The organism is Kitasatospora sp. NPDC023120, from assembly GCF_055560835.1.
Map to the genome: position 1 here is coordinate 1 of NZ_JBVHHY010000041.1, position 54,770 is coordinate 54,770.

A 54,770-nucleotide genomic window follows, 5' to 3' on the forward strand; every position below is an offset into this window, starting at 1 on the left:
GGGTGTTTGGACCGTTGGCAGTCTGAAAATCACCCGCAACGCCCCTCTCCGGACCACCCCCTGCGCCGCCCCCTCCCGCAGCACGTCCCTCTCGCTAGAGGGGAGGGGAGGGGAGGGCGGGGGGAGGGGGAGGGGGAGGGGGAGGGGGGCAGGTGGGTGGGTGGGTGGGGGGGTGATGCGGGTGCGGTGGGTGGGGGGTGGTGCGGGTGGGGCGGGGTTGGGGGTGTGGGAATGCGGAACCGCCGCCCGGCTGGGGGCCGGGCGGCGGTTCGGGGGTGTGGGGGAGGTCAGGCCTTGCGGAGTTGGAAGGCGAGGCCGAGGGAGTCGTCGGTGAAGGTCTCGGAGTCCCAGTCGGCTGCGCCGGCGGCGAAGTCGGTGGCGAGGACTTCCTCGGCGACGAGGGGGCCGTGTTCGGCGATGGCCTCGGCGGTCTCCTCGGTGGTGGCGCGCCAGCGGAGGACGATGCGGTCGGCGACGTCCAGGCCGGAGTTCTTGCGGGCCTCCTGGATCTGGCGGATGGCGTCGCGGGCGACGCCGAGGCGCTTGAGCTCCGGGGTGATGGCCAGGTCGAGGGCGACGGTGGCACCGGACTCGTTGGCGACGGCCCAGCCCTCGCGCGGGGTCTCGGTGATGATCACCTCGTCGGGGGAGAGGGAGATCGTTTCGCCGTTGAGTTCGACGCTGGTCTCGCCGGTGGCGCGCAGTTCGGCGGCCAGGCGGGCGGCGTCGGTGGCGGCGACCGCCTTGGCGACGTCCTGCACGCCCTTGCCGAAGCGCTTGCCCAGGGCGCGGAAGTTGGCCTTGGCGCTGGTGTCGACCAGCGAGCCGCCGACCTCGGCGAGGGACTCCAGGGTGGAGACGTTGAGCTCCTCGGCGATCTGCGCGCGCAGGTCGGCGGGCAGCTCCTCCCAGCCCTGGGCGGCGACCAGCGCGCGGGAGAGCGGCTGGCGGGTCTTCACGCCGGACTCGGCTCGGGTGGCCCGGCCCAGCTCGACCAGACGGCGGACCAGCGCCATGTGCCGGGAGAGGCCGGCGTCGATCAGCGACTCGTCGGCCTGCGGCCAGGTGGCGAGGTGGACCGAGGCCGGGGCGTCCGGGGTGACCGGGACGACCAGGTCCTGCCAGACCCGCTCGGTGATGAACGGGGTCAGCGGGGCCATCAGACGGGTGACCGTCTCCAGCGCCTCGTGCAGGGTGGCGAGCGCGGCGGCGTCGCCCTGCCAGAAGCGGCGGCGGCCGCGGCGGACGTACCAGTTGGACAGGTCGTCGACGAAGCCGGAGAGCAGCTTGCCGGCGCGCTGGGTGTCGTACGCCTCGAAGGCCGCGTCGACCTCCCGGACCAGGGTGTTCAGCTCGGAGAGCACCCAGCGGTCCAGCTGCGGGCGGTCGGCCGGGGCCGGGTCGCTCGCGGAGGGCGCCCAGTTCGAGGTGCGGGCGTACAGGGCCTGGAAGGCGACGGTGTTCCAGTAGGTGAGGAGGGTCTTGCGGACCACCTCCTGGATGGTGCCGTGACCGACCCGGCGGGCCGACCAGGGCGAGCCGCCAGCCGCCATGAACCAGCGGACGGCGTCGGCGCCGTGCTGGTCCATCAGCGGGATCGGCTGCAGGATGTTGCCCAGGTGCTTGGACATCTTGCGGCCGTCCTCGGCCAGGATGTGGCCCAGGCAGACGACGTTCTCGTAGCTGTTCCTGTCGAACACCAGGGTGCCGACGGCCATCAGCGTGTAGAACCAGCCGCGGGTCTGGTCGATCGCCTCGGAGATGAACTGCGCCGGGTAGCGCTTCTCGAACAGCTCCTTGTTCTGGTACGGGTAGCCGTACTGGGCGAAGGGCATCGAGCCCGAGTCGTACCAGGCGTCGATGACCTCGGGCACGCGGGTGGCGGTGCCGCCGCAGTCGCGGCAGGCGAAGGTCACCGCGTCGATGTACGGGCGGTGCGGGTCGAGGCCGCTCTGGTCGGTGCCGGTGAGCTGGGTCAGCTCGGCCAGCGAGCCGACGCAGGTGAGGTGGCCCTCCTCGCAGCGCCAGATCGGCAGTGGGGTGCCCCAGTAGCGGTTGCGGCTGAGCGCCCAGTCGATGTTGTTGTTCAGCCAGTCACCGAAGCGGCCGTGCTTGACCGTCTCCGGGAACCAGTTGGTGGCCTCGTTCTCGCGGATCAGCGCGTCCTTGACGGCGGTGGTCCGGATGTACCAGGACGGCTGCGCGTAGTAGAGCAGCGCGGTGTGGCAGCGCCAGCAGTGCGGGTAGCTGTGCTCGTAGGGCACGTGGCGGAAGAGCAGGTCGCGGGCCTGGAGGTCCTTGACCAGGGCCTCGTCGGCCTTCTTGAAGAACTGGCCGCCGACCAGCGGGACCTCGGGGGCGAAGGTGCCGTCGGCGAGCACCGGGTTGACCACCGGCAGGCCGTACTTGCGGCAGGTCGCGAGGTCGTCGGCGCCGAAGGCCGGGGCCTGGTGGACGATGCCGGTGCCGTCGTCGGTGGTGACGTAGTCGGCGTTGAGGACGTAGTGCGCGTCCTCGATCTCGACCAGGTCGAAGGGGCGGCGGTAGGCCCAGCGCTCCATCTCGGCGCCGGTGAAGGACTCGCCGGTGGTCTCCCAGCCCTCGCCGAGCGCCTTGGCGACCAGCGGCTCGGCGACGACCAGCTTCTCGCTGCCGTCGGTGGCCACCACGTAGGTGACCTCCGGGTGGACGGCGGCGGCGGTGTTGGAGACCAGGGTCCACGGGGTGGTGGTCCAGACCAGCAGGGCGGCCTGGCCGGCCAGCGGGCCGCTGGTCAGCGGGAAGCGGACGAAGACCGAGGGATCGACCACGGTCTCGTAGCCCTGGGCCAGCTCGTGGTCGGACAGGCCGGTGCCGCAGCGCGGGCACCAGGGGGCGACCCGGTGGTCCTGGACCAGCAGGCCCTTGTCGAAGATCTGCTTGAGCGACCACCAGACGGACTGGACGTACGACGGGTCCATCGTCCGGTAGGCCTCGTCCAGGTCGACCCAGTACCCCATGCGGGTGGTCAGCTCGGCGAAGGCGTCGGTGTGGCGGGTCACCGAGTCGCGGCACTTGGCGTTGAACTCGGCGATGCCGTACGCCTCGATGTCCTGCTTGCCGGAGAAGCCCAGCTCCTTCTCGACGGCGAGCTCCACCGGGAGGCCGTGGCAGTCCCAGCCGGCCTTGCGGGCGACGTGGTAGCCCTTCATCGTCCGGTAGCGGGGGAAGACGTCCTTGAAGACGCGGGCCTCGATGTGGTGGGCGCCGGGCATGCCGTTGGCGGTCGGCGGGCCCTCGTAGAAGACCCACTCGGGGCGGCCCTCGGACTGCTCCAGGCTGCGCTGGAAGACCTTGTTGTCCTGCCAGAAGGAGAGGATCTGGTGTTCGAGGGCGGGGAGATCCACCTGTGCGGGGACGGGGCGGTAAAGAGGGGTCGCGCGCAGCGCGTCGTCGGAAGGGTGGTGGTGGGTGACGGGTTCTGAGCTCATCGCGGGCGTCTACCTCCGGCGGATGCTGGGACTGGATCCTCCGGAGGGACGAGACGGCCAGGCCGCCCCGCGGTACCACCCTCCTTGGCCGCGGTGCTGCGTTTCGCGGCCCTCTTGTTTGGGCTTGCTGCCGGGTCTAGTGGGCCGCTGCGGGCTTCGCGGCGGCCGTTCTTCCGGCGGCTCCGGGGTGATCTTCCCGCCGTGCACACCCCCGGGCTCGCACCGTCCCCGGGTCGCTGGTGGCTGCGTACGTCGGTACTCGTCCCATCTGCGCCTTGCAGGGCCAGTGTATCGGCCGGGCAAGTCGGTTTGTCCAAACCGTTTCCGGCGGGCGGGCTCCGGGGCGGAAGGCCGGGCTGGTCAGGGCGGTCGCCGGGGCGGTGGTTAGGCGGTTGTGAGGTGGGCACAACCCTCTCAGCCCTGTCAGCGCGAGGGGCGTGGCGGTTGGGGCGGCTGCCTGGGTGGGATCACTGTGAGGCGTCGGTATGTCATGTTGTGACCGGTTTTGATCGGGATTATCGTTCCGGCACTGGAAGCCGCCGGGAACCGGCGGCTCGATTCGTTCGTAGATGGGGTCGAAGCCATGGCTGAGAAGGGAACCGGCGCGGGTACCGCCACGAAGCGGGCACGCAAGGCCGTGGCGGTCGATCCAGGGGAGGGGACCGTGACCACTACCGCACCGAAGACCAGTACCGACACCGTCACCGTGCCGCGCGGGGCCGAATCGGTGGACCCGGCCACGCTGCCGGTCCGGCCGGGCGAGGACCCGTGGACCACCGAGGAGGTCCACGAGCTGCACACCGAGCTGATCAGCGAGCTGGAGCGGCTGCAGAACGAGATCGACGCCGCCGAGGCGGCCATCTCCGGTCTGATGCGCGACTCCAACGACGGAGCCGGCGACGACCAGGTGGACGCCGGCACGAAGAACATCTCGCGGGAGAGCGAGCTGGCGCTGGCCAACAACGCGCGCGACAGCCTCGCCCAGACCGAGCGCGCCCTGGGCCGGCTGGAGGGCGTCGGCTTCGGCACCTGCGAGTCCTGCGGGCAGGCCATCGGCAAGGCCCGGATGCAGGCCTTCCCGCGGGCGACGCTCTGCGTGCAGTGCAAGGCCAAGCAGGAACGCCGCTGAACCGGTCGTCGAACGGCGCGGAACCGGGTGGCCGGAGCGACGCGGGGGGTCGGGCTTGCCGTACGCTCGACCCCGTAACGTCGCCTGACGCGTCCGCAGCGCCTGTGGACGCGTCCAGGTCGTCACCGGCCCACCACCCTCCCCCTCCTACGGCCGGGGGAGCTCCATCGGCAGCGGAGCGGATCATCAGTACGCAAGGTTCCCCCCAGACTCGGGACGACGCCGTCCCGTCCCCCGCCGATGCCGTGGAGGTGCCCGTGGCCGAGCCGTCCGAGGAGGCGCCCGTCGACGAACCGACGGTGGCGGAGAAGCCGAAGCCCAAGGGGCCGCGGCGGATCGGGGTGCTGCTGGTCGTCGCGCTGCTCGCCTTCCTGATCGACCTCGGCAGCAAGCTGCTGGTCGTCGCCAAGCTGGAGAACCACGCGGCGATCAAGGTGATCGGGGACGTCGTCACCTTCCAGGTGATCCGCAACTCGGGCGCGGCCTTCGGCATGGGGCAGGCGCTGACCGTCGTCTTCACGATGATCGCCTCCGCCGTCATCGTGGTGATCTGGCGGATCGCCCGCCGACTGTACAGCCTGCCGTGGGCGATCGCGCTCGGGCTGCTGCTCGGCGGGGCGCTCGGCAACCTCACCGACCGGCTGTTCCGCTGGCCCGGTGTCTTCCGCGGGCACGTCGTGGACTTCATCTCCGTCCAGCACTTCGCCGTCTTCAACCTCGCGGACTCGGCGATCGTCTGCGGCGGGATCCTGGTCGTGCTGCTCTCCTTCCGCGGCAGCAACCCGGACGGGACCGTCCACCAGCAGGGCGGCAAGGGGGAGTAGCCCCGGCAAGGGGCAGCGCCGGCAGGGGGGGAGCAGCGCCGCAGCCGCCCCGGGCGGGGGCCGCCCGTGTTTCCGGCATACTCGTACGGGTGAGTACCGCAGCGCAGATCCGAAGCCTCCCCGTTCCCGACGGCCTGGAGGGCGAGCGCCTCGACGCCGCCCTGGCCCGGATGTTCGGCTTCTCCCGGACCAAGGCCGCCGAACTGGCCGCCGACGGCAAGGTCACGCTCGACGGCGCCGTGGCCGGAAAGTCGGACCGGGTGACGGCCGGCTCCTGGCTGGAGGTCGAGATCCCCGCCCCCGCCGCCCCGGTGCAGATCGTCGCCGAGCACGTCGAGGGCATGCGGATCGTCCACGACGACGAGGACATCGTGCTGGTCGACAAGCCGGTCGGCGTCGCCGCGCACCCCAGCCCGGGCTGGACCGGCCCCACCGTGATCGGCGGGCTCGCCGCGGCCGGCTACCGGATCTCCACCTCGGGCGCGGCCGAGCGGCAGGGCATCGTGCACCGGCTCGACGTCGGCACCTCGGGCCTGATGGTCGTCGCCAAGTCCGAGCGCGCGTACACCGACCTCAAGCGGCAGTTCCACGACCGCGTCACCGACAAGCGGTACCACACGCTGGTGCAGGGCCACCCGGACCCGCTGAGCGGCACGGTGGACGCGCCGATCGGGCGGCACCCCAGCTCGGACTGGAAGTGGGCGGTGACCCGGGACGGCAAGCCGTCCGTCACGCACTACGACCTGATCGAGGCGTACCGGGCCGCGTCGCTGCTCGCGATCAAGCTGGAGACCGGGCGCACCCACCAGATCCGCGTCCACATGTCCGCGCTGCGGCACCCCTGCGTGGGAGACCTGACGTACGGCGCCGACCCGACGCTGGCCAAGCGGCTCGGGCTGTCCCGGCAGTGGCTGCACGCGGTGTCGCTCGGCTTCGAGCACCCGTCGGACGGGCAGTGGGTCGAGTTCTCCAGTGAGTACCCGGCCGACCTGCAGAAGGCGCTGGACATCATCGAGGCGGAGAGCTGACGGTGAGCGTCGAGGCGGGCGTCGCCATTCGGGTTGCCGAGGGGGAGGGCGACCTGGCGCTGGTGCGGGAGGTCCGGCGGGAGGTGTTCATCGTCGAGCAGGACGTGCCGGAGGAGCTGGAGTACGACGAGTACGACGGGACCTCGGTGCACCTGCTGGCGGTGGCGGCCGACGGGGCCGCGCTCGGGACCGGGCGGCTGATCTTCGGCGACCAGGCCCTGGAGCTGACCGGGGGCGTCGAGGGGCGGGTGCTGCTCGGGCGGCTCGCGGTGCTGCCGGCGGCCCGGGGGACCGGGCTGGGGGCGGAGCTCGTGCGGGCGATCGAGGCCGCGGGGGCGGAGCGCGGGGCCGCGGAGGTGGAGTTGCACGCGCAGGTCCAGGCGCTCGGGTTCTACGAGCGGCTGGGGTACGTGGCGGAGGGGCCGGTGTACGAGGATGCCGGGATTCCGCATCGGACGATGACGCGGGTGCTCTGACCCGCCGGGGGCCGTGGGGACCGTTGGGAACGGGGCCGCGGCCGGGTGGGTGGTTGGTCGCGCAGTTCTCCCCCCGGCCTTCGGCCGGGGGGACCCCCAGCGCCCCCGTCGGGGCGCTGGGGGTCTTGTGTTTGGAGGGGGGAGAAGGGGGAGGGGCGCGGCTCAGGTGTCGGTGGTGCGGAGGTGGGGGAGGGCTTGGGGGTGTTCGTCGCGTAGGTGGGCGATGAGTTGTTCGCGGATGTCGCAGCGGAGTCGGGCGGCGTCGTCGGGGGTGCGGGCGGTCATGGTGGCGCGGACGACGATGGTGCTGGGGGTGGTGTCGGTGACCTGGAGGGCCCACTCCTCGCCGTCCCAGAGGGGGTGCCGGTCGAGGTGGGTGCGCAGGGCGGCGCGCAGGTCGTCGACCGGGGTGCTGTGGTCGAGGTGGAGCAGGACGGCGGCGAGCAGGCCGGGGTCGCGGCGGGTCCAGTTCTCGAAGGGCTTGTTGACGAAGTAGGAGACCGGGACGATCAGCCGGCGGTAGTCCCAGAGGCGGACCACCAGGTAGGAGAGGGTGATCTCCTCGACCGTGCCCTGCTGGCCGTCCACCACCACGGTGTCGCCGATCCGGACGGTGTCGCTGAAGGCGATCTGCAGGCCGGCGAAGAAGTTGCCGAGGGTGCCCTGGGCGGCGATGCCGGCCACGATGCCGATGATGCCCGCCGAGGCGAGCAGGCTGGCGCCGATGGAGCGCATCGCGGAGAAGGTCAGCAGCATCACGGCGACGGTGACCACGACGATGAGCGCGCTGACCACCCGGCGCAGCATGCTGATCTGGGTGTGCACGCGTTGGACGCGGGCCGGGTCGTCGGTGCGGACCTCGTAGCGGCCGAGCAGGGCCTCCAGGACGGCGGCCACCGCGCGGACGGTGAGCCAGCCCAGCGAGGCGAGCAGGAGCAGCAGGACCAGGTGGTAGGCGCCCTCGTACTGGTGCGGGCGGAGGACCCGCCGGAGTGACTTGGTGGTGAGCAACAGGGCTGATACGACGGTGAGTTGGAGCGGGATCCGACAACGGCGGAGCAGCGCCCAGACCGGGGCCCCGGGTTTGCGGACGGCGAGCCGCTGGAGGGACTGGTCGACGACCCAGCCGATCACCAGGGTGGCGGCGACGATGGCGAGCAGAGTGATCAGCGGCCGGAGCATGGCCGTACGATACCCGCGCGCAGTGGGGCGAACCGGGCGAAAGGGTACGGTGCCTGCGGCGGTGGCTTTATCGGGCGCCTACCCGGACGGCGGATACGATCAGCGCCCATGGAGTTCGGTGGGGCATGGCGTCGCTGGCGCGCCCGGGGTACGACGGTCCGGCGCAGGGTGCTGGCCGGTGCGGTGGCACTGGTGGCGGTGGCCGGGGTCGGTACGGCGACGATGGCGTCCGGCGGTGAGCAGACGGTCCGTGAGGAGGACCGTTTCCTCAGCATGCCGGAGACGCCCGGCAGCGCGCAGCAGGTCCAGTTGGACACCTCGTTCTTCACCACCGGCAGCGGTCCGCGGCCGGCGGTGCTGCTCGCGCACGGGTTCGGCGGCTCCAAGGAGGGCGAGCGCGAGCGCGCCCGGGAGCTCGCCCGGCAGGGCTACGCGGTGCTGACCTGGTCGGCGCGCGGCTTCGGGCGTTCGGGCGGCAAGATCGGCCTCAACGCGCCCGACCGCGAGGTCGAGGACGTCCGGCACCTGGTGGACTGGCTGGCCCAGCGCGCCGAGGTGCAGCTCGACGGGCCCGGGGACCCGAAGGTCGGCATCACCGGTGCCTCGTACGGCGGGGCGGTCTCGCTGCTGGCCTCCGCGTACGACCACCGGATCGACGCGGTGGCGACCCAGATCACCTGGTGGAACCTGGCGGACGCGCTGTTCCCGCAGGGTGTGCAGGGCTCGGGCGCAGCGGACGGCGTGTTCAAGAAGCTGTGGGCCGGCATCTTCTTCACCACCGGCTCGGCAGGGGACCTCGGGCCGTCCGGCGGTGCGCCGCGCGAGGGCGGCGAGCCGAAGCCGGTGGCGGACGGGCAGGCCGGGTGCGGGCGGTTCCTGGAGTCGCTGTGCCAGATGTACGACCGGATCGCGACCGCCGGGCACGCCGACCCGGAGGCCGTCGCGCTGCTGGACCGCTCCAGCCCGTCCTCGGTGGCGGCGCAGCTCAAGGCGCCGACGCTGGTGGTGCAGGGGCAGCAGGACTCGCTGTTCCCGCTCGACCAGGGCGACCGGATCGCGCAGGCGGTCGCCGCGAACGGCGCGCCGGTGGCGGTGGACTGGTTCGCGGGCGGGCACGACGGCGGGACGGACACCAGCGCGCGGGTCGACGAACGGGTGACGGCCTGGTTCGACCACTACCTGAGGGGGCGCGGCAACGACACCGGGTCGGCGTTCCGGGTGACCAGGACCGGCGGGGTGGACTCCACCGGCTTCCAGGCCGTGCTGCGCGGGGCCACCGCCGACCGGTACCCCGGGCTCGGCGGGACGGGCTCACGTGCCGTCCCGCTGCCGGGCGGGGAGAAGACGATCGCCAACCCGCCGGGCGGGGCGCCGCCGGGGATCTCGACGCTGCCGGGCATCGGCGCGCTGAGCCAGGCGGCCTCGCTGGGCGCCGGGCTGTCGCTGGACTTCCCCGGGCAGAACGCCGCCTTCGACTCGGCCCCGCTGGACTCGCCGCTGCACCTGACCGGGCAGCCGACCGTGCCGGTGCGGGTGAAGGCGGACCGGCCGGACGCGGTGCTGTTCGCGAAGCTGTACGACGTCGGACCGGACGGCAAGGCGGTGCTGCCGCAGCAGCTCGCCGCGCCGCTGCGGGTGACGGGCGCGGACGCCGGGCGGACGGTCACGGTGGCGCTGCCGACGGTCGACCACACCTTCCCGGCCGGGCACCGGATGCGGCTGGTGCTGGCGAGCACCGACCTCGCCTACGCCTCGCCCGTCGAACCGGCCACGTACCAGGTCGCGCCGGCCGGGGCGGTCACCGCGCCGACCGTCGAGGAGCTGGTCACCGAGTCGGCGCCGCTGCCCGCGCGGACCTGGCTGCTGCCGCTGGTCGCCGTGGTGGTGGCCGCGGGCCTGGTGCTGGTGCCGCGGCTGCGGCGCCGGCGGGCGGCCGGCGGGCCGGAGTTCGATCCGGAGCTGGCCGCGGTGCCGCTGCTGATCAGCGGGCTGAGCAAGCGCTACAAGGGCTCCCAGGACCGCTACGCGGTACGGGAGTTGGGCTTCCGGGTGGCTTCGGGGCAGGTGCTCGGGCTGCTCGGGCCGAACGGTGCGGGCAAGACCACCACGCTGCGGATGCTGATGGGGCTGATCCGGCCGGACGCCGGGGAGATCCGGATCTTCGGGCACCTGGTGCGCCCGGGCGCGCCGGTGCTGTCGCGGGTCGGGGCGTTCGTGGAGGGCGCGGGCTTCCTGCCGCACCTCACCGGGCGGGCCAACCTGCGGCTGTACTGGCAGGCGACGGGGCGGCCGGAGGCCGACGCGTGCTTCGACGAGGCGCTGGCCATCGCGGGGCTCGGGGAGGCGCTGGACCGCGCGGTGCGGACGTACTCGCAGGGCATGCGGCAGCGGCTGGCGATCGCGCAGGCGATGCTCGGGATGCCGGACCTGCTGATCCTGGACGAGCCGACCAACGGGCTGGACCCGCCGCAGATCCGCGAGATGCGCGAGGTGATGATCCGGTACGCGGCGGGCGGGCGGACGGTGATCGTCTCGAGCCACCTGCTGTCCGAGGTCGAGCAGAGCTGCACGGACCTGGTGGTGATGGACCGCGGGCGGCTGGTGACGGCCGGTGCGGTCGGTGAGATCGTCGGGTCGTCGGAGCTGCTGATGATCGGCGTCGCCGGTACGTACGACGCGGAGTCGGTGGCCGAGAAGGTCGCCGCGCTGGCCGGGGTCGGCTCGGCGGAGGCCGTCGAGGGCGGTCTGCTCGTCCGGCTGGACGGGCTGGCGGCGAGCGAGCTGCTGGCGGAGCTGGTGCGGCTGGGCGTACCGGTGGAGAGCGCCGGGCCGCAGCGGCGGCTGGAGGACGCGTTCCTGTCGTTGATCGGAGGTGGTGCGCAGTGAGCGCCGTGGTGTCGGCTGACCATGCGGAGGGGTACCGGGCGAGCCGGACGCTGCCGCTGCGGGTGGAGGCGATGCGGCAGCTGCGCCGGCGCCGCACCCTGGTGATCGGCGCGGTGCTGGCCGCGATGCCGTTCGTCCTGCTCGCAGCGTTCCAGATCGGCGGCACCCCCGGGCGTCCGGACCGGACCACCTTCATCGAGCTGGCCACCGCCTCGGGCGCCAACTTCGCGGTCACCATGCTGTTCGTGGGCACCGGCTTCATGCTGGTGATCCCGGTCGCGCTGTTCTGCGGGGACACCGTCGCCTCGGAGGCCAGCTGGTCCTCGCTGCGGTACCTGCTGGCCGCGCCGGTTCCCAGGGCGCGGCTGCTGGCGCGCAAGTTCGCGGTCGGGCTGGCGTTCTCGGCCGTCGCGGTGGTCATGCTGCCCGCGATCGGACTGGTCGTCGGGACGGCCGCCTACGGGTGGGGCGACCTCAAGCTGCCCGCCGGGGTCGGCCTGCCCGCCGGGGAGGCACTGCCCCGGATCGCGATCGCGGTGGCCTTCGTCTTCCTGAGCGAGATCGTGATCGCGGCGCTCGCGTTCTGGCTGTCCACGGCGACCGACGCGCCGCTGGGCGCGGTGGGCGGTGCGGTGTTCGCGTCGATCATCACCGGGGTGCTGGACGCCGTCACCGCGCTCGGCGACCTGCGGGAATGGCTGCCGGCGCACTGGCAGTACGCCTGGGCGGACGCGCTGCAGCCGCAGCTGGAGTGGGGCGGGATGGTGCAGGGCGTCTCGCTGTCGCTCTCGTACGCGGCGGTGCTGCTGGCGCTGGCGTTCCGCGGGTTCGCGCGCAAGGACGTGGTGTCGTAGGGGCGCCGCGGTGGTGTCGCGGTGGTGTCGTGGGGGCGGGCGGGGCATGGGGGATCATGGGTGGGTAGCTGACCCCCGCAGGTGAAGGACCCGAACCGTGGCCCAGATCGTCCTCTTCCACTCCGCCTACGGGCTGCGCCCCGCCGTGCGCGCCGCCGCCGACCGGCTGCGCGCCGCCGGGCACACCGTGCACACGCCGGACCTGTTCGAGGGGCGGACCTTCGACTCGATCGAGGAGGCGCAGGAGTTCCAGGAGGAGGCCGGGGGCAGCGAGGAGATGCTGCGTCGGGCGGTGACCGCGGTCGCGCCGCTGTCCGAGGGCGGGCTGGTGTACGCGGGCTTCTCGCTCGGTGGCGCGGTCGCGCAGAACCTGGCACTGGCCGACGAGAAGGCGCGCGGGCTGCTGCTCCTGCACGGCACCTCGGACCTGCGGGAGGACGCCGCCACCGAGATCCCCGTCCAGCTGCACATCGCGGAGCCGGACCCGTTCGAGCCGGAGGACTGGCTGAACGCCTGGTACCTGCGGATGCGGCGGGCCGGCGCGGAGGTGGAGGTGCACCGCTACCGGGGCGCCGGGCACCTGTTCACCGACCCGGAGCTGCCGGACTACGACGAGGAGGCGGCGGAGCGCGCCTGGGCGGCGGCGCTGGACTTCCTCTCGGAGCTGGAGGACTGACGGGCCGCGTTCCGCGGGCCGGTGGAGCGGGAGGCCGGGTCGAAGCAGCTTGCTTCGACCCGGCCTTCGGCGTTGTCGGCGCGAGTCGGCGCAGGTCGCGGCTGGTTTCCGAGTGGTGGGTGGGGCTCACGGTGCGGGTGTGACGGGGCGTCGCGGGGACGGCCGGGAGGTGGCGGAAGTGCCGGTTGAGTGCCGGAAGGACTGTTTCCGGACAGCTACCCACGGTGATCAACAGGGCGATGGTCCAGACCTCTTGTCGGGCATATGCCACTCTGCCAGCACGAATGGTCGAGCTGCGAACTGTTGTTAACCGAACGGTCGCCCCGGCGTCACGCCCTGACGGCCGGTCAGGTTGACCGGAATCCCCAGGGCGTCGTTGATCTCCCGGGAAACCACTCCATAGAGTCGCGGTGCACTCCGACCTCCCCGGTTCGCCATATCCGCGGAATGCCGTCGGGCAATTCCCGCGACCTGACACTGGAGCGGCACATGCTTGTTCTCGGAATCACCAACAACGACCTGGCCGGCGCCTGCCTGGTACAGGACGGAACGGTCGTCGCGGCCGTCAGTGAGGAGCGGTTCTCCCGGGTCAAGGACCACAAGACCTGGCCGGAGCAGTCGATCGACTACGTCCTGAAGGAGGCCGGGGTCACCCTTTCCGATGTCGACCGGGTGGCCTACGGATGGCAGGCGGGATTCAGCGCCGAAAAGCACCTGCTGCTCTACGTGGACCGCATTTCGGAGGAGGCCCGGCTGCGCCCGGAGGCCCTTCCGCACCTCCGCAAGCGGATATCCGACGAAATTCGGAACGACCGCGAGAAGCGCGGTGAGTTCGATGCCTTCATCGAGGAGAACGGGCTGCGCGGCAAGGTGGTTCACATCGACCACCACGAGTCGCACGGCCTGGGTGCCTTCCTCTGCTCCCCGTTCGACGACGCCCTCGTGGTCACCTGCGACGGCCGCGGGGACTTCCAGTCGCTGACCGTCACGCACTACTTCCCCGGTGGCGAGGAGGTGCTCCAGCGCGAGACCTCGATCGACAGCCTCGGCTACTTCTACGGCCGCATCACCAAGCTGCTCGGCTTCCGCCCCAACCGCCACGAGGGCAAGATCACCGGCCTGGCCGCCAACGGCGACCCGGAGAAGCTCCTCCCGCTGATGCGCCGGATGATTGACGTCGAGGAGAACGGCGCGATCCGCGCCCGCTGCGGCGACTGGTACCAGCCGTCCTACGAGGGCTACTCCGAGGAGCTGCTCGCCGAGATCGCCACCCACGAGCCGGCCGACGTCGCGGCGGCGGCCCAGCGGCACGTGGAGGACCTGCTGACCGCCGTGGTGGCGCGGCACATCGGCCGGGTGGCGAGCGGCAACGTCTGCCTCTCCGGCGGCGTGTTCGCCAACGTCAAGCTCAACCAGCGGATCTTCGAGACCGGGGGCGTGCGGAACATCTACGTGCTGCCGCCGATGGGCGACGGCGGGCTGCCGCTGCAGGCCGCGGTGATCGTGGCCCACCGCGAGACCGGCGAGCGCCCGCGGGTGCCCTCGATGGCGCTCGGCCCGGACGCGGCCGTCTCCGAGGGCCGGCTGGAGGAGATCCTGCGCGACTACCCCGGGCTGCGCTACCGGCGGATCGGCGCGGAGATGCGGGAGGTCCTGCTCGCCGCGCTGGAGGCGGACCAGGTCATCGGCACCTACCGCGGCCGGATGGAGTTCGGCCCGCGCGCGCTCGGCCGGCGCAGCGTCATCTACGGCACCGCCGACGTGACCATGAACGACTGGCTCAACAAGCGCCTGAACCGCACCGAGTTCATGCCCTTCGCGCCGATCACCGCCGAGGACCTCGCCGCCGACTGCTACGTGGGCTGGGAGCCGGAGCAGCCGTCGGCACTGTTCATGACGATCACCTACGACTGCTACGAGACCTTCGCCAAGGCCTGCCCGGCGGTGGTGCACGTCGACAACACCGCCCGCCCGCAGATCGTCCGGGCCCAGGACGACCCGTTCCTGCACGGCCTGCTGATGGCCTGGTATGAGCGCAGCGGGCAGGCGGCGCTGGTGAACACCTCGTTCAACAAGCACGAGGAGCCGATCGTCGGGTCGCACCGCGACGCGCTCGACCCGCTGGCGGACGGGGTGATCGACCTGCTCCTGATCGACGACGTGTACCTGGTCTGGAAGGACTCCGCCGACGGGTACATGGCGCGGCAGGGTCGCTAGGCCGCTGTGTGCGGGGGCCGTCGGGTGGCTGGTCCGAGTGGCGAGGTCTAGTCCAGTTGACCGCCCTGGCCGGTGAGAGTTGAACTATCGTCAGACCGTATGGCGTAAGCGCCGAGTGAGGAGACCGATGCAGCCGCAAGCCGGAACGCGGTACGAGGTCGAGGCCGTCGTCTTCGACATGGACGGGGTCCTGATCGACTCGAGGCCCGTGATCGAGGAGGCGTGGCGGTCGGTGGCCCGACGTCACGGCCGGGTGCTCGCCGACCCGGAGATCGAGGAGTACGTCCACGGGCGGACCGGCGACCAGACGGTGCGGCTGATCTTCCCGGACCACTCGGACGCCGACCGGAAGGCGATCTGGGTCGAGGTGGACACCGTCGAGGAGGAGGCGCCGTACCGGGCCATCCCCGGTGCGGACGGGCTCGCCACCCGGCTCTGGCACGCGGGCGTGCCGGTCGGCCTGGCCACCAGCAGCTGGACCAGGAAGATCGACAACGCGCTGGGCGGGCTCGGCCTGCTCGACGTCTTCCGGGTGCGGGTCACCCGGGACGACGTCGAGCGGGGCAAGCCGCACCCGGACCCGTACCTGTCGGCCTGCCGGGGGCTCGGGATCCGGCCGCAGCGCGCGCTGGTCTTCGAGGACTCGGTCAGCGGGGTCCGCTCGGCGGTCTCGGCCGGGGCGGTGTGCGTCGGGATCGGCGGGCCGGCCCTGGTCGAGGCCGGCGCGGTGGTCGCCGTGCCGGACTTCACCGCGCTGGTGGTGGGGGAGGCCGCCGGGTCGATCACGGTCACCGACCCGGACGGGCTGGTCAGCGTGGTGCTCGTGGGTGGGCCCGACGGTGGCTGAGGCGGTCTCGGCGGCCTCCGGACCGGAGGCGGCCGAACCGGCTGTCCCCGTTGGGCAGGCTGCGTCGGCTGGACGGGGCGCCCCGGGTGAACCGGGGGCGCCGGTGATGGCCAGGTCGGCGGCGGTCTCGGCGTTCTGCGCCTTCCTCGTCCTGGGCGTGCTCACCGCCTCGCTCGGCGCCTCGCTCCCCTTCCTGCGGGAACGGTTCGGCGCCGAGCACGAGGTCGGGCGGGTGGTCTCCGCGTACAACCTCGGCGCGCTCACGGCGACCGTCTGCATCGGGCTGCTCGGGCGCCGGCTCAACGTCCGGGCGGCGCCGCCCGTACTGCTCGGGATCTTCGCGGCGGGCGCGGCCGGGATGGCGGTCAGCCCGGGCTGGACCGCCTACCTCGGCTGCGCGGCGGTGACCGGCATCGGGTACGGCGGGCTGGCGCTCACGCTCAACACGGCGTTCGCGCGCGGGTTCGCCGGGAACAGCGTGGTGATGGTCAACCGGCTGAACGCGGTCTTCGGGATCGGCGCGATGCTGGGCCCGCTGGCCGCGGGCGCCGTCGGGCACACCGACATCCGGCTGCTCGCGGGGGCCGCGGCGGTGTGCGCGCTGCCGTGCTTCCTGGTCGGACGGGCGGGGGCGGTGCTCGCCGTCCCCAAGACCGAGCCGGGCCCGGAAGGTGCCGGCGAAGGGGGTCAACGCGCGCGGATCGGGCTGGAGTTGCTCCCGTTCCTGCTGGTGGGCCTGGTGTACGCGGGCATGGAGACCAGCATCGGCACCTGGCAGTCCACGCAGCTGGTGCGCGACGGCTGGAGCACCCAGGCAGCGACCACGGCGGCCTCCGGCTTCTGGGCCGGGATGGCCATCGGGCGCCTGGTCGTCCCGCAGCTGACCAGGCGCCTGCCGGGCCGCACCACCCTGCCGGGCTACCTGGCGGCCGGGCTCAGCGCGCTGGCGCTGGCCGCTGTACCGCACCTCGCGGTGGTCGCCTACCCGCTGGCGGGACTGGCGCTGGCGCCGGTGCTGCCGACCCTGATCGCCTGGGTCTCGGGAGTGGCGGCGGTGCCGCAGCAGGCGACCTCCGTGCTGACGCTCTGCTGCATGCTCGGCAACGCCGTCGTGCCGGCGGTGGTCGGGGCGCTCAGCGGGTCGGGCGGGGCGGTGGTGATCCCGCTGGTGCTGGCCGGGGCGTGCCTGCTCTGCCTCGGGCCGGCGGTGTGGCTGCGGGTGGCTCGGTGGTAGCCGCGGTTGCGCGCGCAGGAAGTCGGACGGGCCGACTTCCTGCGCGCGTTGCGTTGTGTGCTCGGGGCTCAGCGGGGTGTGCGCGGGGCGGTGCGTTCGTGGATCGGGCCTCCCGGCGTGTACCAGCCGGCCTTCTTGCGGACGATCGGGCTCGGGTCCTGCGCGTGCGGGGCCTGCAGCGCGGCGAGGGCGCGGGGATCGGTGTGGACGAACTTGCCGACGAGTTCGACGGCCCGCGTGCGGACCTGCGGGTCGGGGTTGTCCGCCAGGTGCCGCAGGCCGGGGTCGAGCACCCGGTCCGCGCGCGGGGCGCAGGTGTCGCCCTTGCAGCGGTCGCAGGCCAGGGCATGGAAGGCGGAGATCCGGACGCGGGCGTCGGGGTCGTCGGCCATGGCGATCAGCAGGTCCATCGAGTCGGTGTCGACCAGGTGGTCGAGGAGGCGGCAGCAGCCCTCCCGTACGGCCGGGTCGGCGTGGGACAGTCCGGTGCGGATGGCGTCGAGCGCGTCCGTGTCGCGGCGGAGCAGTTCGCGGTAGGCGGCCACGGTGCGCTGTGGGTCGCCCAGGCACGAGACGAGCGCTTCGTTGTCGGTCCGTGCGAATCCGAGCATGGGGCGAGTGTCCGGCCGTACCGGGTGCCGGGGCAACGGGATTTCGGTGGCGTCGACGAGCGGGCGGTCACTCGGCGGGGCGGGGCTCCCTGCCGAGGGCGGTCCGGCGCAGGGACTCGAGCAGGAGGGCACCGGGGTAGGTCGCGAACTCCGGGTGGCGCTGACGGTGGTAGCACGCCCAGTAGCTCACCACGCGGCGCTCGGTCGTCGCGAGGAAGCGCGGATTGCGGGCGAGGAACTCGCCGTAGAGGTCGTGGTGGGCGGAGCCCGGGGTTGCGAGGTCGGGGAGTCCGGCGCGGATCGCCGTCACGATCTCCAGGACGTACTCGCCGGCCAGCCGCACGACGAAGGGAGCGACCCACGGCTCGGTGGAGGCGACGACCTGCTCCAGGTGGCGCTGGCGGACCAGCCCGTCGGAGTGGCGGGAGTACAGGCAGTGGAGGATCGCCCGCTGGGCCGCGGTCAGCTGCTGCTCGACGGTGGCGTCGGGCAGCTCGGGGGTGTGGATCCGGTACGGGATCGAGACGGTCTCACCGAGGACATCGACGGCGAAGGGGAGGCCGGGGGCGAGCCCGGGCTCCGGCATCGCGCCGGCGACGGTTCGGACGTCGTCCGCGAGGTGGGCGGGGAACGCTGCCGTCAGGGTGGTCGACCAGGGTGTCTGCACAGTCGGAGCCTAGACCGGCATCGGCGGGGGCAACTGTGCCGCCCCCTCGGGCTGGTGGGCGCGAGGGGGCGGGCAGGGGGAATGAGCGGTTACATCGGGGTGGGCTTGATCATGGCGAAGGCGGCGCCCTGGGGGTCGGCGACGACGGTCATCCGGCCGGCCATCATGTCGAAGGGCGGGGCGAGGACGGTGCCGCCTCGCTTGACCAGGGCGTCCACGGTGGAGTCGACGTCGTCGACCGAGAAGTAGGTCAGCCAGTGCGCCGGGGTGCCGGGCGGGTCGTTGGCGAGGAGACAGGCGCCGCCGACCGCGCGGCCGCCGACCTTCAGCGCCCAGTACGAGTCCGCGCCCTCCAGCGGCTCGATCTCGATGCCGAACGCCTCGCCGTAGAAGGCGGTGGCGGCCTGGATGTCGCTGGTGTGCAGCTCGTTCCAGCTCAGCGCGCCGGCCTCGTTGACCACCTTGGCTCCGGCGAACTCGCCCGCCTGCCAGACGCCGAACACCGCGCCCTGCGGGTCGGCGGCGATCAGCATCCGGCCCAGGGGGCCGATGTCCAGGACTGGGACGATCAGGGTGCCGCCGGCGGCGACGATCGCGTCCTGGGTGGCCTGGGCGTCGGTGGTGGCCAGGTAGGTGTTCCAGACGGTCGGCGGCTCCGGCACACCCTCGGGGGTCGCCGTCGAGCCGATGCCGGCCACGGCCTTGCCGTCGAGCTCGCAGACCGCGTAGCCGCCGAACTCGGCCGGGCCGGGCCGGCCCTGCCAGCCGAGCAGGTCGCGGTAGAAGTCCAGCGCGGCCTGCTGGTCCTGCGCCATCAGATCGACCCAGCACGGGGTGCCGGTCGGGTACGGAGGCGTGAATTCAGGCATTTCTACCCTTTCTGGTGGGTTTGCTGCCGGTCACGATTTCGTCGTGGGCGGTGAATCGCCACTCGACACGCCGCCGGGGTGGTGGGGGCGGTCGGCTGGTGGCGGGGGTGGTCTGGCATCGTCGGGCGGATGAGCGGGATGGGTGAGGCGGGGAGTCCGGCGGGCGGTCGGTGGGTCTTCGGGTTGGAGGAGGTCCCGGCCTGGCACACGGACGAGGACGGTGGCGGTGAGGTGCGCCCGGTCGCCCCGGGGTACCTGAGGGCCGTCATCGAGGCGCCGGAGGGGACCCACGAGTCGCTGGTCTGGGCGGCCGACGAGTTCGTCGCCCAGTGCGGGCCGGACGGGGTGGTCACGACGCTGCTGCTGGAGTGGCTCAGGATCGAGGCCGGGGAGGAGCGGCGGGTGGGCGTCGAGAGCTGCCTGCTGGAGCGCGTGGACGGGGACGGTGTCCGGGTGCACGCCAATTACGGCCAGTGGGGGGACGCTGTCGTCCCCGTCGCGGACGTCCGGCGGATGCTGATCGACATGGCGCGGTTCCTGACGGTGGAGGAGCGGCGCCCGTTGCCCGCCTGGCGGATCAAGCGGCTGGTGGAACGGGACTTCACGCGGAGGCGTACGGCCGAGTAGGCGAGTGGGGCCTCCGACGGACTCCGGTGGAGTCGCGGGTGCGCCCGTTCGGGCGGCGGGGTGGGGCGACACCGTGCGGGGCGGCAGCGGGCGGTGGCTCGACGGCTGACTCTTCTACGTGGCATCACCAGACCGCCGAGCCGGTGCGGAGCGCCGGCCGCTCGCCACGGGAGGCAACACGCCATGAAGTCCGCGAGGTACACGAGGAACGGGCGGCGGACCGGGAGACGGTTCACCGCCGCCGTCGTCAGCGCGACCGCGGTCGCCGTCGTCGTCTCGCCGGCGGGGGCGGGCGAGGCCTTCGCCGCCCGGTCCTGCTTCGAGCGGTCCACCGAGCCGTACACCTCGGTGGTCGACAGCCACCTGCACTTCCGCCCCTTCGGCGGGCGGGCGATCCCCTTCGAGGAGATGACGGACTACCTGAGCAAGAGCGGCGTCCGTTACGCGAACATGTTCGGCATCGGGCAGGTGCTGCCCGCCGACTCCGGCTGCACGTACTACCTCGACTGCCCGGGCACGCCCGTGCGGCCGATGCTGCGGAACGACTTCGTCAACGCCGAGAGCCTACGCGAGAACCGGCCCGACGACCCGAAGCTCGCGCTCTCCATGACGTTCATGGACCTGCACCACCCCGAGACCGTCCCGGGTGGAATCGCCCTGCTGGAGCGGGAGTTCCCGGGGATGTTCCGGTGGGCGGGCGAGGTGAACGTCGTCAAGCAGGCCATCTTCCCCAACCTGGCCGAGCCCGCCACCAGCGAGGACATCCCGCGCTGGGCGCCGTTCATGCAGGTGTACCGGGAGCGCGGGATCCCCGTCACCTTCCACTCGGACCTCGGCAACGACGCGGAGCCGACCAAGTACCTCCACCTGATGGAGGAGATCCTCGCGCAGTACCCCGACAACAAGATCGTGTGGGCGCACATGGGGCTCTCCAAGGAACTCGCCCACATGGACCCGGACGCGCACATCCGCATCCTCGACCGGCTCCTCGCTCAACACCCCAACCTGACACTGGACCTGAGCTGGCGCGTACTGGAGGACCAGTACTTCAGCCGGCCCGGCGTGCGGTCCACGTACGCGGAGTTCCTGGACCGTCACCCCACCCGGGCGATCACCGGGACGGACTTCGTGGCGGCGCGGAACAAGGACTACAAGGTGTACGAGGAGGAGCTGGAGGTCACCAGCCGGATCAACCGCGCGCTGAACGACGAGGCCTTCCGGGACATCGCGCTCGGACAGAACTACTTCCGGCTGCTGGGGTTGAAGGACGTCGCCCCGAGGGTCTGTCCCTCGCGGCCGCGCCCGCACGGCGGGGAGGAGGGGGCTGCCCCGGCGGGCACGGGCAACCACGTCGCGGTGTTGGGCGACGAGGACTGAGGTCGGTGATGCCCCCTGCGCAGGAAGTCGGACAGGCCGACTTCCTGCGCAGGGGCGTGCGGAGGTGGTTGCGTGGCTGTGCCCGGGGCCGTTTCGGACTGCCCCGGGCACGGAGGTGGGATATCAGGCGAGTGCCAGGCTGATCTGGTCGTTGAAGATCACCCAGTGCTGGCCGCGGTCATTGACGTCGCACGGCTTCGTGGAGACGTTGGGGGTGCCCCAGGTGTTGGCGAAGCAGTAGCCCGGGGCGAAGGTGAGGGAGATCTGCTGGCCCGTGACGGTCCAGTACTGCCCCTGGTCATAGGGGTTGCACGGCTTCACCGAGACGTTCGGGGTGCTCCAGGTGTTGGCGAGACAGTAGCCGCGCGCGCTGCTGAGGGAGATCTGCTGGCCCGAGAGGGTCCAGTGCTGGCCGAGGTCGCTGGCGCTGCACGGCTGCGTGGAGATGTTCGGGGTCTGCCAGGCGTTGGCGAGGCAGTAGAGCCCGGGGTTGCGCGGGGCCGGGCCGGCGGCGTCGGAGGCACCCGCCTCACCGACCGGCAGGAAGGAAGCCGTGAGTGCCAGCGCGGCGACCGTGAGCGTCTTGCGGAGTGCGAATGCCATGGGGCGGATTCCGTTCTCGTTGCAGGCCGTGCAATTCGCGCACGACCATGAGGTGCTTTCCCAGCTCGGGCCCGAGCGCATGGCAATTGGTAGCACCGATCGTTGGCGAACCAATGGAGTCGGCGGGCAATTCATCCGTACGGGTGGTCGCGGGGGAGCACGGTGATCCGATGAACATCTCTTGTGGCGGGTGATCCCGCCGCGTGGGACCCCGTCGGGCTGAGCCGCGAGGCGGTCGGGGGTCGTTAGGCTGGCGATCATGTGGCGAGAAGTGGCGCTCGAGGCGTACCCGGCGAGTGGGTTCAGGGAGCCGGCCGGGCCGGCGGAGCTGGAAGAGGCGGCGCGGCGGCTCGGGGAGGAACTGCCCGCCGAGCTGGGGCAGTTGCTGCTGGAGAGCGACGGGATGGTGGGGCGGACCGGGGTGGACACGGTCTGGTCGGTCGAGCAGATCGTCGCCCGGAACCGCTACTTCCGGACGAACGCGACCTTCGCCCAGCTGTACATGCCGTTCGACGCCCTGCTGTTCTTCGGGGACAACGGTGGGGGCGACCAGTTCGCCTTCGTTCGCAGGCCGCAGCGGCCGGACATCTTCGTCTGGGAACACGAGGACGACAGCCGGCGCTGGGTCGCGAACGATCTGCGGGACTACCTGGGGCGTTCGCTCGCGGAGGGCGGGGACGACTGGTACCAGTGACCGGCCTTCCGTGTCCGGTCGGCTGAATCAAATCGTTTCGCCCGGTCGGGTCGCCCGCCGTACGGTCTACGCATGGACGCACGTGCGCGATTGCTCTCGGTCAACGTCGGGAAGCCCCGGCCGAACCCGTGGAAGGACATCGGGCTGACCGGCATCGACAAGCAGCCCGTGGACGGCCCGGTGGCGGTGGCCGCGCCCGGGCCGAAGGGGACGGGCGCGGTCGGTCTGGCCGGGGACCGGGTGTACGACGTGAAGAACCACGGCGGCGACGACCAGGCCGTCTACGCCTACGCCCGCGAGGACCTGGACGCCTGGCAGGTGGAGCTGGGACGGGAGCTGGGCAACGGCTCCTTCGGCGAGAACCTGACCACCGCAGGCCTGGACGTGAACGGCGCCCTGATCGGGGAACGCTGGCGGATCGGCCCGGACGTGGTCCTGGAGGTGTCCTGCGCGCGCATCCCCTGTGGCACCTTCCAGGGCTGGCTGGACCGCTCGGGCTGGATCCGCCGCTTCACCGAGGCGGCCCTGCCCGGCGCCTACCTGCGGGTCGTCACGCCCGGCGAGCTGCGCGCGGGGGACGAGGTGAAGGTGGTGTACCGCCCGGACCACGACGTCACGGTGGCCCGGTCGTTCCGCGCGGTGACGACCGAACCCGAGCTGCTGCCAGGCCTGTTGGCGGCGGAGGCGCTCCCGGAGGAGATCAAGGAACTGGTGCGTCGAAGGACCCGGGCCTAGGGTCGGCGGAGGCGACCGTATGCTGCCCTCTCGCATGAGGGATCTTGGTAGTCAGATCGAATACTGGGACAGCGTCGGCTCGACGAAGACGTTCACCCATCCGGTGAACCACAGCTGGCTGGCGGGGGTGGGCCGGAACGCTCGGGTCCTGGACTACGGGTGCGGATACGGCCGGGTGATGGCCGAGTTGAGCGAGCACGGCTTCTCTGACGTGTCCGGTGTCGCTACGCGGCCCATGCGCAGCAATTCGGCACACCGTACGGGGTGTTCGCCACCGGTGACGGCGCGGTGTGCCGGCATCACGAGCCGGCGGAGCTGCGTGCTCTGCTGTCGGGCTTCGACCTGGTGGAGGAGAGTCGGATCGAGGTCGCCACGATGAACGGCCATCGCTCGCAGGCGCTGCAGTTGCTGGCCCGCAAGCGGTAACGCCCCCTCGCCCGGGGAGGGCGAGGGGGCGCGTCAGACTTGGTTGTTACGGGGTGGCGGTCGCGGACTCGGTGGAGAGGGCGGTGGTGGCGAAGGCGCGGGTTCGCTCTGCGGCCTCGTCCAGCGGGAGGTGCTGGTTCTTCGGCGGGAAGAAGTCGACCTCGCCGACCGCGCTGTAGTTCGCCCAGAAGCAGGTCGTCATCGGGAAGGTGTCGGAGACGTTCTGCTGGCACTTCGTCACCATGGTCTTGGTGGAGTACGTCTTCGGCTCGCCGACGGGCTTGCGGCCGTAGCCCTGGCTCAGATGCATGGTGTGCTCGAAGGACTTGTCGAGCGCGCTCTGGGGGTCGGCGACCTTGGTGAAGAGACTGGTTCGCGCGGTGAAGTGAGGAACCGTCGCGCTGCGCGAACCCTTGCTCAGCGTGATTCGGGGGTTCCCGAAGCACGATGCCGTGCCTTCGACCTTGTCCCCGTCATCCTTGAGAGCGGGAAGGTCGTCAACCCCGTAGACGCCCATGTCCAGGTCGCTTCCGAACTTGAAGCCGCCGTTACCCTCGGAGCAGGTCAGCCCGTCGAGTTGGGGGGCGATGACCTTCGAGTACCGCGTCCCGGTGTCCGGCCCGAGCTTCTCCGCCTTCGGCGCTGCGGCCGGCTTGCCGCCGCCGTCCCCCTGGCTCGACCCGCACCCTGCGACGAGCATGCCCAGAACCAGGGCCGCTGCCGGAATCCCCCACTTGCGCACTTGCGTGCCGCCTTTCGTGTCCCCGTAAACGATCATGATGATCGTACGGGACGCGCCGGGTGGGGTGGTGCGGTGCGGGAAGTCGGGCGGGCCGACTTCCTGTGCCGGGGGGTCAGGCGTCGGCCCTCTGGTGCCGCGCCTGAGCCGAAGCGCCGGACGGGCTCCGGTCGCCGTCGCGTGGTTCGTCGCCTGCCGTCCTGATCTGCTTGCGGTAGGCCCCCGGCGGCGATCCGAAGTGCCGTTTGAACGCTTTGGCGAAGGCGAACTCCGATGTGTACCCGGTGTGTTGTGCGATGGTGCTCAGCGGGGCCGACGATCGGTGCAGCAACCGCGCCGCGGTGGCCATCCGCCAGTTGGTCAGGTAGGCCAGTGGCGGTTCGCCGACCACCGAGGCGAAGCGACGGGCGAACGCCGCGCGGGACAGCCCGGCGCGGGTGCCCAGGGACTCCACGGTCCAGGGATGGCCGGGATCGTCGTGGATCGCCTTCAGGGCCGGGGCGACCACCGGGTCGGTCAGCGCGGCTGCCCAACCCCGGGTCCGCTCCTTCGGCAGTTCGGCGTACCACGACCGGAGGATGTACAGCAGCAGCAGGTCGATGAGCGCCGTGACGACCGCGTCCGAGCCCGGCTGCGGCGCGTGGAACTCGGCGCACAGCTGATCGACCGCCGAGCGCAGCACCGGGTGGCGGCCGGGAACCGCCGGGAGGTGGATGACCTCCGGTAGATCGCCGAACAGCGGATGCGGGCGATCGACGTCGATCGCGTACGCGCCGCACACCAGCACCGTGCGCGGCCCCGGTCCGTCCACGGTGACCTGGCCGATCGGCGAGGACCGGTCCACGCGCTCCGGTACGAAGTCCACCGGATCGCGGTCCGGCACGTCGCACAGGGTGTGTCCGCTGCCGCGCTGCAGGAACACGATGTCGCCGGGCCCGAGCGCGAGCGGTTCGCCGTGCGGCGGCAGCAGGTGGCAGTGCCCTTCCACGACCACGTGGAATCCGGCTCCCGAGATGGGTTGGAACTTCAGCGCCCACGGGGCGTGCGCGTCGGTGCGAGTCACCATCGGGCGTCCCGTGCGCAGGACCTCGAGGGTGTCGCTCAGGATGTCCATGGCGCCACCCTAGCGCCTGCACGGCGAGACGATATGACAGGGAATCGAGACTTTCAGTCATTCACCGTCTCGATGCGGAGCCGTACGTTCTTGCCACGGCGGTTGCCGAACCCCCGGCACCGCATCGACGAAGGAACGGATCCCATGTCTCTGACCGGCAAGAAGATCGTGATCATCGGTGGAACCTCCGGCATCGGCTTCGAGGTAGCCCGACAGGCCGCGGCGGCGGGCGCGGACGTCGTGGTCGCCTCCAGCAACCAGGACCGCGTGGACGCCGCGACGAAGCGGCTGGGCGCGCCGGCCGAAGGCCGCCGACTGGACGTCGCCGACGGCGACGCCATCGGCGCGTTCTTCGAGCAGGTCGGGGAGTTCGACCACCTCGTCTACACCGCGGGCGAATCCCTGCTGATCAAGCCGCTGGTCGACACCACCCCGCAGGAGGCCAGGGCCGTCTTCGAGCGCCGGTTCTGGGGGGCGTTCCTCTCCGCCAAGTACGCCGCACCGCGACTGCGCGACGGCGGCTCGATCACGTTCAGCTCCGGCGTCCTCGCGATCCGCCCCCTGTCCGGAACTGCGCTCACAGCGGGTATCACCGGCGGCATCGAGGCCCTGTCCCGGGCACTCGCCGTCGAGCTCGCCCCGCTGCGCGTCAACGTGATTCAGCCCGGCGTGATCCGCACGGAGCTGTGGGACGGCAGCGTCCCGGATCCGGAGGCCTTCCTTCAGGGCGCCGGGTCCGAGCTCCTCACGAAGCGCGTTGGCACTGCCGAGGAAGCCGCAGCGGCCTACCTCTTCGTCATGGCCAACGCCTACGTCACCGGCACCACGCTCGCGGTAGACGGCGGCGCGGCACTGGTGTGACGCGGGCGCCACAGTGGTGGGTGGTGTGGTTGCGCCCCCTCGCCCGGAGAGGGCGAGGGGGCGCGAGGGCGTTGTCAGGCGTGGTGGTCGAATTCGCCGGCCTTGATGCCCTGGAGGAGGGCGGCGAGGGTGGCGGGGGTGGTGTGGAGGACGGTGTGGCCCTCGTCGGACTCGCGGAGCTGGAGCAGGCCATCGACCCTGCGGACCTCCACGCACTCGTTGTTTGCCGCGCTGTAGCTCGACTTCTGCCACTTGGTGTTACGCATACTTGGATTCCACTTCTTTCTTGATGGATCGGATGAAGTCTCGCGACTCATCCTCGGAAAGTGCAGCGGAGTCCACGCGGTCGAAGATGGCTCGATGCTTGGCCAAGTCTGCTGGGGCATCGAAGAAAAGCGTGCCGGGAGAGGTATCCATCTGGACGGTGTCGAGTTCGGGTACAGGGCCTTCGGCGAGGGTCACGTTCTCACCGGCGCCGGGGAAGGTGTCTACATCGAACGGCACCACCCTGATCGAGATTCCGTTGTCAGCTGAGTCGCCGATCAGGGCGTCAAGCTGGTCGGCGAGCACCTTGGGGCCACCGAACTGCATTCGGAGTGCGGCCTCGTGGATGAAGGCGCGTAGCGGGATCTTGCCGGATCGGACCACTTGCTGCCGCTGCACGCGGAACGCGGTTCGGACATCGATGTCCTTGCGGGGGAGTGGCGGATAGACCCGAGCGAACACGGCAGACGCGTAACTCCCGGTTTGCAGCAGGCCTGGGATGTAAGTGGTGGTGCAGACGGAGAGGGTCTTGGCGTGATGTTCGATCTCGGCTACCTCGAGGAAGTCTGTCGTCAGGACCTCTCGGTACTCCTCCCACCAGCCTCGACCACGCTCCGCGATGATGTCAGCGAGGGCGTCGATCATCGGTCGATTCGCGCAGTTGCACGCAGAGGCGATGGTGCGCAGGCGGTCTGCGCTGATGCCGATCCGTCCTGATTCCATCTGGGTGACCTGAGCAGGGTTCATCCCGACGAGACGACCGAGCTCTGAGCCGCCGTAGCCAGCCTGTTCGCGCATCCTCCGCAGCTCGGTGCCAAACCTGCGTTGGCGGAGTGTCGGGTTGGCGCGTGGCGGCATGGCTTCCTTCCAGGACGTAGTCGCCCCAAGTCTGCCGCGAGGGCTGAGCGTCGGTCTACCGACTACCACGATAGAGGGATGTTCCCGAAGTGGGGGAAATTTATCCACCCCCGTGCGCTATGGTCGACATCACATCGATCCGACGGATCGTCAGTAACGCCTGCTAGCAAGCACCGCAGAGCAGTCATGTCCATCTGCCTGGCCTGGCTCACGGCGACATGTGTTCCGCCGGTTCTTCCCTCACTCACGCCTCGGGAGAACTCCCATGCGTCACCTCAACACGCGCTCGATCACCATCGCCCGTCAATCCCTCCGCGACACCATGACCCGCGTCGGGTGGGAGCCCGACACCATCATCGACGCGCAGCTCGCGCTCGTTGAGCTGCTGGTCAACGCCTGGCAGCATGGTGACACCCCCGTGCCGCTCGTCCAGATCATCTCCGTCGACCGCTCCCTGCGCGTCTCCGTCACGGACGAGAGCCCCCTCGTCCCGAACCCGCAGGCCCCGAACCTCTTCGCCGAGTCCGGGCGCGGTCTCCAACTCGTGGAGGGGCTCACCCACCGGTGGGGCGTCGACCCGCAGACCTGCGGCAAGTCCGTCTGGTTCGAGCTGGACGGTGCCGCGTGACGCGTCACCCCATGAAGCCGACGGACCCCCGGATCCGGCACTTCACCGACGAGCACATCCGCACCCTCCTCGCCGAAGTCCAGGAGCGCGGCAAGAAGTTCGGCCTGATCTGGCCCTCGGCCTGCACCGACAAGACCATCGAGGGCCGCGTCCTCGTCTGCTTCAACACCGCGCCCGCGTCGACGTTGTTGAACCTCCTCACCCTGCTCCTCGATGCCGAGCGCGAGACCAGGTGCGATTCCTGATCGGGACGGCCTTCGCCGTCCTCCTCGCCCTCGCCTTCGCGACCGTCGCCCTGGGTGTCGTCACCGCCCTCCGCGCGACCCCGCCCGACGAGGACGCCTGACCGCCGGCCCCCGCCGCCCGCGCGCCGGGGGCTGCGGCACGATGGACCCCATGCACACCGACCGCTACGCACCGCCGACCACCCTCCCCGGCCTCCTGCAACGCGGCCGAGGCCAGGGCGCGCTGCTGGCCGCCGAGGACCCGGCTTCAGCCGCCGACCTCGTCTACGGCTGCATCCGCTGGGAGTGGCGGTGGGACTCGGTGGTCGACCACCGACACCTCTACCTCGCCCGGCTGATACGGGACTTGGAGCTGCCGCTCAGCCCTGTGATCGAGCTGCTGGCCGCGGACGAGGACACCCGCGACCGGGCCGCCGGTGTCCTGGAGCTGCTGGCCCTCGGTGGCTCGACCGAGGCCCGGGAGGCCCTGCGGGACCACCTGCCGGAGGAGGAGCCCGAAGAATTCCCCGCTTCGGAGCGGCAGCCCGACGAGCCGGATCCGATGGCCGAGCTGCCGAGCAGCGCGCTGCTGGAGTTGCTCGCCGGCCCTGACGCGTCGGAGCACCGCAAGACGAACGCGCTGCGCGTCCTCTACCGACGGGAGCCGGAGCCAGGCCTCGTCCCGCTCGTCCCCTCGCTCGGCACGGCGGACGGCGAGTACCCCCTGCCGCTGCTCCCCGGTGTCATCCGCAAGCTCGGCGCCCTCGCGATGCCGGCCGCCCGTGAGTGGGCCGCCTCCGACACCCGCTGGCTGGCCTGGGAGGGCATGTCCGCGCTGGCCGAGTACGGCGAGGAGCAGGACATCCCGACTCTGATCGCCGAGTTGGAGCGGGACTGGGCCGAGCGCACCTGGTGCGGCCCGCTGTTCCTGGCGCGCGGCCTCGCCCGCTTCGGTACGAAGGCCGCCGACGCGACCTCCCTGTTGCGCCGCTTCTGGCTCTACACCCCGCACTCGTACGAGCGCGCCGACTACCTGCGGGCGCTGGCCGCGCTCGGCTCCGCCGGCATGCCCGAGGCGTACACCGAGTCACTCTGGGACTGCGAGGAGGAGGTCCGCCTGCTCGGCGTCGAGCACGCCCCCGACCGGCCCCACGTCCTGCAGAGGATCGCCTACCTCCGGGACGACCCGATCGAGGAACCGGCGGTCAGGGCCGCCGCCCGGGAGCGGCTGGCGGCCCTGCCTGGCTGACCCGGCCTACAGCCCCGGGATGCGACCGTTCCGGTAGAGGTCCACGAACAGCTGGTGGTCCGCCCGGGCCTGGGCGCCGTACGCGTGGGCGAAGTCGACCAGCATCGCCGTGAAGCCCTTCGCGTCCCGGCTGATCGCCTCGTGGATGGCGTGCTCCGTCGAGAACGGCACCAGGGTGTGCCCGCTGGAGGACTCGTCGGCGGCCGCGTGCATGGTCGCCGTCGCCCGGCCCAGGTACTCGGTCACGGCGAGCAGGTCGGACAGCTCGTTCAGGTCCGTCCAGTCCAGGTCGGTGGCGTACGGCGACACCTCCGCGACCAGCTGCCCGCGCCCGCGCAGCTCCGTGTACCCGAGCCACGGGTCGCTGTGCGACTGCAGCGCCCGCTGGGAGATCACCGTCCGGTGCCCCTCGTGCTCGAAGTAGCCGGCGATCGCGGGATCGGTGACGTGCCGGGCGACCGCCGGCGTCTGCCCCTGCTTCATGTAGATGATCACGTCGTTCTCGAGGGCGTCGGTGTGCCCCTCCAGCAGCAGGTTGTACGAGGGCAGCCCCGCCGAGCCGATGCCGATGCCCCGCCGCCCGACCACGTCCTTGACCTTCAGCGACTCCGGCCGCGTCCGGGAGGCCGACGGCAGGGTGTCCAGGTAGGCCTCGAACGCCGCCAGCACCTCGGCCTTGGTCGGCTCGTCCAGCTCGATCGCGCCCCCGCCGAGGCGGAAGCGGCGGTCGTAGCCCTCGACCACGGTGTCCCCGTCGAGCAGCTCGACCCGGGTCTGCAGCCGTGCCTGCCGCAGCGTCTCCAGCACCGGCCCGCTCGCCGTCTCCAGGGTGTACGGCTCGGGATCGCCGGAAGCGACGTGCGCCGCGATCCGCTCCCGGTACGCCTCGGCGAAGGCCGTGACCAGCTGGGTGATCGTCTCGTCGGACAGCGCCTTGGCGTAGCCGATCAGGGCGAGCGAGGCGGCCAGGCGCTGGACGTCCCAGGTGAACGCCCCGACGTAGGCCTCGTCGAAGTCGTTGACGTTGAAGACCAGCCGCCCCTCGGCGTTCAGGTAGGTGCCGAAGTTCTCCGCGTGCAGGTCGCCGTGGATCCACACCCGGCTGGTGCGCTCGTCCAGGAACGGCGCGCCGAAGCCCTCGTAGCGGTCCGAGGTGAGGTCGGCGTAGTAGAGCGCGGCGGTGCCCCGGTAGAAGGCGAAGGCGGACGCGGCCATCTTGCGGAACTTCACCCGGAAGGCCGCCGGGTCCTGGGCGAGCAGGTCGCCGAAGGCCGTTTCGAAGACACTGAGGACGGTCTCCGCGCGGTCGGGTGCGGCGGGCTGCGGGTGTGACATGGGCAATCCTTCGGGACGCGTCGGGGTGGCCGGGGACAGGTGGCTCTGGAGGCTAGAGTAGGAGGGTGAATGTGTGAGCGATGGTCCGGGCCCCAGGAGGTGTCCGGGCCACATCCATTTCCAGGGCATCCCCTGTGACCTGCACGTTCGCCGGCCCACCAGACCAGCACCAGAGCCTCCGGAGGCCCCGCCTTGAGCGACCAGCCGTTCGCGCATCTGCACGTCCACACCGAGTACTCGATGCTGGACGGTGCCGCCCGGCTGAAGCAGATGTTCAAGGAGGTCGAGCGCCTGGGGCAGACCCACGTGGCGATGACCGACCACGGCAACATGTACGGCGCCGCCGAGTTCCACAAGCAGGCCACCGCCGCAGGCATCACGCCCGTCATCGGCATCGAGGCGTACGTCGCCCCCGAGTCCCGCTCCAACACCAAGCGCATCCTGTGGGGCCAGCCGCACCAGAAGAAGGACGACGTCTCCGCGTCCGGCGCGTACACCCACAAGACCATCTGGGCCCGCAACAAGGAGGGCCTGCACAACCTCTTCAAGCTGACCTCGCGCTCCTACGCCGAGGGCTGGCTGGTGAAGTGGCCCCGGATGGACAAGGAGCTGATCTCCGAGCTGTCCGGCGGCCTGATGGCCACCACCGGCTGCCCCTCCGGCGAGGTGCAGACCCGCCTGCGCCTCGGGCAGTTCGACGAGGCGCTGAAGTCCGCCGCCGACTACCAGGACATCTTCGGCAAGGAGAACTACTTCCTGGAGCTGATGGACCACGGCCTCGACATCGAGAAGCGGGTCCGCGACGGGCTGCTGGAGATCAGCAAGAAGCTGGACATCCCCCCGGTCGTCACCAACGACTCGCACTACACCACCGAGGCCGACGCCGGCGCGCACGACCTCCTCCTCTGCGTCCAGACCGGCAAGAACCTCTCCGACCCGGACCGCTTCCGCTTCGACGGCACCGGCTACTACATCAAGTCCGCCGCCGAGATGTACGCGCTGGACTCCTCGGACGCCTGGCAGGAGGGCTGCCGCAACAGCCAGCTCCTCGTCGCCTCGCGCGTGGACACCGAGGGCATGTTCAAGTTCAAGAACCTCATGCCCCGCTTCCCCATCCCGGAGGGCTTCGAGTCCGAGGCGGACTTCTTCAAGTCCAAGGTCTGGGAGGGCATGGACTGGCGCTTCCCGGACGGGTACGACGAGGAGCACAAGAAGCTCGCCGAGTACGAGATGGACACCATCATCCAGATGGGGTTCCCGGCGTACTTCCTCGTGGTCGCCGACTTCATCATGTGGGCCAAGAGCCAGGGCATCGCGGTGGGCCCTGGCCGTGGTTCGGCGGCCGGCTCGCTGGTCGCGTACGCGATGGGCATCACCGACCTCGACCCGATCCCGCACGGCCTGATCTTCGAGCGCTTCCTCAATCCCGAGCGCATCTCCATGCCCGACGTCGACATCGACTTCGACGAGCGCCGGCGCGGTGACGTGATCCGCTACGTGACGGAGAAGTGGGGATCCGACAAGGTCGCCATGATCGTCACGTACGGCACCATCAAGGCGAAGGCCGCCATCAAGGACTCCTCGCGAGTCCTCGGCTACCCGTACGCGATGGGCGACCGCATCACCAAGGCGATGCCGCCGGACGTCATGGGCAAGGGCATCCCGCTGTCCGGCATCACGGACAGCAGCCACCCGCGTTACGGCGAGGCAGGCGAGATCCGCGGGCTGTACGAGACCGACCCGGACGTCAAGAAGGTCATCGACACCGCGCGCGGCATCGAGGGCCTGATCCGCCAGCCCGGCGTGCACGCCGCCGGCGTCATCATGTCCGCCGAGCCGCTGACCGACCACATCCCGGTCTGGACCCGGCACACCGACGGCGTCACCATCACGCAGTTCGACTACCCCACTTGTGAGGGCCTCGGCCTCCTCAAGATGGACTTCCTCGGCCTGCGCAATCTGACGATCATGGACGACGCCGTCAAGGCGATCGAGAAGAACAAGGGCATCAAGATCAACCTGCTTGATCTGCCCCTGGACGACAAGCCCACGTACGAGCTGCTGGCGCGCGGCGACACGCTCGGCGTCTTCCAGCTCGACGGCGGGCCCATGCGCTCGCTGCTGCGCCTGATGAAGCCCGACAACTTCGAAGACATTTCGGCTGTTCTGGCGCTGTACCGGCCGGGCCCGATGGGCGTCAACTCGCACACCAACTACGCGCTGCGCAAGAACGGGCAGCAGGAGATCACCCCGATCCACCCGGAGCTGGAGAAGCCCCTGGAGGAGGTGCTCCGGCCGACGTACGGCCTGATCGTCTACCAGGAGCAGGTGCAGAAGGCCGCGCAGATCCTCGCCGGGTACTCGCTCGGCCAGGCAGACCTGCTGCGCCGGGCGATGGGCAAGAAGAAGAAGGAGATCCTGGAAGCGGAGTTCGTCCCCTTCCAGAAGGGCTGCCGCGAGCGCGGCTACTCCGACGCGGCCATCCAGGCCGTGTGGGACGTCCTCGTCCCCTTCTCCGGCTACGCGTTCAACAAAGCGCACACCGCCGGGTACGGGCTGGTCTCGTACTGGACGGCCTACCTCAAGGCCAACTACCCGGCCGAGTACATGTCCGGCCTGCTCACGTCCGTCAAGGACGACAAGGACAAGTCCGCGGTCTACCTCAACGAGTGCCGCAAGATGGGCATCAACGTCCTCCCGCCGGACGTCAACGAGTCGGACTCGGACTTCACCCCGCACGGTGACGACACCGTCCGCTTCGGGCTCACCGCCATCCGCAACGTCGGCGGGCCGGTCGTCGACTCGATGATCCGGACGAGGAAGACCAAGGGGAAGTTCTCCTCCTTCCCCGACTTCCTGGACAAGGTGGAATCGGTGGTCTGCAACAAGCGGACCGTCGAATCACTGATCAAGGCCGGCGCCTTCGACTCGCTCGGGCACACCCGCAAGGGCCTCAGCGCGCAGTTCGAGCCGATGATCGACAACGTCGTCGGCGTGAAGCGGAAGGAAGCCGAGGGGCAGTTCGACCTCTTCGGCGGCGACGCCACGGCGGACGAGCCGAGCTTCGGGCTCGACGTCGTCTTCTCCGAGGAGGAGTGGGAGAAGTCCTTCCTGCTCACCCAGGAGCGGGAGATGCTCGGCCTGTACGTCTCCTCGCACCCGCTGCACGGCATCGAGCACGTCCTCGCCGACAAGGCGGACTGCGCGGTCGCCGACCTCGCGGAACGGCCGGACGGGACGATCGTCACCATCGGCGGCATCATCTCGGGCCTCCAGCGGAAGATGACCAAGCAGGGCAACGCGTGGGCCATCGCGACCGTCGAGGACCTGGCGGGCTCGATCGACTGCATGTTCTTCCCGGCGAGCTACCAGCTGGTCTCCTCCCAACTCGTCGAGGACGCCGTGGTGTTCGTGCGCGGCAAGCTCGACAAGCGGGAGGACGTGCCGCGGCTGATGGGGATGGAGCTGTCCGTCCCCGACCTGTCGAACGCGCACGCCGAGGCGCCGATCACCATCAACATCCCGAGCGGGAAGGTCACGCCGCCGCTGGTCGCGCGGCTGGGCGAGGTGCTCGGGAGCCACAAGGGCACGACCGAGGTGCGGGTGCGGCTGGAGAGCCGCAACAAGACGACCGTGCTGCGGTTGGACCGGCACCGAGTGAAGTCGGATCCGGCGCTGTTCGGGGACCTGAAGCAGTTGCTCGGGCCCAGTTGTCTGGCGGTTTGACGCAGGACGCAGCCGGTCTTTGAGGCCGGGTGCGGGTGGATGGTCTTCCGCTTCGCGCAGTTCCCCGCGCCCCTACGGGCGCGGGGAACTTTTGGTTGGGGGCGAAAGAGACGGAGGGGAGGGGAGAGGGGCTAAGGGGCGCGGGGAACTTCTGCTTGGGGGGAAGAGGCACAAGGCGTGCGGGGGCGGCGTCAGGAGCCGGTGCCGAGGCCGGGGGGGACGGCGGTGTGGAGGGCTGAGACGAAGGCGGAGATGGCCGGGTGGGAGCCGGCGCCCGCCCGGAAGGCGGCGCGGGTGCGGCGGTACATGGGGAGGCGGGTGAGGACGACGCCGGATGGGGGTTGGGCGGTGCCGAGGTGGGGGACGAGGGCGACGCCCTGGCCGGCGGCGACCAGGGCGAGGACGGTGGTGAAGTCGTCGATCTGGTGGCGGATCCGGGGGGCGAAGCCGGCGGATTCGCAGGCGCGGACGGCCATGGTGTGGCAGAGGGTGCCGGGCGGGGACATGATCCACGGGGCGGCGCGCTGTTCGGCGACGGTGCCCGGGGTGCGGGCGGCCAGGTACATGGGCTCGGTGAAGACCGGGCGGGTCGCCGCGAGGCCGGGTTCGGGGTCGGTCGGGACGAGGTCGTACTCGTGCACCAGGGCCACGTCCAGTTCCCCCGCGCGCAGGGCCGCGCCGACCGCCGCCGGGTCGACCTCGGTGACCATCGGCTCCAGCCCGGGGTGCCAGGCGGCCAGTTCGGCGAGCACCGCCGGGATGATCGCGCGGGCCGCCGAGGGGTAGGTGCCGATCCGCAGCGGACCGGCCAACCCGCGCTTGGCATGGGCGAGTTCGGCGCCCGCCTGCTCCAGCAGGGCGAGCACCGATTCGGCGTGCCGGACCAGGTTGCGCCCGGCCGGGGTGAGGGTGACCCGGCGCCCGGTGCGCTCCAGCAGCGGGACGCCGGCCTCCTTCTCCAGGACGGACAGCTGCTGGGACACCGCCGAAGGGCTGAAGGACAGCGCCTCGGCGACGGCCGCGATGGTGCCGAGGTGGGCGAGTTCGCGCAGCAGGCGCAGGCGTCGGACGTCGAGCATCGGCTCAGCTTACGAGAAGCGTCGGAAATGTGAACTGGACCTGCTGTGGTGGGCGACCGCAGGATCGTGGGCATGGAACTCAAGAGCCTGGACCTCGAGGGCATCTACGTCCCCCTCATCACCCCCTTCGCCGCCGACGGCTCGGTCGCTCTGGACGCGCTGGAGAAGCTCGCGTACGAGGTGCTCGACGCCGGGGCGGCCGGGCTGGTCGCGCTCGGCACCACCGGCGAGCCGGCCGCGCTGACCGCCGAGGAGCGGGACGCCGTGGTGGACGTCGCCGCGAGCGCCTGCGCCGCACGCGGGGCGCAGCTGATCGTCGGCGCCTTCGGCGGGGACACCCGGGCGACCGCCGAGTCGCTGGCCGCGCTGGGCGCGCGGGTGCCGCAGGCGGCGGCCGCGCTGGTGACCGTCCCGTCGTTCGTACGGCCCGGCGAGGCGGGGACGGTCGCGCACTTCCGGGCGCTGGCCGCGAGCAGCCCGCTGCCGCTGGTCGTCTACGACATCCCGTACCGCACCGGGCAGCAGCTCTCCACCGCCGCGCTGCGCGAACTCGCCGCGATCGAGGGCGTGGTGGGCGTCAAGTACGCGACCGGCGGGCTGGACCAGACGGCCGCCGAGCTGCTCGCGACCGCCCCCGAGGGGTTCGCGTTCCTCACCGGGGAGGACGCCTTCCTGGCGCCGATGCTGGCGCTCGGCGCGGCCGGCGGCATCCTGGCCTCCGCCCACCTGGCGACCGGCCGGTTCGTGGAGCTGGCGCAGGCCTGGCAGGCCGGGGACGTCGCGCGGGCGCGGGCGCTCGGGCACCGGCTGACCGGCCTGGCGCTGGCCGCGTTCACGGCACCGAACCCGGCGGTCACCAAGGGCGTGCTGCACGCCCAGGGGCGGATCCCGACGCCGGATGTCCGGCTGCCGCTGCTGCCGGCGGGAGGGGCGGAGGTCCGCGCGGCACTGGACCTGGTGAATGGTCTGGACCACTAGCGTCGGTCCGAGGAGCCTCTCACACCCTGGAATACCCGGCCGCCCAGCCCGCGTGACAAGGCATGATGGGCAGAGTGCGGCTGTGAACAGCACCATTCAGAGGAGTAGTCGTCATGAAGATCGGCATTGTCGGTGCCACCGGACAGGTCGGCGGCGTGGTCCGCGAGATCCTGGCCGAGCGTAACTTCCCGGTCGAGCAGCTGCGGCTGTTCGCCTCGGCCCGCTCGGCGGGGCGCACCCTGCCGTGGCAGGGCACCGAGGTCACCGTCGAGGACGCGGCCACGGCCGACTACACGGGCCTCGACATCGTGATCTTCTCGGCCGGTGGCACCACCTCCAAGGCCCTCGCCCCCAAGGTCGCCGCGGCCGGTGCCGTCGTCATCGACAACTCCTCCGCCTGGCGCCGCGACCCCGAGGTCCCGCTGGTCGTCTCCGAGGTCAACCCCGAGGCCATCGCGGACCGCCCCAAGGGCATCATCGCCAACCCGAACTGCACCACCATGGCCGCCATGCCCGTGCTGCGCCCGCTGCACGAGGAGGCCGGCCTCGCCGCGCTGGTCGTCTCCACCTACCAGGCCGTCTCCGGCAGCGGCGTCGCCGGCGTCGCCGAGCTGCAGGACCAGGCCGCCAAGGTCATCGACGGCGCCTCCGGGCTCGCCCACGACGGCTCCGCGGTCGAGTTCCCCGAGCCCAGGGTCTACAAGCGCCCGATCGCCTTCAACGTGCTGCCGCTGGCCGGCTCCATCGTCGAGGACGGCTCCAACGAGACCGACGAGGAGCAGAAGCTCCGCCACGAGAGCCGCAAGATCCTCGGCATCCCCGCCCTGAAGGTCGCCGGCACCTGCGTGCGCGTCCCGGTCTTCTCCGGCCACTCGCTGCAGATCAACGCCCGCTTCGAGCGCCCGATCAGCCCCGAGCGCGCCGTCGAGCTGCTCGCCGGCGCCCCCGGTGTCGAGCTGTCCGAGATCCCCACCCCGCTGCAGGCCGCGGGCAAGGACCCGAGCTACGTCGGCCGCATCCGGGCGGACGAGACCGTCGAGAACGGCCTGTCGCTGTTCGTCTCCAACGACAACCTGCGCAAGGGCGCCGCGCTCAACGCCGTCCAGCTGGCCGAGCTGGTCGCCGCCGAGCTCAAGGGCTGACGCCCGGATTTCAAGGGATGAGCCCACGGGCTCACAGGTCGAAACGCCGTCGCGTGACCTCGGGCGGGCTCCGTCGTTGAACGGGGCCCGCCTTCGCGTTCTTTGCGTTCCGTTGGGGCGGCTGTTGCGGTACCGGGACATCCGGCAAGGTTCGGCAGGCGAACCCCGGGTAGAAGGTGACCCAACGATCGGGCGGCGACGGGGGCCCCTCACCTCGGTACGCCCGGACGGTGGGCGGACCGCCCACCCCCGATGCGATCGACCCGACTGATCCCGAGGGCGAGCGAAAAGAGGTGCGCGATGGACCGCTGTGTCGTCCTGGTGGACGCCGGATATCTGCTGGGCGCCGCCGCCAGCCTGCTCGCGGGGGATCCCTCCCGGTCCAAGGTCACCGTGAACCACACGGCCCTGATCACCGCGCTGCGTGAGCGCGCCGAAGCCGAGACCGGGCTGCCGCTGCTGCGCATCTACTGGTTCGACGCCGCGCCCGACCGGCGTCCGATGCCCGAGCACCGGCGGCTGCGCGTCCTGCCGAGGGTCACCGTACGGCTCGGGGCGCTCACCCGGGCCGAGGGACGCTGGGTGCAGAAGGGCGTCGACGCCGCGATGCACGCCGAACTCTCCGAACTCGCCCGCAACCGGGCCTGCGCCGACGTCGTACTGATCACCGGGGACGGTGACCTGCTGCCCGGCATGATGACCGCCAAGGAGCACGGCGTCGCCGTCCACCTGTGGGCACTGCAGGCCGCCGACGGGGACTTCAACCAGTCCGAGGACCTGGTCGGGGAGGCCGACGAGCGGCGGGTGCTGGACCGGGAGTGGATCGAGGGCTCGTTCTCGCTGCGGGACAGCTCCAGCCTCTTCCCGGCGCCCGGGGCCCGGCAGGAGATCGCCAAGATCCTCGCCGCCCCGCCGGCCGCGCTGCCCACTGTGGTCCCGGGTGTGGTCCCCGCCGCGCTGCCGACCGTGGTCCCGGCGGCGGCCCGTCCCGCCGCGGCGGCCCAGGGGAGCCCCGCCCCCGCCGCCAACGGGCGGCCGCAGCCCGCCGCGGCCGCGCTCAAGGTCGTCCCGACACCGAAGGACCTGGCCGGGCGGGCCTCCTCCGTCACCCCGATCACCCCGGTGGCGAACGGGCACGGGGCGGTCGGACACGCCGCCGGTGCGAACGGGCACGCCGCGAACGGGCACGGCGGTGCCGCCCAGGCCGGGCCGGTGCTGCGGTGGTCCTCCGACCGCGGCTGGGTCGACCGCCCCGCCCCCGAGCCCGCCGTCACCGCCGGCGACAGCCTCCCCACCCTCGCCCAGCTCACCACCGCCGAACAGCGCTGGGCCGACCGCGAGGAGGACATCACCTCCATCGGCGGCGACGCCCACGAGGTCGGCCAGGTCTTCGCCCGCCGCTGGACCGAGCGGATCGGCGACTCCGAACGGCTCACCGTGCTGTGGCCCGACTACCCGCGCATCCCGCACCGCGTCGACGGCGAGCTGCTCCGCTACGCCGCCCGCTTCGGGCTGCTCGCGCACAAGGACGACCAGATCGACGAGCACGACCGCTACGCCATCCGGGCCGGGTTCTGGAAGGAGCTGGCCGCACGGGTGCCGGGCGGGTCCATGGTCGTCGACGACTGAGCCGGGTGACGCGGTGGGGGCGGTCCAGGCGCGTCCGATCGGCGTCCGCGCTTTCCGGCGATCAGGCCCCCTTGTCCGGTTCGCCCGTATGAGCGCGTAGAGTCTCCGGTCGTGAGTGAGACGGCCGGGCGAGCACCCGAGGAAACCCCGCCGTGCATTGCCGTGCGCGACCTGGTCAGGACCTACCGCAGCGGACGCGGCGCGACCGCCACCGAGATCCGGGCCAACGACGGCATCACCCTCACCGTCCGGCAGGGCGAGATCTTCGGGCTGCTCGGACCGAACGGCGCCGGGAAGTCGACGCTGGTGCGCCAGCTCACCGGACTGCTGCGCCCCGACTCGGGATCCGTCGAACTCCTCGGGCACGACATCGTGCGGCACCCCGAGCGGGCCTCCCGGCTGCTCGGGTACCTCGGGCAGGAATCCACCGCGCTGGACGAGCTGACCGTCGCGCTCGCCGCCGAGACCACCGGACGGCTGCGCGGGCTCGGCCGGGCCCAGGCGCGGAGCGCGGCCGGGGACGTCCTGGACGAACTCGGACTCACCGCCATCGCGCAGCGGCCGCTCGCCAAGCTGTCCGGCGGGCAGCGCCGGCTCGCCTGCTTCGCCGCCACCCTGGTCGGGGACCGGCCGCTGCTCGTCCTGGACGAGCCGACCACCGGCATGGACCCCGTCGCCCGGCGGGCCGTGTGGAGCGCCGTCGACCGGCGGCGCGCCGACCACGGGACGACCGTGCTGCTGGTCACCCACAACGTGATCGAGGCGGAGACCGTCCTCGACCGGGTCGCCGTGGTGGACGACGGCCGGGTCATCGCCTGCGACACGCCCGGCGGGCTCAAGGCGCTCGTGGACGGCGACGTCCGGCTCGACCTGGTCTGGCGCGACGAGGCGCCGATCGGCGTCCCCGCCGTGGCCGCGCTGCGCGAGCGGGCCGAGTGCACCGGGCGCCGCTGGACCGTCCGTACCACCCCCGAGCAGGCCCGGGAGCTGGTCGCCGCCGTCACCACCGGCCCGGCCTTCGCCGCGCTCGACGACTTCACCCTCGCCACCCCGAGCCTTGAGGACGCGTACCTCAAGCTGGGCGGCCGCCACGGAGGACTGGCCAAGTGACCCTGCTCTCGGCCCCGCCGCGGACCGACCCGACCTCGGCCGGACCCGCCCCGCTCGCCCCCGCGGCCCGGCTGCTGCCCTCGCTGGCCGCCGTGTACCGGGCGCAGCTCGCCCGGGCGCGGGTGGCGCGGATCCCGCTGCTGTTCGTCGCCACCTTCCAGTCCGTCGGCATCCTCGTGATGATGCGGGGCGTCGTGGAGGCCGGGCAGTCCTCGGCGGCGCGGTCGGTGGTCGCCGGGTCGAGCGTGCTGGTCGTCGCCTTCGTCGCGCTGAACCTGCTCGCCCAGTACTTCGGCAAGCTGCGGGCCACCGGCGGGCTCGACCACTACGCGACGCTGCCGGTGCCGGCGGCCTCCGTGGTGCTCGGGGCGGCCGCCGCGTACGCCTCGTTCACCCTGCCCGGGACGGTCGCCACGGCTGCCGTCGGGGCGGTCATGTTCGGGCTGCCGCTCGGGCAGCTGTGGGTCCTGCTGGCGGTCGTCCCGCTCGCCGGAGCCGCGCTCTCCGGGCTGGGGGCGGCCTGCGGGCTGCTCGCGCCCCGGCAGGAGATCGCGACGATGCTCGGGCAGCTCGGGATGTCCGCCGCCCTGCTGCTCGGCGTCCTGCCCGTCGACCACCTGCCGCAGCCGGTGCTGTGGCTGCGCGACCTGCTGCCCTCCACGTACGGGGTCGAGGCCTTCGCGCGGACCTTCACACCGGACCCGGACTGGGCGATGGTGCTCGCCGACCTGGGGGTGTGCGCCGGGGTCGGCGTGGTGTCGCTGGGCGTGGCCACGTGGGCGTACCGCCGGGCGGTCGCGCGGTAGGCGGCAGTCCCGGGCCGGTCCGGGGACCGCACGGGCGGTGGGGCCGTTCCGGGGGCTGTCGTGAAACGATGGGGCCTGTGACCGTACCGAACACACCTCCGGATCCCGCCCACACCGATGTGCAGGCGGCGCCGGAAGACGCCGTGCCCGACACCGCGCCCCACGCCGTGCCCGACGCCGTGTCCGACCCGTACGCGCCTCCGCGGGAGAGCGGGCCCCTCGCGCCCGTGGCGTCCGAGGGGGAGAGGGCGTCGCTGGTGCAGCGGCTGCTGCCAGAGGTGCGGCTCGGAGCGGGCGTCGTGGTGGCCTGCCTGGTGGCCGGGCTGGTGATGGCCGCGCTGTGGGTGTGGCTGGCGCCGAAGGTGCCGCTCGTGGTGGACGGGGACCGGATCCTCTACGTCGACCCCGAGGGCGAGCAGCGGGCCGGGGCCGACGCGGTGTTCGCGATCATCGCCCTGGGCGCCGGGGTCCTGACCGCGCTCGCCGCCTTCCTGGTCACCCGGCGGCGCGGGGGCGGCATCGCCGTCGCGCTGGGGCTCACCATCGGCGGACTGCTCGGATCGCTGGGCGCCTGGCGGATCGGGCGGTGGCTCGGGCCGAGCAACGACCTGATCGGCGAGGCCCGGCGGGTCGGCAACGGCGGACACTTCGACGCGAGCATCGACCTGGGGGCGATGGGGGCGCTGCTGGTGTGGCCGATGGCCGCGATGGTGGTGCTGCTCGCGCTGTCGGCGGCGTTCGGGAAGCGGGAGGAGGACCCGCCGCCGTACTGGGGGGCGCCCGCGGGGCAGACTCCGGTGGGGCCGTCGGCCGGGCCGGGGACGGAGCACGGCACCGGGCACTGACGGCGGTCGGGTGCGGGCCGGTGCCCGGCACCGGCACCGGTCAGCGCGCGATGGGGGCGGTTCGGGCCCGGGTGAGGGCGATGAGGTCGGTGGGGGCCAGCTCCACCTCGAGGCCGCGGCGTCCCGCCGAGACGTAGACGGTGGGGTGGGTGAGGGCGCTGTCGTCGATAACGGTGCGCAGGGGGCGGCGCTGGCCCAGGGGGGAGATGCCGCCGCGGACGTAGCCGCTGCTGCGTTCGGCGGCGGCGGGGTCGGCCATGGTGGCGCGTTTGCCGCCGACGGCCGATGCCAGGGCCTTGAGGTCGAGCTGCCCGGCGACGGGGACCACGCCGACGGTGAGGGTGCCGTCCACGTCGGCGACGAGGGTCTTGAAGACGCGCTCGGCGGCCACTCCGAGGACCTCGGCCGCCTCGCCACCGTAGGAGGCGGCGGCCGGGTCGTGGTCGTAGGCGTGCACGGTGAAGGCGACGCCGGCGGTTTCCAGGGCGACGGTGGCGGGGGTGCCCTGGCCGCCCTTCTTGGTCTTCCTGGCCATGACGGGGTCCTGGGGGTCCGGGGTCAGTTGGGGCTGAAGGACTGGCGGGTGAGGTCGACGGCGGGCAGCGAGGGCAGCCAGGTGAGGACGGCGGTCTCGCGGCGCAGCAGGTCGAGTTCGGTGCGCAGGCGCTGGGCGGTGTCCGGGCAGGCGAGCAGCTGCTGCTTGACCGGGGTCTCGAACACCGAGGCGGCGGCGACCAGGTAGGAGAGCACCTGCGGGTCGTCGGGGAGGTCCTGACGGCCGACGGTGCTGGCCTCGCGGGCCCCGGCGAGGCGCTTCTGGTAGACCCGGAACGCCCGCTCGACCTCGGCGGCGAGGGCGCCGGAGCCCTCGCCGGGGAGCTCCTCGATCGGCTCGATCTCGCCGGTCAGGTACGGGCCGGAGGCGTCCACCGAGCGGAGCGCGAACCGGGTGGTGCCGGTGACCAGGAGCTCGTAGCGGCCGTCCGGCTGGTCCTGGACGGAGGCGACGTCGGCGACGCAGCCGATGTGGAAGACCGCCTCCAGCGGGTCCCCGGTGGCGGTGCCGAGGCCGTCGAGCGGCCCGGCGGGGCCGTCCTCGGCCCGGACCGGGGCGACTTCGCGGCCGTCCTTGATCGCGATCACGCCGAAGCGCCGGGGGGTGTCCTCGGGCTGTTCGAGCAGATCGGCGACGAGACGGCGGTAGCGCTCCTCGAAGACGTTCAGGGGCAGCACCAGGCCCGGGTAGAGCACGGTGTTCAGCGGGAAGAGCGGTAGCCGTTCTGTCACGGCGGACAGCGTAGTTCCCCGGGCCCCGCGGTTGTCGCGGGGTTATCCGCGTTGGAGCATCCGCGTGGCGCCGGTGACGGCGGTGGAGGCGAGCAGCCAGCCGATGATCACCAGCGAGGCGGAGATCCACTGGCTGAGGCCGCCCGGGTTCCAGCCGCCCTGGTTGAGGTCGACGATCGGCAGCAGCTGGTTGAGGGTGTAGAGCACCGCGTTCCAGTGCGGCCGTTCGTCGGCCTTGAGCGGCTCCAGCGGGTGGGTGGCGAACCAGAGGCTGCCGAGGGCCCACGCGAGCAGCAGCCACAGGCCCGCCCGGCCGGGGCGGTAGCCGTAGCCGACGGTGGCGTCCTGGACGGCGCCCCAGACCCGGGCGGGCAGCGGCAGGGTCCGGCGGCGGCGGCGCTGCTTGGCGTACAGCACCTCGCGGGCGTCGTCGTCGGCGCCGTCGCGGCGCAGGGCGGCGGCCAGCTGCTCGTAGGACTCCGGCTGGAAGTCGACGGAGGAGCCCTCGAGCCAGGCGATCCGCTGCTGGACCGAGAACGCCGACTTCGGGCGCAGGTTCTCGTAGACGAAGTTGGTGAGGCCCAGGTGCTTGCCGAGCGGCCAGGCCTCGGGGGTGTCGACCAGGTTGCCGACCCGGGCGCGGGAGAGCGAGACCAAGCCGGTGGGGCGGAACGAGCAGGTGAAGCGCAGCTCGGGGGTGTGGATGCGGCGCAGCGAGAGTTCGTCGTCACCCTCGAGGTGGAATTCGCCGGAGATCAGGCAGGCGCCGTCGAAGCGGCTGTCGGACAGCCGGACCCGGCCGAAGGCGCGGAAGGGGGTGGCGGGGCCGTCGGGCGGCGGGCTCTCGCCGTAGCCGGAGCCGTAGTAGCTGCGGGAGCCGACCCAGCCGCGGTCGGCGGAGCTGGTCAGGTAGAGGGTGTGGCCGACGGTGACCCGGACGGCGTTGAGGCAGGTGCGGTTGAGCTGCCGGTCGGCGTGCAGCTGGGCGCCGCGCAGTGAGAGCCGGCCGCCTATCCGGGCCGTGCGTATGCTCAACTCGCCCGTGGTCTCCAGGCGTTCGGCCTCGAAGTCCTGGTTGACGGTGATCCCGTCGGCGGAGACGGCGCGGCCGTGGCGGTCGCCGCCGACGACGGCCTGGTTGAGCAGCAGGTCGGTGCCGATCCTGGCGTCGGTGAGCCGGATGCCGTCGGGGACGCGGCAGCGGGGGAGGTGGAGGTCGCCGGTGGTGGTGAGCCGGGAGGCCTCCAGGCGGGGGATCAGGCAGTTCACGAAGCGCAGCGTGGGGGCCGTCGCCTCGGAGATGAGGACCTTGTGCTCGAAGCGGCAGTCGTGGAGCTCGACGTAGTCGCCGATGGCGGCGCCGGCCAGGTTGAGCGCGCCGGTGACCAGGACGCCGCTCAGGCGCAGCGAGGCGACGCGCCCGGGGTCGGGAGCCGGGCCGACCAGCAGCAGATGGGCGAGCACCTCGGCGCGGACGGCGCGCCGGGGGCTCCAGACGGCGTCGCCGAAGGGGTCGTCGGTGTCGGCTTCGCCACTGCGGAGGTCGAGGACCTCGCCCTGGCGGTAGGCCTCCCAGAGCTCGCGCTCGGTAGCGGTCCAGTCCTCCGGAGCGCGCTCCGCCATGCTTTCCCCCGTCCCCCCGGTCGTCTCGCCTTTCGTATCACGGACTGAAATGCGGGACCAGCGATTCCGGCCACTCCTTACACTGGGTGGCGTGATCTCTCGAATCGACCTCCGCGGCTCGCTGGACGACCCGCGTGACCTGCTGCCCCGTGCCGAGTTCGACGTCGCGGCCGCCCTGGAGAAGGTGCGGCCGATCGCCGAGGACGTACGCCATCGCGGGGTCGCGGCGCTGATCGAGATCACCGAGCGCTTCGACGGCGTCCGCCTGGAGTCCACCCGGGTGCCGGCCGAGCAGCTGACCGAGGCCCTGGAGACGCTGGACCCGAAGGTGCGCGCCGCGCTGGAGGAGTCGATCCGCCGGGCCCGCGCCGTGCACGCGGACCAGCGCCGCACCGGGCACACCACCCGGGTGGTGCCGGGCGGGACGGTCACCCAGCGCTGGGTGCCGGTCGAGCGGGTCGGCCTGTACGTGCCGGGCGGGCTGGCGGTCTACCCGTCCTCCGTGGTGATGAACGTGGTGCCGGCCCAGGAGGCGGGCGTCCGGGGCATCGCCGTCACCTCCCCGCCGCAGAGGGAGTTCGGGGGCCGCGTGCACCCGACCATCCTGGCGGCCTGCGCGCTGCTCGGCGTGGACGAGGTCTACTCCGTCGGCGGCGCCCAGGCGGTCGCGATGTTCGCCCTCGGCACCGAGGAGTGCGCGCCGGTGAACATGGTCACCGGCCCGGGCAACATCTACGTGGCCGCCGCCAAGCGCTACTTCGCCGGCCGGATCGGCATCGACTCCGAGGCCGGCCCGACCGAGATCGCCGTCCTCGCCGACGACAGCGCGCTGCCCTCCGACGTCGCCGCCGACCTGATCAGCCAGGCCGAGCACGGCCCGACCTCCGGCTCGGTGCTGGTCACCGACTCCCCGGCGCTGGCCGACGCGGTCGAGGCCGAGCTCGCCGAGCAGGTCGCCCGGACCAAGCACGGCGAGCGGGTGGCCGAGGCGCTGGGCGGCAAGCAGTCCGGCATCATCCTGGTCGACGACCTGACCCAGGGCCTCGCCGTGGTCAACGCGTACGCGGCCGAGCACCTGGAGATCCAGACCCGCGACCCGCACGCGGTGGCGGATCGCGTCGTCAACGCCGGCGCGATCTTCATCGGCCGCTGGACCCCGGTCTCGCTGGGCGACTACGCGGCCGGCTCCAACCACGTGCTGCCCACCGGCGGCTGCGCCTGCCACTCCTCCGGGCTGTCCGTGCAGACCTTCCTGCGCGGCGTCCAGGTGGTCGAGTACGACCGGGACGCGCTGGCGGACGTCGCCGCGCACGTGGTCAACCTGGCGAACGCGGAGGACCTGCCGGGGCACGGGGACGCCATCAAGGCCCGCTTCGACTGGACGGTGCCGGGATCGTGACGCGCATCGACGACCTCCCCGTCCGGGACGAGCTGCGCGGCCAGTCCCCGTACGGCGCGCCGCAGCTGGACGTGCCCGTCCAGCTGAACACCAACGAGAACCCGTACCAGCTGCCCGAGGAACTGGTGGCCCGGATCGCCGAGCGCGTCGCCGAGGCCGCCCGGGGGCTGAACCGGTACCCCGACCGGGACGCGGTCGAGCTGCGCGAAGGCCTCGCCGCGTACCTGACCCGCACCACCGGCTTCCCGGTCGTCCGCGAGCAGGTGTGGGCCGCCAACGGCTCCAACGAGGTCCTCCAGCAGCTGCTGCAGACCTTCGGCGGCCCCGGCCGCAGCGCGCTCGGCTTCGAGCCCTCGTACTCGATGCACGCGCTGATCTCCCGCGGCACCGGCACCGCCTGGATCTCCGGCCCACGCAACGACGACTTCACCATCGACGTCGACGCCGCCGAGGCCGCGATCGCCGAGCACCGGCCGAACGTGGTCTTCATCTGCTCGCCGAACAACCCGACCGGCACCGCCGTCGAGGCCGACACCGTGCTGCGGCTCTACGAGGCCGCGCAGGCCGCCCGGCCCAGCCTGGTGGTCGTGGACGAGGCGTACGTCGAGTTCTCGCACCGGGCCTCGCTGCTGCCGCTGATCGAGGGCCGCCCCAACCTGGTGGTCAGCCGCACCATGTCCAAGGCCTTCGGCGCGGCCGGGCTGCGCCTGGGCTACCTGGCCGGCGACGCCGCCGTCGTGGACGCCGTCCAGCTGGTGCGCCTGCCGTACCACCTGTCCGCCGTCACCCAGGCCACCGCGCTGGCCTGCCTGGAGCACACCGACACCCTGCTCGGGTACGTCGGACAGCTCAAGGAGGAGCGCGACCGGCTGGTGGACGCGCTGCGCGGGCTGGGCCTGGAGGTGACCGACTCGGACGCCAACTTCGTCCAGTTCGGCCGCTTCGCCGACACCCACGCCGTCTGGCAGGCCATCCTCGACCAGGGCGTCCTGGTCCGCGACAACGGCGTGCCCGGGTGGCTGCGCGTCACCGCCGGCACCCCCGCCGAGAACGACGCCTTCCTGGACGCCGTCCGAACCGTGATCAAGGAGCTGTAACACCCCATGTCCCGCATCGGACGCGTCGAGCGCACCACCAAGGAGACCTCCGTCCTGGTCGAGATAGACCTCGACGGCACCGGCAAGACCGACATCTCCACCGGCGTCGGGTTCTACGACCACATGCTCGACCAGCTCGGCCGGCACGGTCTGTTCGACCTCACCGTCAAGACCGACGGCGACCTGCACATCGACACCCACCACACCATCGAGGACACCGCCCTCGCGCTCGGCGCCGCCTTCAAGCAGGCGCTCGGCGACAAGGTCGGCATCTACCGCTTCGGCAACTGCACGGTGCCGCTGGACGAGTCCCTCGCCCAGGTCACCGTGGACCTCTCCGGCCGGCCCTACCTGGTGCACACCGAGCCCGAGGGCATGGCGCCGATGATCGGCAGCTACGACACCACGATGACCCGGCACATCCTGGAGTCCTTCGTGGCCCAGGCGCAGATCGCGCTGCACGTCCACGTGCCGTACGGGCGCAACGCGCACCACATCGTGGAGTGCCAGTTCAAGGCGCTGGCCCGGGCGCTGCGCTACGCCTCCGAGCGCGACCCGCGCGCGGCCGGCATCCTCCCCTCGACCAAGGGTGCGCTGTGAACAACACCGCGATGATCCTCATCTTCGTCGGCCTCTTCCTGGTCGGCGGCGTGATCTCCTTCTGGAAGCAGAAGCAGTCGAAGGGCGTCATCCTGGTGCTGGCGTTCGGCGCCGTGATGTGCCTGGCCTCCGGCCTCCTGCGCCTGTAGACCCGCCAGACCCGCCAGATCGGCCGTGAAAGAGACTGGACACCTGAACATGGGCAAGAACGTCGTCGTCCTCGACTACGGCTCCGGCAACCTCCGCTCCGCGCAGCGCGCCCTGGAGCGGACCGGGGCGAACGTCACGGTCAGCTCCGACTACGACACCGCGATGGCCGCGGACGGCCTGCTCGTCCCCGGCGTCGGCGCCTTCGAGGCCTGCATGCGCGGCCTGAAGTCGGTCCGCGGGGACTGGATCATCGGTCGCCGCCTGTCCGGCGGCCGCCCGGTCATGGGCATCTGCGTCGGCATGCAGATCCTCTTCGAGAAGGGGGTCGAGCACGGCGTGGAGACGGCCGGCTGCGACGAGTGGCCGGGCATCGTCGAACCGCTGGACGCCCCGGTCGTCCCGCACATGGGCTGGAACACCGTGGACGCGCCCGAGGGCACCCGGATGTTCGCCGGCCTCGACCCGGAGACCCGCTTCTACTTCGTGCACTCCTACGGCGTGCGGCACTGGGAGCTGGAGACCCACAGCGCGCGGATCAACCCGCCGCTGGTCACCTGGGCCACGCACGGGCAGCCGTTCGTCGCCGCCGTCGAGAACGGCCCGCTGTGGGCCACCCAGTTCCACCCCGAGAAGTCCGGCGACGCCGGCGCCGCCCTGCTGACAAACTGGGTCAACACCCTCTGACGAGCTGAAGGTTGTACTGATGAGCGAACGAAGTGAGCGATCGATCGGGGCCGTGCCTGGCGAAGCCACCGCTGAGCGGAGCGAGAGCGGGGGTCTGAGCCGCCTCGAACTGCTCCCCGCCGTCGACGTCCGCGACGGCCAGGCCGTGCGCCTGGTCAAGGGCGCCTCCGGCACCGAGACCTCCTTCGGCGAGCCGCTGGCCGCCGCCCTCGCCTGGCAGAACGCCGGCGCCGAGTGGCTGCACCTGGTCGACCTGGACGCCGCCTTCGGCACCGGCTCCAACTACGAGCTGCTGCGCGAGGTCACCGGCCGCCTGGACATCAAGGTCGAGCTGTCCGGCGGCATCCGCGACGACGAGTCGCTCGTCCGCGCCCTCGCCACCGGCTGCACCCGGGTCAACCTCGGCACCGCCGCCCTGGAAGCCCCCGAGTGGGTCGCCAAGGCCATCGCCGAGCACGGCGACAAGATCGCCGTCGGCCTGGACGTGGTCGGCACCACCCTGCGCGGCCGCGGCTGGACCCGCGACGGCGGCCAGCTCTTCGAGGTGCTGGAGCGGCTGAACGCGGAGGGCTGCGCCCGCTACGTCGTCACCGACGTCAACCGCGACGGCACCCTGACCGGCCCCAACCTGCAGCTGCTGCGCGACGTCTGCGCCGCCACCGACCGCCCGGTGGTCGCCTCCGGCGGCGTCTCCTCGCTCGACGACCTGCGCGCCATCGCCACGCTCGTCAGCGAGGGTGTCGAGGGCTCGATCGTGGGCAAGGCACTCTACGAGCAGAAGTTCACCCTCGAAGAGGCCCTGGAGGCGGTTTCAGGATGACGGATGGTCGGATCGTACGCGGCCGAGTCGGTGGTTTCTCCCCCTGGGAGGACGAGTTCGGCTACTCCCGGGCCGTCGCCGCGGGCGACCACGTGCACGTGGCCGGCTCCACCGCGTGGGTGGACGGCCGGATCGAGCACGAGGGCGACCCGTACCGGCAGACCCTCGCCGCGTTCGGCGTCGGGCTCAAGGCCCTGGCCGCGTACGGTCTGACCGCGGACGACGTGGTCCGCACCCGGATGTACATCACCCACGTCCGCGACGCCGAGGAAGTGGGCCGCGCCCACCGCGAACTCTTCGATGCCGCACGCCCGGTGGCCACCATGGTGGTGGTCGAGGGACTGATCGACTCCCGGATGATGGTCGAGATCGAGCTCGACGCGTACCGCTCCGGGCTGGCAAAGACCCTGGAAGACCCGGAAGGCAAACAGCCGTGACCCTCGCAGTACGAGTCATCCCCTGCCTGGACGTGGACGCCGGGCGGGTGGTCAAGGGCGTCAACTTCCAGAACCTGCGCGACGCCGGCGACCCGGTCGAGATGGCCAAACTCTACGACGCCGAGGGTGCCGACGAGCTGACCTTCCTCGACATCACGGCCTCCTCGGGCGACCGGGAGACCACCTACGACGTGGTCCGCCGCACCGCCGAGCAGGTCTTCATCCCGCTCACCGTCGGCGGCGGCATCCGCGCCGTCGAGGACGTGAACAAGCTGCTGCGAGCCGGCGCCGACAAGGTCGGCGTCAACACCGCCGCCATCGCCCGCCCGGAGCTGATCCGCGAGATCGCCCAGCGGTTCGGGCGGCAGGTGCTGGTGCTCTCGGTGGACGCCCGGCGCTGCCCCGAGGGGACGGAGACGCCGTCCGGCTTCGAGGTCACCACCCACGGCGGACGCCAGGGCACCGGCCTGGACGCCGTCGAATGGGCGGGCCGCGCCGCCGAGTTGGGCGCCGGGGAGATCCTGCTCAACTCGATGGACGCCGACGGCACCAAGGACGGCTACGACCTGGAGATGATCCGGGCCGTGCGCAAGGCCGTCTCGGTGCCGGTGATCGCCTCCGGCGGGGCCGGCAAGCTCGCCGACTTCGCCCCGGCCGTGGAGGCGGGCGCGGACGCGGTGCTCGCCGCCAGCGTCTTCCACTTCGGGGACCTGCGCATCGGCGAGGTCAAGGGCGCGCTGCGGGAGGCCGGGCACCCGGTGCGGTGATCCGCTGCTCGCGTGAGGGCCCGCCGTCCGGTTCCGGACGGCGGGCCCTTCGCGCTTCTCCGCCGCCTACTGCCTCGGCTCACCCTTGATCAGCGCGAACGGGGCGCCGTTCGGGTCCGCCAGCCAGGCGATCCGGCCGACGTTCGGGACGTCCTCGGCGGGCATCAGCACCGAACCACCGGCGGCCGTCGCCTTGGCGATCACCGCGTCCACGTCGGAGGCCGCGAAGTACGGCGTCCAGGCGGCGGGCTGCTCCGGGGACATGGTCGGGGCGATGCCGCCGAAGCTGGTCTCCTGCTGGTCGCCCTCGGAGGTCGAGATCACCCGGTAGGTCATGTCCGGGACCGGCTCGACGACCTCCACCCGCCAGCCGAACAGCTTCTCGTAGAAGTCGAAGGCGACGTCCGGGCCGGAGGTGTGCAGCTCGGACCAGACCAGCGCGTTGTCCTCGGAGACGACGTCCAGCCCCGTGGTGCCGCCCGCCTGCCAGATCGCGAACTCGGCACCCCGCGGGTCGGTCAGCGCGGCGAACCGGCCCTCCTGCATGACGTCCATCGGCGGCACCCGGACCGTCGCGCCCGCCTGCTCGGCGGCCTTCACGGTCGCGTCCACGTCCTCGGTGCGGAAGTACGTCGTCCAGGCCGACCGGGCCCCCTCGTCCAGGTTGCCGAGAGCGCCGACGGTCTTGCCGTTCAGCTGGAAGAAGCCGTAGCCGCCGGCCCCGGGGACCTCCTGGAAGGCCCAGCCGAAGACCGCGCCGTAGAACGAGGCGGTGGCCCGGATGTTCGGGCTGCCGAGGTCGACCCAGCAGGGGGAGCCGATGGGAAAGTCGGTGGTGAGCATGGAGTGGTGCCCCTTCGACGGAGAGTGACCGGGGCGGTTTCCGTTCGGGCGCGCGCACGCACCCACCCCGGCCACCTGAGAGTCTGCACCGAGGCACTGACATCCGCAGCCGGGAAGGGCCTGACCGGCGTGTTCGAAAGGGTGCCCCCGCCCTACAGCCAGCCGCGCTGCGCCGCCTTGAGGCCGGCCTCGAAGCGGCTGGCGGCGTCGAGCCGCTCCATCAGGGCGGACATCTGGCGGCGCACGGTGCGCACCGAGATGCCGAGCCGCTTGCCGGCCGCCTCGTCGGTCAGGCCCGTGCCGAGCAGCCGGAGCAGGTCGCGTTCGGCCGGGGTGAGGCCGGTGTCGTGGTGGGTGGGCTGGTCGGCGCCGAGCGGCACGGCGGTGGACCAGGCCTGTTCGAACAGGGCGACGAGGGAGGCGACCAGCCCGGGCTCGCTGGTGCAGAGCGCCCCGAGCCTGGTCCGCGCCGGGTCGATCGGGACGACGGCGGTGTGCCGGTCGAAGACCAGCAGCCGGGGCGGCAGCAGGGGCGCCGTCCGCACCTGGCCGCCGAGACCGGTGAGCCACTGGGCGTACGCGTGGGTGGCCTGGTCGTTGCGGACGCTGTCCTGGTAGAGCGTCCGCATGGTGACGCCGCGCTCCAGCGCGTCCTGGTCGAGCGGACGGGCGGCGTCCATGCTGGCCTGGGACTGCGCCCCGCCCGAGATCGCGGCGAGGAACTCCGTCCGGAGGCCGCGCGCCAGCATCTCGAGCTTGGCCTGGATCGCGTCCATCCCGACCAGACGCTCGGTGGCGTCGGAGGTGGTGTTGGGCACCAGGTCCGCGTAGGCGGCGACGGCCTGGGCCACGGCGGCCTTGCTGGCGGCCAGCTCCTGCTGGCGGCGGGCCAGGTCGTCCTCCTGGCGGCGGATGACGGCCTCCAGACCGACCGCCGGGCTGACGGGACGCAGCGCGCCGGAGACCTCCTGGGAGGGGCGCAGCAGCGTCAGGTCCGCGAGCTGGTCGAGGGCCTCCCTGACGGCGGTCTCGGAGAGGCCGAACCGGCGGCACAGGTCGGCGACCCCGCACCCGGGCTCGACCAGCAAGGCCGCGTAGACGGCTTCCGCCGTCGGGTCCAGTCCCAGCACTTCGAGCACGATTCCCCCCCGGACTCGGCGATGCGCGCGGCCAGGCGTTGTCAAGGCCGTCTTCGTGATTCTCACAGTTCACTCATGTGTGTGCAAGGAGAGTTGACGGTGCATCGACGGGGCGGAGGAAGCAGCCGGGGCGGTCGGGGCGGCCAGGACGATCCGGGCGGCTGGGGTGGCTGGGGTGGCTGGGGTGGCGCCATGCTGCCAGGCCTGATGATGCCTCGGGGAAAGCCTTCCGGAGCACCGGTCGGGGCTTGCAGGATGTGAATCACCGAGCCGCAGGGACGACGAGCCCCGGGCCGGTGGGACGGCGGGAACCAGCCGCCGCCCGTCCGACGAACCGACCGAACCATCAACCAGGGGGTTGTTCTCCATGCGGATCACCGCTCGCGTTTCCGGTGTCCTCGCGGCTGCGGCAGTCGCGGCCACGTTCGCTCTGCCGGCCGTCACCGCCGTCGCCGCCGCACCGGTCACCGTGGCGGGCGGGTCCGCGGCGAGCGCCCCCGGCAAGGGCGACCCGGGCGAGGGTGACCTCCGCAAGGGCGACCCCGCCCACGACCGGGACGGCAAGGGCGGCCTGGGCGACCCGGGCAGCATCAGCTGGGACAACAAGCTGTGACCGGCGCCGCCGCCGGCGCCGGCCGCTCGACCCGAATCCGATGCACATCGTCCGTCTCACCCTGACGAGCCCCGACCGGCGCCAGGCCACCCGTGCCGACGCCCACGTCCTGAAGGACGTGCTCTGGGCCCACGCCGATCCTTGCGGCGGCCTGGAGCACGTCCAGTCGAGGGCCCGTCAGGACTCCATCGACCTCGTCGTCTTCACCAGCGGCGGAAGTGGCGACAACGCCCCCGCCCATTCGCTGGCCCTGTGTTGCGCCGCCCTCTCGCGGTCTCCGGCCTTCCGGTCCTGGCGCGTTCGCGTCGCCGGCTGACGGCCGTCCACATCCTGCCGGAGTTCCTCCGGCGCTCCCTCTTCCGGTGACCCGGGCGCCTTCGCGCCGCACCGGTCTTCCGGATGCCACTTTCCCGTATGTCACTGCCAGGAGTGTTCATGTCCCGCAAGGCCTATCTCCGCACGTCCGCCGTCGCCCTCGGGCTGGCCGGCTCGCTGTCGCTCGGGCTGCTCGTGCAGGGCGGCACCGCGTTCGCCGCCGAGCCCGCCCCCGCTCCCGCCGCCACCGCGGTCGCGGGCGGCGAGTACGGCGGCGCCGGCCAGCCGGTCGGGGTCAAGGTCGCCCAGGCGCCCGCCGCTGACGGCTCGTCGGCTGCCGCCTCCGTCCTGGCCCCCGCGGTCACCCGGACCGAGGCGATACGGCGCGCCAAGACCTGGGTCGGCATCGGCCTCGACTACAGCTGGACCGGCTCGCACAACGGGTACCGCACCGACTGCTCGGGCTACGTCTCGATGGCCTGGAAGCTCGACGATTCGCTGACCACCGACACCTTCGGCCCGCGGGGCGTCACCGAGCACATCAGCAAGGGCGACCTCAAGGCCGGCGACGCGCTGCTCAACGACAACAGCGGGGCCAACGGCCACGTGGTGCTGTTCGAGAAGTGGACCGACTCCAGCCACTACATGGGCTACGAGTTCACCGGCAGCGGCGTCCACTACCGCGAGATCCCCTACCCGTACTACTCGGGCTACGGCACCTTCGTGCCGGTCCGCAACAAGTCCATCCGCGACGACGGTCCGTCCGACCCCGGGATGACCAACCTGACCGCGGGGGACTTCAACGGGAACGGCAAGAAGGACCTGGTGGCGGTCGAGGTGTCGACCGGCAAGCTCTGGTCGTACCCGGGGACCGGGACGGGGGCGCTGGGGAGCCGGGTGCTGATCGGCAACGGTGGCTGGAACGGCATGAGCAACCTGGCCGTGGGTGACCTGAACAAGGACGGCAAGGACGACAT

Annotated in this window: 54 protein-coding genes; 37 read left to right on the forward strand and 17 right to left on the reverse strand. The window is 71.9% G+C overall.

The features are described 5' to 3' along the window. Positions 1–287: 287 nt before the first annotated feature. Positions 288–3,470, reverse strand: coding sequence for an isoleucine--tRNA ligase (gene ileS / locus ACZ3TI_RS36945; RefSeq protein WP_465734266.1), 3,183 nt, complete (start codon positions 3,468–3,470; stop codon positions 288–290). Positions 3,471–4,134: 664 nt separating this feature from the next. On the opposite strand from ileS, the gene ACZ3TI_RS36950 reads away from it, so the two are divergent. From ACZ3TI_RS36950 to ACZ3TI_RS36965, 4 genes are all read left to right on the forward strand, one after another. Then, positions 4,135–4,599, forward strand: a complete 465-nt coding sequence (locus tag ACZ3TI_RS36950; protein ID WP_465734267.1) for a TraR/DksA family transcriptional regulator — start codon at positions 4,135–4,137, stop codon at positions 4,597–4,599. 257 nt (positions 4,600–4,856) lie between these two features. Next, positions 4,857–5,423, forward strand: coding sequence for a signal peptidase II (lspA, locus tag ACZ3TI_RS36955; protein WP_465734269.1), 567 nt, complete (start codon positions 4,857–4,859; stop codon positions 5,421–5,423). Between the two features lie 89 nt (positions 5,424–5,512). Next, positions 5,513–6,451 (forward strand): RluA family pseudouridine synthase, encoded by a 939-nt coding sequence (locus ACZ3TI_RS36960; protein ID WP_465734271.1) that lies wholly within the window; start codon positions 5,513–5,515, stop codon positions 6,449–6,451. Beyond that, positions 6,448–6,927, forward strand: coding sequence for a GNAT family N-acetyltransferase (locus ACZ3TI_RS36965; protein ID WP_465734368.1), 480 nt, complete (start codon positions 6,448–6,450; stop codon positions 6,925–6,927). Before ACZ3TI_RS36960 ends, ACZ3TI_RS36965 begins: the two co-directional genes overlap by 4 nt. Before the next feature lie 162 nt (positions 6,928–7,089). Here the strand turns inward: ACZ3TI_RS36965 and ACZ3TI_RS36970 are convergent, their stop codons facing one another. Beyond that, positions 7,090–8,109 (reverse strand): mechanosensitive ion channel family protein, encoded by a 1,020-nt coding sequence (locus ACZ3TI_RS36970; protein ID WP_465734273.1) that lies wholly within the window; start codon positions 8,107–8,109, stop codon positions 7,090–7,092. 108 nt (positions 8,110–8,217) lie between these two features. Here ACZ3TI_RS36970 and ACZ3TI_RS36975 point away from each other — a divergent pair, with 108 nt between their 5' ends. The 6 genes from ACZ3TI_RS36975 (at position 8,218) to ACZ3TI_RS37000 (ending at position 16,823) form a co-directional block, all read left to right on the forward strand. Next, positions 8,218–10,995 carry an alpha/beta fold hydrolase gene (locus ACZ3TI_RS36975; RefSeq protein WP_465734275.1) on the forward strand — a complete coding sequence of 926 codons (2,778 nt, stop codon included), beginning with the start codon at positions 8,218–8,220 and terminating at the stop codon, positions 10,993–10,995. Next, entirely contained in the window at positions 10,992–11,849 is an 858-nt protein-coding gene (locus ACZ3TI_RS36980) for an ABC transporter permease (protein ID WP_465734277.1), read from the forward strand. Before ACZ3TI_RS36975 ends, ACZ3TI_RS36980 begins: the two co-directional genes overlap by 4 nt. 97 nt (positions 11,850–11,946) lie before the next feature. Continuing rightward, positions 11,947–12,525, forward strand: coding sequence for a dienelactone hydrolase family protein (locus ACZ3TI_RS36985; RefSeq protein WP_465734279.1), 579 nt, complete (start codon positions 11,947–11,949; stop codon positions 12,523–12,525). Positions 12,526–13,014: 489 nt separating this feature from the next. Further along, on the forward strand, positions 13,015–14,742 hold the full coding sequence (locus ACZ3TI_RS36990) for a carbamoyltransferase family protein (RefSeq protein ID WP_465734281.1): 1,728 nt from the start codon (positions 13,015–13,017) through the stop codon (positions 14,740–14,742). A gap of 127 nt (positions 14,743–14,869) precedes the next feature. Beyond that, a complete protein-coding gene (locus ACZ3TI_RS36995; RefSeq protein ID WP_465734283.1) occupies positions 14,870–15,589 on the forward strand; it encodes an HAD family hydrolase in 720 nt (239 codons plus the stop codon). Positions 15,590–15,695: 106 nt separating this feature from the next. Continuing rightward, complete coding sequence (locus ACZ3TI_RS37000) at positions 15,696–16,823, forward strand: MFS transporter (RefSeq protein WP_465734285.1); 1,128 nt, start codon at positions 15,696–15,698, stop codon at positions 16,821–16,823. A gap of 68 nt (positions 16,824–16,891) precedes the next feature. Here the strand turns inward: ACZ3TI_RS37000 and ACZ3TI_RS37005 are convergent, their stop codons facing one another. The 3 genes from ACZ3TI_RS37005 to ACZ3TI_RS37015 all read right to left on the reverse strand — a co-directional run bounded on the left by ACZ3TI_RS37005 (position 16,892) and on the right by ACZ3TI_RS37015 (position 18,970). Beyond that, positions 16,892–17,434, reverse strand: a complete 543-nt coding sequence (locus ACZ3TI_RS37005) for a HEAT repeat domain-containing protein (RefSeq protein ID WP_465734287.1) — start codon at positions 17,432–17,434, stop codon at positions 16,892–16,894. A 67-nt stretch (positions 17,435–17,501) separates the two neighbouring features. Next, a complete protein-coding gene (locus ACZ3TI_RS37010; protein WP_465734289.1) occupies positions 17,502–18,101 on the reverse strand; it encodes a hypothetical protein in 600 nt (199 codons plus the stop codon). Positions 18,102–18,190: 89 nt separating this feature from the next. Next, the gene (locus tag ACZ3TI_RS37015; protein ID WP_465734291.1) at positions 18,191–18,970 is read right to left on the reverse strand and encodes a VOC family protein; all 780 of its coding nucleotides are present in this window, start codon (positions 18,968–18,970) and stop codon (positions 18,191–18,193) included. A 129-nt stretch (positions 18,971–19,099) separates the two neighbouring features. On the opposite strand from ACZ3TI_RS37015, the gene ACZ3TI_RS37020 reads away from it, so the two are divergent. Both ACZ3TI_RS37020 and ACZ3TI_RS37025 read left to right on the forward strand, forming a co-directional pair. Further along, positions 19,100–19,597, forward strand: a complete 498-nt coding sequence (locus ACZ3TI_RS37020) for a hypothetical protein (protein ID WP_465734293.1) — start codon at positions 19,100–19,102, stop codon at positions 19,595–19,597. 183 nt (positions 19,598–19,780) lie between these two features. Continuing rightward, entirely contained in the window at positions 19,781–20,974 is a 1,194-nt protein-coding gene (locus tag ACZ3TI_RS37025) for an amidohydrolase family protein (protein ID WP_465734295.1), read from the forward strand. A 123-nt stretch (positions 20,975–21,097) separates the two neighbouring features. Here ACZ3TI_RS37025 and ACZ3TI_RS37030 read toward each other — a convergent pair whose 3' ends face one another. Beyond that, the gene (locus ACZ3TI_RS37030; RefSeq protein WP_465734297.1) at positions 21,098–21,577 is read right to left on the reverse strand and encodes a ricin-type beta-trefoil lectin domain protein; all 480 of its coding nucleotides are present in this window, start codon (positions 21,575–21,577) and stop codon (positions 21,098–21,100) included. A 259-nt stretch (positions 21,578–21,836) separates the two neighbouring features. Here ACZ3TI_RS37030 and ACZ3TI_RS37035 point away from each other — a divergent pair, with 259 nt between their 5' ends. From ACZ3TI_RS37035 to ACZ3TI_RS37045, 3 genes are all read left to right on the forward strand, one after another. After that, positions 21,837–22,271 (forward strand): SMI1/KNR4 family protein, encoded by a 435-nt coding sequence (locus ACZ3TI_RS37035; protein WP_465734299.1) that lies wholly within the window; start codon positions 21,837–21,839, stop codon positions 22,269–22,271. Positions 22,272–22,343: 72 nt separating this feature from the next. Then, a complete protein-coding gene (locus ACZ3TI_RS37040; protein WP_465734301.1) occupies positions 22,344–23,006 on the forward strand; it encodes an MOSC domain-containing protein in 663 nt (220 codons plus the stop codon). 264 nt (positions 23,007–23,270) lie between these two features. Next, on the forward strand, positions 23,271–23,432 hold the full coding sequence (locus tag ACZ3TI_RS37045) for a hypothetical protein (RefSeq protein WP_465734303.1): 162 nt from the start codon (positions 23,271–23,273) through the stop codon (positions 23,430–23,432). A 46-nt stretch (positions 23,433–23,478) separates the two neighbouring features. Here ACZ3TI_RS37045 and ACZ3TI_RS37050 read toward each other — a convergent pair whose 3' ends face one another. Both ACZ3TI_RS37050 and ACZ3TI_RS37055 read right to left on the reverse strand, forming a co-directional pair. Then, the gene (locus tag ACZ3TI_RS37050) at positions 23,479–24,132 is read right to left on the reverse strand and encodes a hypothetical protein (RefSeq protein WP_465734305.1); all 654 of its coding nucleotides are present in this window, start codon (positions 24,130–24,132) and stop codon (positions 23,479–23,481) included. A 154-nt stretch (positions 24,133–24,286) separates the two neighbouring features. Next, complete coding sequence (locus ACZ3TI_RS37055; protein WP_465734307.1) at positions 24,287–25,285, reverse strand: AraC family transcriptional regulator; 999 nt, start codon at positions 25,283–25,285, stop codon at positions 24,287–24,289. Between the two features lie 144 nt (positions 25,286–25,429). On the opposite strand from ACZ3TI_RS37055, the gene ACZ3TI_RS37060 reads away from it, so the two are divergent. Beyond that, positions 25,430–26,146: an SDR family oxidoreductase gene (locus ACZ3TI_RS37060; protein ID WP_465734309.1), complete on the forward strand. Its 717-nt coding sequence runs from the start codon at positions 25,430–25,432 to the stop codon at positions 26,144–26,146. Positions 26,147–26,220: 74 nt separating this feature from the next. Here ACZ3TI_RS37060 and ACZ3TI_RS37065 read toward each other — a convergent pair whose 3' ends face one another. Together ACZ3TI_RS37065 and ACZ3TI_RS37070 are read right to left on the reverse strand one after the other, a co-directional pair. Further along, on the reverse strand, positions 26,221–26,412 hold the full coding sequence (locus ACZ3TI_RS37065) for a DUF397 domain-containing protein (RefSeq protein ID WP_465734311.1): 192 nt from the start codon (positions 26,410–26,412) through the stop codon (positions 26,221–26,223). Further along, a complete protein-coding gene (locus tag ACZ3TI_RS37070) occupies positions 26,405–27,268 on the reverse strand; it encodes a helix-turn-helix domain-containing protein (protein WP_465734313.1) in 864 nt (287 codons plus the stop codon). The genes ACZ3TI_RS37065 and ACZ3TI_RS37070 overlap by 8 nt, the downstream gene beginning before the upstream one ends. A gap of 265 nt (positions 27,269–27,533) precedes the next feature. On the opposite strand from ACZ3TI_RS37070, the gene ACZ3TI_RS37075 reads away from it, so the two are divergent. The 3 genes from ACZ3TI_RS37075 to ACZ3TI_RS37085 all read left to right on the forward strand — a co-directional run bounded on the left by ACZ3TI_RS37075 (position 27,534) and on the right by ACZ3TI_RS37085 (position 29,369). Then, the gene (locus ACZ3TI_RS37075; RefSeq protein WP_465734315.1) at positions 27,534–27,896 is read left to right on the forward strand and encodes an ATP-binding protein; all 363 of its coding nucleotides are present in this window, start codon (positions 27,534–27,536) and stop codon (positions 27,894–27,896) included. Positions 27,897–27,907: 11 nt separating this feature from the next. Further along, positions 27,908–28,141 (forward strand): hypothetical protein, encoded by a 234-nt coding sequence (locus tag ACZ3TI_RS37080; RefSeq protein ID WP_465734317.1) that lies wholly within the window; start codon positions 27,908–27,910, stop codon positions 28,139–28,141. A gap of 151 nt (positions 28,142–28,292) precedes the next feature. Further along, positions 28,293–29,369, forward strand: a complete 1,077-nt coding sequence (locus ACZ3TI_RS37085; protein ID WP_465734319.1) for a hypothetical protein — start codon at positions 28,293–28,295, stop codon at positions 29,367–29,369. A 6-nt stretch (positions 29,370–29,375) separates the two neighbouring features. Here ACZ3TI_RS37085 and ACZ3TI_RS37090 read toward each other — a convergent pair whose 3' ends face one another. Next, a complete protein-coding gene (locus ACZ3TI_RS37090; RefSeq protein WP_465734321.1) occupies positions 29,376–30,704 on the reverse strand; it encodes a DUF2252 domain-containing protein in 1,329 nt (442 codons plus the stop codon). 192 nt (positions 30,705–30,896) lie between these two features. On the opposite strand from ACZ3TI_RS37090, the gene dnaE reads away from it, so the two are divergent. Next, entirely contained in the window at positions 30,897–34,430 is a 3,534-nt protein-coding gene (dnaE, locus tag ACZ3TI_RS37095) for a DNA polymerase III subunit alpha (protein WP_465734323.1), read from the forward strand. Between the two features lie 191 nt (positions 34,431–34,621). On the opposite strand, the gene ACZ3TI_RS37100 is transcribed toward dnaE, so the two are convergent. Continuing rightward, complete coding sequence (locus ACZ3TI_RS37100; RefSeq protein WP_465734325.1) at positions 34,622–35,509, reverse strand: LysR family transcriptional regulator; 888 nt, start codon at positions 35,507–35,509, stop codon at positions 34,622–34,624. A gap of 72 nt (positions 35,510–35,581) precedes the next feature. Here ACZ3TI_RS37100 and ACZ3TI_RS37105 point away from each other — a divergent pair, with 72 nt between their 5' ends. The 6 genes from ACZ3TI_RS37105 (at position 35,582) to ACZ3TI_RS37130 (ending at position 42,019) form a co-directional block, all read left to right on the forward strand. Beyond that, on the forward strand, positions 35,582–36,487 hold the full coding sequence (locus tag ACZ3TI_RS37105; RefSeq protein ID WP_465734327.1) for a dihydrodipicolinate synthase family protein: 906 nt from the start codon (positions 35,582–35,584) through the stop codon (positions 36,485–36,487). Between the two features lie 113 nt (positions 36,488–36,600). Further along, positions 36,601–37,629 (forward strand): aspartate-semialdehyde dehydrogenase, encoded by a 1,029-nt coding sequence (locus ACZ3TI_RS37110; RefSeq protein ID WP_465734329.1) that lies wholly within the window; start codon positions 36,601–36,603, stop codon positions 37,627–37,629. A 300-nt stretch (positions 37,630–37,929) separates the two neighbouring features. Then, complete coding sequence (locus ACZ3TI_RS37115; protein WP_465734331.1) at positions 37,930–39,258, forward strand: NYN domain-containing protein; 1,329 nt, start codon at positions 37,930–37,932, stop codon at positions 39,256–39,258. 111 nt (positions 39,259–39,369) lie between these two features. Further along, positions 39,370–40,368, forward strand: a complete 999-nt coding sequence (locus ACZ3TI_RS37120; RefSeq protein ID WP_465734333.1) for an ABC transporter ATP-binding protein — start codon at positions 39,370–39,372, stop codon at positions 40,366–40,368. Then, complete coding sequence (locus ACZ3TI_RS37125; protein WP_465734335.1) at positions 40,365–41,174, forward strand: ABC transporter permease; 810 nt, start codon at positions 40,365–40,367, stop codon at positions 41,172–41,174. The genes ACZ3TI_RS37120 and ACZ3TI_RS37125 overlap by 4 nt, the downstream gene beginning before the upstream one ends. Before the next feature lie 77 nt (positions 41,175–41,251). Next, positions 41,252–42,019, forward strand: coding sequence for a hypothetical protein (locus ACZ3TI_RS37130; RefSeq protein WP_465734337.1), 768 nt, complete (start codon positions 41,252–41,254; stop codon positions 42,017–42,019). 40 nt (positions 42,020–42,059) lie between these two features. Here ACZ3TI_RS37130 and ybaK read toward each other — a convergent pair whose 3' ends face one another. Genes ybaK through ACZ3TI_RS37145 form a run of 3 tightly spaced genes read right to left on the reverse strand, consistent with a single transcriptional unit; the run spans position 42,060 to position 44,929 of the window. Beyond that, positions 42,060–42,554 (reverse strand): Cys-tRNA(Pro) deacylase, encoded by a 495-nt coding sequence (gene ybaK / locus ACZ3TI_RS37135; RefSeq protein WP_465734339.1) that lies wholly within the window; start codon positions 42,552–42,554, stop codon positions 42,060–42,062. A gap of 23 nt (positions 42,555–42,577) precedes the next feature. Beyond that, the gene (locus ACZ3TI_RS37140) at positions 42,578–43,306 is read right to left on the reverse strand and encodes an LON peptidase substrate-binding domain-containing protein (RefSeq protein ID WP_465734341.1); all 729 of its coding nucleotides are present in this window, start codon (positions 43,304–43,306) and stop codon (positions 42,578–42,580) included. Positions 43,307–43,348: 42 nt separating this feature from the next. Continuing rightward, positions 43,349–44,929, reverse strand: a complete 1,581-nt coding sequence (locus tag ACZ3TI_RS37145) for an oxidoreductase (protein ID WP_465734343.1) — start codon at positions 44,927–44,929, stop codon at positions 43,349–43,351. Between the two features lie 91 nt (positions 44,930–45,020). On the opposite strand from ACZ3TI_RS37145, the gene hisD reads away from it, so the two are divergent. From hisD to hisF, 8 genes are all read left to right on the forward strand, one after another. Then, complete coding sequence (gene hisD, locus ACZ3TI_RS37150) at positions 45,021–46,328, forward strand: histidinol dehydrogenase (protein WP_465734345.1); 1,308 nt, start codon at positions 45,021–45,023, stop codon at positions 46,326–46,328. Then, entirely contained in the window at positions 46,325–47,425 is a 1,101-nt protein-coding gene (locus ACZ3TI_RS37155; protein ID WP_465734347.1) for a histidinol-phosphate transaminase, read from the forward strand. Before hisD ends, ACZ3TI_RS37155 begins: the two co-directional genes overlap by 4 nt. Before the next feature lie 6 nt (positions 47,426–47,431). Further along, positions 47,432–48,025 carry an imidazoleglycerol-phosphate dehydratase HisB gene (gene hisB, locus ACZ3TI_RS37160; RefSeq protein WP_465734349.1) on the forward strand — a complete coding sequence of 198 codons (594 nt, stop codon included), beginning with the start codon at positions 47,432–47,434 and terminating at the stop codon, positions 48,023–48,025. Further along, positions 48,022–48,174, forward strand: coding sequence for a hypothetical protein (locus ACZ3TI_RS37165; protein WP_402225709.1), 153 nt, complete (start codon positions 48,022–48,024; stop codon positions 48,172–48,174). The genes hisB and ACZ3TI_RS37165 overlap by 4 nt, the downstream gene beginning before the upstream one ends. 49 nt (positions 48,175–48,223) lie before the next feature. Further along, entirely contained in the window at positions 48,224–48,859 is a 636-nt protein-coding gene (gene hisH / locus ACZ3TI_RS37170) for an imidazole glycerol phosphate synthase subunit HisH (RefSeq protein ID WP_465734352.1), read from the forward strand. Between the two features lie 94 nt (positions 48,860–48,953). After that, on the forward strand, positions 48,954–49,679 hold the full coding sequence (gene priA, locus ACZ3TI_RS37175; protein WP_465734370.1) for a bifunctional 1-(5-phosphoribosyl)-5-((5-phosphoribosylamino)methylideneamino)imidazole-4-carboxamide isomerase/phosphoribosylanthranilate isomerase PriA: 726 nt from the start codon (positions 48,954–48,956) through the stop codon (positions 49,677–49,679). Further along, on the forward strand, positions 49,676–50,116 hold the full coding sequence (locus tag ACZ3TI_RS37180; RefSeq protein WP_465734354.1) for a RidA family protein: 441 nt from the start codon (positions 49,676–49,678) through the stop codon (positions 50,114–50,116). The genes priA and ACZ3TI_RS37180 overlap by 4 nt, the downstream gene beginning before the upstream one ends. Beyond that, positions 50,113–50,883, forward strand: coding sequence for an imidazole glycerol phosphate synthase subunit HisF (gene hisF, locus ACZ3TI_RS37185; protein ID WP_465734356.1), 771 nt, complete (start codon positions 50,113–50,115; stop codon positions 50,881–50,883). Before ACZ3TI_RS37180 ends, hisF begins: the two co-directional genes overlap by 4 nt. Before the next feature lie 66 nt (positions 50,884–50,949). Here hisF and ACZ3TI_RS37190 read toward each other — a convergent pair whose 3' ends face one another. Further along, on the reverse strand, positions 50,950–51,726 hold the full coding sequence (locus ACZ3TI_RS37190; protein WP_465734358.1) for a VOC family protein: 777 nt from the start codon (positions 51,724–51,726) through the stop codon (positions 50,950–50,952). A 152-nt stretch (positions 51,727–51,878) separates the two neighbouring features. After that, a complete protein-coding gene (locus tag ACZ3TI_RS37195; RefSeq protein WP_465734360.1) occupies positions 51,879–52,865 on the reverse strand; it encodes a LuxR C-terminal-related transcriptional regulator in 987 nt (328 codons plus the stop codon). A gap of 367 nt (positions 52,866–53,232) precedes the next feature. On the opposite strand from ACZ3TI_RS37195, the gene ACZ3TI_RS37200 reads away from it, so the two are divergent. The 3 genes from ACZ3TI_RS37200 to ACZ3TI_RS37210 all read left to right on the forward strand — a co-directional run. Next, complete coding sequence (locus tag ACZ3TI_RS37200) at positions 53,233–53,478, forward strand: hypothetical protein (protein ID WP_465734362.1); 246 nt, start codon at positions 53,233–53,235, stop codon at positions 53,476–53,478. A 40-nt stretch (positions 53,479–53,518) separates the two neighbouring features. Next, a complete protein-coding gene (locus ACZ3TI_RS37205; RefSeq protein WP_465734364.1) occupies positions 53,519–53,794 on the forward strand; it encodes a hypothetical protein in 276 nt (91 codons plus the stop codon). A 119-nt stretch (positions 53,795–53,913) separates the two neighbouring features. Next, on the forward strand, positions 53,914–54,770 hold an 857-nt coding region (locus ACZ3TI_RS37210), incomplete at its 3' end, for a C40 family peptidase (protein WP_465734366.1).

Excerpts from the sequence above, each read along its gene's own strand:
- ACZ3TI_RS36995 (WP_465734283.1), top strand. The coding sequence starts at position 14,870 with ATGCAGCCGCAAGCCGGAACGCGGTACGAGGTCGAGGCCGTCGTCTTC.
- ACZ3TI_RS36975 (WP_465734275.1), top strand. The coding sequence starts at position 8,218 with ATGGAGTTCGGTGGGGCATGGCGTCGCTGGCGCGCCCGGGGTACGACG.
- ACZ3TI_RS37035 (WP_465734299.1), top strand. The coding sequence starts at position 21,837 with ATGTGGCGAGAAGTGGCGCTCGAGGCGTACCCGGCGAGTGGGTTCAGG.
- ybaK (WP_465734339.1), bottom strand. The coding sequence starts at position 42,554 with ATGGCCAGGAAGACCAAGAAGGGCGGCCAGGGCACCCCCGCCACCGTC.
- ACZ3TI_RS37085 (WP_465734319.1), top strand. The coding sequence starts at position 28,293 with ATGCACACCGACCGCTACGCACCGCCGACCACCCTCCCCGGCCTCCTG.
- ACZ3TI_RS37050 (WP_465734305.1), bottom strand. The coding sequence starts at position 24,132 with ATGCTCGTCGCAGGGTGCGGGTCGAGCCAGGGGGACGGCGGCGGCAAG.
- ACZ3TI_RS36970 (WP_465734273.1), bottom strand. The coding sequence starts at position 8,109 with ATGCTCCGGCCGCTGATCACTCTGCTCGCCATCGTCGCCGCCACCCTG.
- ACZ3TI_RS37100 (WP_465734325.1), bottom strand. The coding sequence starts at position 35,509 with ATGCTCGACGTCCGACGCCTGCGCCTGCTGCGCGAACTCGCCCACCTC.
- ACZ3TI_RS37105 (WP_465734327.1), top strand. The coding sequence starts at position 35,582 with ATGGAACTCAAGAGCCTGGACCTCGAGGGCATCTACGTCCCCCTCATC.
- ACZ3TI_RS37075 (WP_465734315.1), top strand. The coding sequence starts at position 27,534 with ATGCGTCACCTCAACACGCGCTCGATCACCATCGCCCGTCAATCCCTC.
- ACZ3TI_RS37000 (WP_465734285.1), top strand. The coding sequence starts at position 15,696 with ATGGCCAGGTCGGCGGCGGTCTCGGCGTTCTGCGCCTTCCTCGTCCTG.
- ACZ3TI_RS37060 (WP_465734309.1), top strand. The coding sequence starts at position 25,430 with ATGTCTCTGACCGGCAAGAAGATCGTGATCATCGGTGGAACCTCCGGC.
- ACZ3TI_RS37055 (WP_465734307.1), bottom strand. The coding sequence starts at position 25,285 with ATGGACATCCTGAGCGACACCCTCGAGGTCCTGCGCACGGGACGCCCG.
- ACZ3TI_RS37110 (WP_465734329.1), top strand. The coding sequence starts at position 36,601 with ATGAAGATCGGCATTGTCGGTGCCACCGGACAGGTCGGCGGCGTGGTC.
- ACZ3TI_RS37090 (WP_465734321.1), bottom strand. The coding sequence starts at position 30,704 with ATGTCACACCCGCAGCCCGCCGCACCCGACCGCGCGGAGACCGTCCTC.
- hisB (WP_465734349.1), top strand. The coding sequence starts at position 47,432 with ATGTCCCGCATCGGACGCGTCGAGCGCACCACCAAGGAGACCTCCGTC.
- ACZ3TI_RS37065 (WP_465734311.1), bottom strand. The coding sequence starts at position 26,412 with ATGCGTAACACCAAGTGGCAGAAGTCGAGCTACAGCGCGGCAAACAAC.
- ACZ3TI_RS37015 (WP_465734291.1), bottom strand. The coding sequence starts at position 18,970 with ATGCCTGAATTCACGCCTCCGTACCCGACCGGCACCCCGTGCTGGGTC.
- ACZ3TI_RS37200 (WP_465734362.1), top strand. The coding sequence starts at position 53,233 with ATGCGGATCACCGCTCGCGTTTCCGGTGTCCTCGCGGCTGCGGCAGTC.
- ACZ3TI_RS37115 (WP_465734331.1), top strand. The coding sequence starts at position 37,930 with ATGGACCGCTGTGTCGTCCTGGTGGACGCCGGATATCTGCTGGGCGCC.
- ACZ3TI_RS37020 (WP_465734293.1), top strand. The coding sequence starts at position 19,100 with ATGAGCGGGATGGGTGAGGCGGGGAGTCCGGCGGGCGGTCGGTGGGTC.
- ACZ3TI_RS37030 (WP_465734297.1), bottom strand. The coding sequence starts at position 21,577 with ATGGCATTCGCACTCCGCAAGACGCTCACGGTCGCCGCGCTGGCACTC.
- ACZ3TI_RS37205 (WP_465734364.1), top strand. The coding sequence starts at position 53,519 with ATGCACATCGTCCGTCTCACCCTGACGAGCCCCGACCGGCGCCAGGCC.
- ACZ3TI_RS37080 (WP_465734317.1), top strand. The coding sequence starts at position 27,908 with ATGAAGCCGACGGACCCCCGGATCCGGCACTTCACCGACGAGCACATC.
- ACZ3TI_RS36990 (WP_465734281.1), top strand. The coding sequence starts at position 13,015 with ATGCTTGTTCTCGGAATCACCAACAACGACCTGGCCGGCGCCTGCCTG.
- ACZ3TI_RS37190 (WP_465734358.1), bottom strand. The coding sequence starts at position 51,726 with ATGCTCACCACCGACTTTCCCATCGGCTCCCCCTGCTGGGTCGACCTC.
- ACZ3TI_RS37070 (WP_465734313.1), bottom strand. The coding sequence starts at position 27,268 with ATGCCGCCACGCGCCAACCCGACACTCCGCCAACGCAGGTTTGGCACC.
- hisH (WP_465734352.1), top strand. The coding sequence starts at position 48,224 with ATGGGCAAGAACGTCGTCGTCCTCGACTACGGCTCCGGCAACCTCCGC.
- ACZ3TI_RS37180 (WP_465734354.1), top strand. The coding sequence starts at position 49,676 with ATGACGGATGGTCGGATCGTACGCGGCCGAGTCGGTGGTTTCTCCCCC.
- ACZ3TI_RS37145 (WP_465734343.1), bottom strand. The coding sequence starts at position 44,929 with ATGGCGGAGCGCGCTCCGGAGGACTGGACCGCTACCGAGCGCGAGCTC.
- ACZ3TI_RS37025 (WP_465734295.1), top strand. The coding sequence starts at position 19,781 with ATGAAGTCCGCGAGGTACACGAGGAACGGGCGGCGGACCGGGAGACGG.
- ACZ3TI_RS37040 (WP_465734301.1), top strand. The coding sequence starts at position 22,344 with ATGGACGCACGTGCGCGATTGCTCTCGGTCAACGTCGGGAAGCCCCGG.
- ileS (WP_465734266.1), bottom strand. The coding sequence starts at position 3,470 with ATGAGCTCAGAACCCGTCACCCACCACCACCCTTCCGACGACGCGCTG.
- ACZ3TI_RS37005 (WP_465734287.1), bottom strand. The coding sequence starts at position 17,434 with ATGCTCGGATTCGCACGGACCGACAACGAAGCGCTCGTCTCGTGCCTG.